Origin of the sequence: Oceanicola granulosus HTCC2516 (genome assembly GCF_000153305.1) — a bacterium.
Taxonomy (GTDB): Bacteria; Pseudomonadota; Alphaproteobacteria; order Rhodobacterales; family Rhodobacteraceae; genus Oceanicola; species Oceanicola granulosus.
Window position 1 is genome coordinate 828994 of record NZ_CH724107.1, and the last position, 55173, is coordinate 884166.

The 55173-nt window shown below is 69.7% G+C and carries 56 protein-coding genes and 1 tRNA gene (1 of these 57 only partly in view); 26 read left to right on the forward strand and 31 right to left on the reverse strand.

The features are described 5' to 3' along the window. Nucleotides 1-38 precede the first annotated feature (38 nt). Nucleotides 39-890, reverse strand: coding sequence for a LysR family transcriptional regulator (locus OG2516_RS19440; protein ID WP_007254313.1), 852 nt, complete (start codon nt 888-890; stop codon nt 39-41). A 95-nt stretch (nt 891-985) separates the two neighbouring features. On the opposite strand from OG2516_RS19440, the gene OG2516_RS03885 reads away from it, so the two are divergent. The 3 genes from OG2516_RS03885 to OG2516_RS03895 all read left to right on the forward strand — a co-directional run bounded on the left by OG2516_RS03885 (nt 986) and on the right by OG2516_RS03895 (nt 5291). Continuing rightward, entirely contained in the window at nt 986-1453 is a 468-nt protein-coding gene (locus OG2516_RS03885) for a c-type cytochrome (RefSeq protein WP_007254314.1), read from the forward strand. Between the two features lie 4 nt (nt 1454-1457). Beyond that, on the forward strand, nt 1458-2348 hold the full coding sequence (locus OG2516_RS03890; RefSeq protein WP_007254315.1) for a c-type cytochrome: 891 nt from the start codon (nt 1458-1460) through the stop codon (nt 2346-2348). A gap of 75 nt (nt 2349-2423) precedes the next feature. Beyond that, a complete protein-coding gene (locus OG2516_RS03895) occupies nt 2424-5291 on the forward strand; it encodes a hybrid sensor histidine kinase/response regulator (RefSeq protein WP_007254316.1) in 2868 nt (955 codons plus the stop codon). Nucleotides 5292-5294: 3 nt separating this feature from the next. On the opposite strand, the gene olsA is transcribed toward OG2516_RS03895, so the two are convergent. From olsA to OG2516_RS03910, 3 genes are all read right to left on the reverse strand, one after another. Beyond that, nucleotides 5295-6128: a lyso-ornithine lipid O-acyltransferase gene (gene olsA / locus OG2516_RS03900; RefSeq protein ID WP_007254317.1), complete on the reverse strand. Its 834-nt coding sequence runs from the start codon at nt 6126-6128 to the stop codon at nt 5295-5297. Continuing rightward, nucleotides 6125-6892: an L-ornithine N(alpha)-acyltransferase gene (gene olsB / locus OG2516_RS03905; RefSeq protein WP_040615451.1), complete on the reverse strand. Its 768-nt coding sequence runs from the start codon at nt 6890-6892 to the stop codon at nt 6125-6127. The genes olsA and olsB overlap by 4 nt, the downstream gene beginning before the upstream one ends. 171 nt (nt 6893-7063) lie before the next feature. Further along, on the reverse strand, nt 7064-7249 hold the full coding sequence (locus OG2516_RS03910) for a DUF3553 domain-containing protein (protein WP_007254319.1): 186 nt from the start codon (nt 7247-7249) through the stop codon (nt 7064-7066). A gap of 24 nt (nt 7250-7273) precedes the next feature. Here OG2516_RS03910 and OG2516_RS03915 point away from each other — a divergent pair, with 24 nt between their 5' ends. Then, nucleotides 7274-7870 (forward strand): histidine phosphotransferase family protein, encoded by a 597-nt coding sequence (locus OG2516_RS03915; protein ID WP_007254320.1) that lies wholly within the window; start codon nt 7274-7276, stop codon nt 7868-7870. On the opposite strand, the gene OG2516_RS03920 is transcribed toward OG2516_RS03915, so the two are convergent. The 9 genes from OG2516_RS03920 to OG2516_RS03960 form a co-directional block, all read right to left on the reverse strand. Further along, a complete protein-coding gene (locus OG2516_RS03920) occupies nt 7860-9125 on the reverse strand; it encodes a glutamate-5-semialdehyde dehydrogenase (RefSeq protein WP_007254321.1) in 1266 nt (421 codons plus the stop codon). The genes OG2516_RS03915 and OG2516_RS03920 overlap by 11 nt on opposite strands. Before the next feature lie 43 nt (nt 9126-9168). Further along, nucleotides 9169-10002 carry an aminoglycoside phosphotransferase family protein gene (locus OG2516_RS18870; RefSeq protein ID WP_007254322.1) on the reverse strand — a complete coding sequence of 278 codons (834 nt, stop codon included), beginning with the start codon at nt 10000-10002 and terminating at the stop codon, nt 9169-9171. Next, a complete protein-coding gene (gene proB, locus OG2516_RS03930; RefSeq protein ID WP_007254323.1) occupies nt 9999-11105 on the reverse strand; it encodes a glutamate 5-kinase in 1107 nt (368 codons plus the stop codon). Before proB ends, OG2516_RS18870 begins: the two co-directional genes overlap by 4 nt. Next, nucleotides 11093-12190 carry a GTPase ObgE gene (gene obgE, locus OG2516_RS03935; RefSeq protein WP_007254324.1) on the reverse strand — a complete coding sequence of 366 codons (1098 nt, stop codon included), beginning with the start codon at nt 12188-12190 and terminating at the stop codon, nt 11093-11095. The genes proB and obgE overlap by 13 nt, the downstream gene beginning before the upstream one ends. Before the next feature lie 132 nt (nt 12191-12322). Beyond that, entirely contained in the window at nt 12323-13570 is a 1248-nt protein-coding gene (locus tag OG2516_RS03940) for a cytochrome P450 (protein WP_083788432.1), read from the reverse strand. Nucleotides 13571-13645: 75 nt separating this feature from the next. Beyond that, nucleotides 13646-14143 (reverse strand): GNAT family N-acetyltransferase, encoded by a 498-nt coding sequence (locus OG2516_RS18875; protein ID WP_007254326.1) that lies wholly within the window; start codon nt 14141-14143, stop codon nt 13646-13648. Next, nucleotides 14140-14700 carry a GNAT family N-acetyltransferase gene (locus OG2516_RS03950; protein WP_007254327.1) on the reverse strand — a complete coding sequence of 187 codons (561 nt, stop codon included), beginning with the start codon at nt 14698-14700 and terminating at the stop codon, nt 14140-14142. The genes OG2516_RS18875 and OG2516_RS03950 overlap by 4 nt, the downstream gene beginning before the upstream one ends. 160 nt (nt 14701-14860) lie before the next feature. Continuing rightward, nucleotides 14861-15130, reverse strand: a complete 270-nt coding sequence (gene rpmA / locus OG2516_RS03955) for a 50S ribosomal protein L27 (RefSeq protein WP_007254328.1) — start codon at nt 15128-15130, stop codon at nt 14861-14863. A gap of 6 nt (nt 15131-15136) precedes the next feature. Further along, nucleotides 15137-15847: a 50S ribosomal protein L21 gene (locus OG2516_RS03960; protein WP_040614961.1), complete on the reverse strand. Its 711-nt coding sequence runs from the start codon at nt 15845-15847 to the stop codon at nt 15137-15139. Between the two features lie 243 nt (nt 15848-16090). Here OG2516_RS03960 and OG2516_RS03965 point away from each other — a divergent pair. After that, nucleotides 16091-16180: transfer RNA gene (locus OG2516_RS03965), tRNA-Ser, on the forward strand. Between the two features lie 467 nt (nt 16181-16647). Here OG2516_RS03965 and OG2516_RS03970 read toward each other — a convergent pair. Then, nucleotides 16648-17202: a DUF3291 domain-containing protein gene (locus tag OG2516_RS03970; RefSeq protein WP_007254330.1), complete on the reverse strand. Its 555-nt coding sequence runs from the start codon at nt 17200-17202 to the stop codon at nt 16648-16650. Nucleotides 17203-17745: 543 nt separating this feature from the next. Between OG2516_RS03970 and OG2516_RS03975 the strand changes: the two genes are divergently transcribed. Further along, entirely contained in the window at nt 17746-18585 is an 840-nt protein-coding gene (locus OG2516_RS03975) for a flagellin N-terminal helical domain-containing protein (protein WP_040614962.1), read from the forward strand. Between the two features lie 340 nt (nt 18586-18925). Next, on the forward strand, nt 18926-19363 hold the full coding sequence (locus OG2516_RS03980) for a ferritin-like domain-containing protein (protein WP_007254332.1): 438 nt from the start codon (nt 18926-18928) through the stop codon (nt 19361-19363). 327 nt (nt 19364-19690) lie between these two features. Here OG2516_RS03980 and OG2516_RS18880 read toward each other — a convergent pair whose 3' ends face one another. The 6 genes from OG2516_RS18880 to OG2516_RS04005 all read right to left on the reverse strand — a co-directional run bounded on the left by OG2516_RS18880 (nt 19691) and on the right by OG2516_RS04005 (nt 23791). Continuing rightward, a complete protein-coding gene (locus OG2516_RS18880; RefSeq protein WP_007254333.1) occupies nt 19691-20233 on the reverse strand; it encodes a hypothetical protein in 543 nt (180 codons plus the stop codon). A 153-nt stretch (nt 20234-20386) separates the two neighbouring features. Then, nucleotides 20387-20818: a helix-turn-helix domain-containing protein gene (locus OG2516_RS03990; RefSeq protein ID WP_007254334.1), complete on the reverse strand. Its 432-nt coding sequence runs from the start codon at nt 20816-20818 to the stop codon at nt 20387-20389. Nucleotides 20819-21079: 261 nt separating this feature from the next. After that, on the reverse strand, nt 21080-21367 hold the full coding sequence (locus OG2516_RS03995) for a hypothetical protein (protein ID WP_007254335.1): 288 nt from the start codon (nt 21365-21367) through the stop codon (nt 21080-21082). A 107-nt stretch (nt 21368-21474) separates the two neighbouring features. After that, complete coding sequence (locus OG2516_RS19445) at nt 21475-21651, reverse strand: helix-turn-helix transcriptional regulator (protein ID WP_007254336.1); 177 nt, start codon at nt 21649-21651, stop codon at nt 21475-21477. Nucleotides 21652-21904: 253 nt separating this feature from the next. Beyond that, entirely contained in the window at nt 21905-23122 is a 1218-nt protein-coding gene (locus tag OG2516_RS04000) for a tyrosine-type recombinase/integrase (RefSeq protein ID WP_040614963.1), read from the reverse strand. Between the two features lie 324 nt (nt 23123-23446). Next, the gene (locus OG2516_RS04005) at nt 23447-23791 is read right to left on the reverse strand and encodes a DUF3140 domain-containing protein (RefSeq protein ID WP_040614964.1); all 345 of its coding nucleotides are present in this window, start codon (nt 23789-23791) and stop codon (nt 23447-23449) included. A 245-nt stretch (nt 23792-24036) separates the two neighbouring features. On the opposite strand from OG2516_RS04005, the gene OG2516_RS04010 reads away from it, so the two are divergent. The 9 genes from OG2516_RS04010 to OG2516_RS04050 all read left to right on the forward strand — a co-directional run bounded on the left by OG2516_RS04010 (nt 24037) and on the right by OG2516_RS04050 (nt 34304). Further along, a complete protein-coding gene (locus OG2516_RS04010) occupies nt 24037-24723 on the forward strand; it encodes a GntR family transcriptional regulator (RefSeq protein ID WP_007254339.1) in 687 nt (228 codons plus the stop codon). 60 nt (nt 24724-24783) lie between these two features. Continuing rightward, nucleotides 24784-26430, forward strand: a complete 1647-nt coding sequence (locus OG2516_RS04015) for a DUF885 family protein (protein ID WP_007254340.1) — start codon at nt 24784-24786, stop codon at nt 26428-26430. Nucleotides 26431-26647: 217 nt separating this feature from the next. Continuing rightward, nucleotides 26648-28267: an ABC transporter substrate-binding protein gene (locus OG2516_RS04020; RefSeq protein ID WP_007254341.1), complete on the forward strand. Its 1620-nt coding sequence runs from the start codon at nt 26648-26650 to the stop codon at nt 28265-28267. An 88-nt stretch (nt 28268-28355) separates the two neighbouring features. Beyond that, nucleotides 28356-29276 (forward strand): ABC transporter permease, encoded by a 921-nt coding sequence (locus OG2516_RS04025; protein WP_007254342.1) that lies wholly within the window; start codon nt 28356-28358, stop codon nt 29274-29276. Next, nucleotides 29273-30127, forward strand: a complete 855-nt coding sequence (locus OG2516_RS04030; RefSeq protein ID WP_007254343.1) for an ABC transporter permease — start codon at nt 29273-29275, stop codon at nt 30125-30127. Before OG2516_RS04025 ends, OG2516_RS04030 begins: the two co-directional genes overlap by 4 nt. A gap of 33 nt (nt 30128-30160) precedes the next feature. Continuing rightward, nucleotides 30161-30988 (forward strand): SDR family NAD(P)-dependent oxidoreductase, encoded by an 828-nt coding sequence (locus OG2516_RS04035; protein WP_007254344.1) that lies wholly within the window; start codon nt 30161-30163, stop codon nt 30986-30988. Nucleotides 30989-30999: 11 nt separating this feature from the next. Beyond that, the gene (locus tag OG2516_RS04040; RefSeq protein WP_040614965.1) at nt 31000-32022 is read left to right on the forward strand and encodes an ABC transporter ATP-binding protein; all 1023 of its coding nucleotides are present in this window, start codon (nt 31000-31002) and stop codon (nt 32020-32022) included. Between the two features lies 1 nt (nt 32023). Beyond that, nucleotides 32024-33067, forward strand: a complete 1044-nt coding sequence (locus OG2516_RS04045; RefSeq protein ID WP_007254346.1) for an ABC transporter ATP-binding protein — start codon at nt 32024-32026, stop codon at nt 33065-33067. Nucleotides 33068-33077: 10 nt separating this feature from the next. Beyond that, a complete protein-coding gene (locus OG2516_RS04050; protein WP_007254347.1) occupies nt 33078-34304 on the forward strand; it encodes an aminotransferase class I/II-fold pyridoxal phosphate-dependent enzyme in 1227 nt (408 codons plus the stop codon). Nucleotides 34305-34371: 67 nt separating this feature from the next. Here the strand turns inward: OG2516_RS04050 and OG2516_RS04055 are convergent, their stop codons facing one another. Genes OG2516_RS04055 through OG2516_RS04065 form a run of 3 tightly spaced genes read right to left on the reverse strand, consistent with a single transcriptional unit; the run spans nt 34372 to nt 36865 of the window. Continuing rightward, a complete protein-coding gene (locus OG2516_RS04055; protein ID WP_007254348.1) occupies nt 34372-35385 on the reverse strand; it encodes an ABC transporter ATP-binding protein in 1014 nt (337 codons plus the stop codon). Nucleotides 35386-35391: 6 nt separating this feature from the next. Further along, a complete protein-coding gene (locus tag OG2516_RS04060) occupies nt 35392-36135 on the reverse strand; it encodes a sugar isomerase domain-containing protein (protein ID WP_007254349.1) in 744 nt (247 codons plus the stop codon). 4 nt (nt 36136-36139) lie between these two features. Next, the gene (locus tag OG2516_RS04065; RefSeq protein WP_007254350.1) at nt 36140-36865 is read right to left on the reverse strand and encodes a GntR family transcriptional regulator; all 726 of its coding nucleotides are present in this window, start codon (nt 36863-36865) and stop codon (nt 36140-36142) included. A 145-nt stretch (nt 36866-37010) separates the two neighbouring features. On the opposite strand from OG2516_RS04065, the gene OG2516_RS04070 reads away from it, so the two are divergent. The 7 genes from OG2516_RS04070 (at nt 37011) to OG2516_RS04100 (ending at nt 44095) form a co-directional block, all read left to right on the forward strand. Beyond that, nucleotides 37011-38267, forward strand: coding sequence for an ABC transporter substrate-binding protein (locus tag OG2516_RS04070; RefSeq protein WP_007254351.1), 1257 nt, complete (start codon nt 37011-37013; stop codon nt 38265-38267). Then, the gene (locus OG2516_RS04075) at nt 38268-39164 is read left to right on the forward strand and encodes a carbohydrate ABC transporter permease (RefSeq protein WP_007254352.1); all 897 of its coding nucleotides are present in this window, start codon (nt 38268-38270) and stop codon (nt 39162-39164) included. It begins immediately after the preceding gene. Continuing rightward, nucleotides 39148-39984: a carbohydrate ABC transporter permease gene (locus tag OG2516_RS04080; protein WP_007254353.1), complete on the forward strand. Its 837-nt coding sequence runs from the start codon at nt 39148-39150 to the stop codon at nt 39982-39984. Before OG2516_RS04075 ends, OG2516_RS04080 begins: the two co-directional genes overlap by 17 nt. Before the next feature lie 4 nt (nt 39985-39988). Continuing rightward, nucleotides 39989-41332, forward strand: coding sequence for a protein O-GlcNAcase (locus tag OG2516_RS18885; protein ID WP_007254354.1), 1344 nt, complete (start codon nt 39989-39991; stop codon nt 41330-41332). Beyond that, nucleotides 41322-41942, forward strand: a complete 621-nt coding sequence (locus tag OG2516_RS04090) for a GNAT family N-acetyltransferase (protein WP_007254355.1) — start codon at nt 41322-41324, stop codon at nt 41940-41942. The genes OG2516_RS18885 and OG2516_RS04090 overlap by 11 nt, the downstream gene beginning before the upstream one ends. After that, entirely contained in the window at nt 41935-42834 is a 900-nt protein-coding gene (locus OG2516_RS18890) for a glucosamine kinase nucleotide-binding domain-containing protein (RefSeq protein WP_007254356.1), read from the forward strand. Before OG2516_RS04090 ends, OG2516_RS18890 begins: the two co-directional genes overlap by 8 nt. Nucleotides 42835-43018: 184 nt before the next feature. Next, the gene (locus OG2516_RS04100; protein WP_007254357.1) at nt 43019-44095 is read left to right on the forward strand and encodes a molybdopterin-dependent oxidoreductase; all 1077 of its coding nucleotides are present in this window, start codon (nt 43019-43021) and stop codon (nt 44093-44095) included. A 42-nt stretch (nt 44096-44137) separates the two neighbouring features. Here OG2516_RS04100 and OG2516_RS04105 read toward each other — a convergent pair whose 3' ends face one another. The 6 genes from OG2516_RS04105 to OG2516_RS04130 form a co-directional block, all read right to left on the reverse strand. Beyond that, nucleotides 44138-44962, reverse strand: a complete 825-nt coding sequence (locus OG2516_RS04105; protein ID WP_007254358.1) for a carbohydrate ABC transporter permease — start codon at nt 44960-44962, stop codon at nt 44138-44140. Next, nucleotides 44959-45843, reverse strand: a complete 885-nt coding sequence (locus tag OG2516_RS04110; RefSeq protein ID WP_007254359.1) for a carbohydrate ABC transporter permease — start codon at nt 45841-45843, stop codon at nt 44959-44961. The genes OG2516_RS04105 and OG2516_RS04110 overlap by 4 nt, the downstream gene beginning before the upstream one ends. 77 nt (nt 45844-45920) lie before the next feature. Then, the gene (locus OG2516_RS04115; RefSeq protein ID WP_007254360.1) at nt 45921-47198 is read right to left on the reverse strand and encodes an extracellular solute-binding protein; all 1278 of its coding nucleotides are present in this window, start codon (nt 47196-47198) and stop codon (nt 45921-45923) included. Between the two features lie 29 nt (nt 47199-47227). Continuing rightward, nucleotides 47228-48313, reverse strand: a complete 1086-nt coding sequence (locus tag OG2516_RS04120) for an ABC transporter ATP-binding protein (protein ID WP_040614966.1) — start codon at nt 48311-48313, stop codon at nt 47228-47230. Between the two features lie 25 nt (nt 48314-48338). After that, a complete protein-coding gene (gene arfA, locus OG2516_RS04125) occupies nt 48339-49856 on the reverse strand; it encodes an arabinosylfuranosidase ArfA (RefSeq protein WP_007254362.1) in 1518 nt (505 codons plus the stop codon). Between the two features lie 95 nt (nt 49857-49951). After that, nucleotides 49952-50887, reverse strand: a complete 936-nt coding sequence (locus OG2516_RS04130; RefSeq protein WP_007254363.1) for a LysR family transcriptional regulator — start codon at nt 50885-50887, stop codon at nt 49952-49954. Between the two features lie 213 nt (nt 50888-51100). Here OG2516_RS04130 and OG2516_RS04135 point away from each other — a divergent pair, with 213 nt between their 5' ends. The 3 genes from OG2516_RS04135 to OG2516_RS04145 all read left to right on the forward strand — a co-directional run bounded on the left by OG2516_RS04135 (nt 51101) and on the right by OG2516_RS04145 (nt 54241). Then, on the forward strand, nt 51101-52678 hold the full coding sequence (locus OG2516_RS04135) for a flavin monoamine oxidase family protein (RefSeq protein ID WP_007254364.1): 1578 nt from the start codon (nt 51101-51103) through the stop codon (nt 52676-52678). Between the two features lie 5 nt (nt 52679-52683). Further along, the gene (locus OG2516_RS19450; protein WP_156799268.1) at nt 52684-53763 is read left to right on the forward strand and encodes a Rid family hydrolase; all 1080 of its coding nucleotides are present in this window, start codon (nt 52684-52686) and stop codon (nt 53761-53763) included. A gap of 265 nt (nt 53764-54028) precedes the next feature. Continuing rightward, complete coding sequence (locus OG2516_RS04145; RefSeq protein WP_007254367.1) at nt 54029-54241, forward strand: hypothetical protein; 213 nt, start codon at nt 54029-54031, stop codon at nt 54239-54241. Nucleotides 54242-54245: 4 nt separating this feature from the next. Here the strand turns inward: OG2516_RS04145 and OG2516_RS04150 are convergent, their stop codons facing one another. Then, entirely contained in the window at nt 54246-54695 is a 450-nt protein-coding gene (locus OG2516_RS04150; RefSeq protein WP_007254368.1) for a protein tyrosine phosphatase family protein, read from the reverse strand. A 110-nt stretch (nt 54696-54805) separates the two neighbouring features. Beyond that, a protein-coding gene (locus OG2516_RS04155) for a PLP-dependent cysteine synthase family protein (protein WP_007254369.1) crosses the window boundary here: on the reverse strand, nt 54806-55173 show its final stretch. 700 nt of this gene lie beyond the right edge of the window; only the last 368 of its 1068 coding nucleotides appear in the window; the start codon falls outside the window, past its right edge — the gene reads right to left on this strand; its stop codon occupies nt 54806-54808.

Sequence of the window (55173 nt, forward strand, 5' to 3'; positions counted from 1 at the left end):
CCCCCTCCGCCACCTGCGCGCCACCCCGAACGCCCGGCCTACGCTCCGTCCCGCAGGATCCCCGCCGCGTCGCGCAGGGCGTCGGCGAGGCGGTCGCGGGCGGTGCGGATGCGGGCGGCGTCGCCGAGGTCGGGATGGGTCGCGACCCAGAGCGGCACGGCGAAGGCGTCGCCGCCGGTGCCGACGCGCACGAGGCGCGGGTCGGGCGCGCCGAGGCAGCAGGGCAGCAGCGTCCTGCCGAGCCCCAGCGCCGCCAGTTCGCGCAGCGCCAGGAAGCTGTCGGCGCCGCCGCGCAGGTCGCTCTCGGCGCCGTTGTCGGCGAGCCAGGCGGCGGCGCGCGACCGGGCCAGCGCCCCCTGCGCGCCGAGCCAGCCCTCGACCTCCGGCCCGGCGGCGTAGAGCGCGAAGCCGAGCGCGCCCGCCTCCACTCCCGCGAGCTCCGCCGGCAGCCGCTCGGCGGGGCGCACGGCGATGTCGGCATGGAGCCGGCCGAGGTCGAGATGGCGGTTCGACGAGCGCAGCTCCACCGGCACCCCCGCGGCGGCGAGCGCGGCGCAGATCGGCGGCAGCACCGCGACGCACAGGCTGTCGGTCGAGGTGATCCGCACCGGCTGGCCGGGGCCGCTGACGCCGTTGGCCAGCCGCTCCACCCCCTCGACCGCCGCCGCCACGCCGCGGGCGGCCTCGATCAGACCGAACCGCTCGGGCGGCAGCCGGTAGCCGTGGGGCGTGCGCTCGAACACCGCCTGGCCGACGCGGCGCTCGAAGGCGGCGATGCGGCGCAGCACGGTGGCGTGGTTGACGGCGAGCTCGCGCGCGGCGGCGGCCACCGAGCCGGTCTCGGCCACCGCGAGCACGAAGCGCAGGTCGTCCCAGCTGTGCCTCTGCAACTTTGCCGGTCCCCTTGCAGAAATTCGGACTGTATCGGCCGTAGCATGACGTTACGCTAAGGTCATCAGCCCCCGCGATTTCCGAGGAGACGACCATGCCCGCAAGCTTCCGCACCCTCACCGCCGCGAGCCTCTGCGCCGCGCTGTCCGCCGGCGCCGCGCTCGCGCAGGACGCCGAGGCCGCGATCAAGGCGCGCCAGTCGCACATGACGCTCTACGCCCACAATCTCGGCATCATCGGCGCGATGGCGCAGGGCAACATGGCGTACGACGCCGAGATGGCCGCGCAGGCCGCGAGCGACCTCAACGCCCTCGCCGTCCTCTCCCAGCAGGCCTACTGGCCCGAGGGCAGCAGCAACGCCGACGGCGTCGAAACCAAGGCGCTGCCCGCGATCTGGGAGGACATGGACGACTTCCACTCGAAGATGGACGCGCTCCACGAGGCGACCATGGCGATGGAGGGCGCCGCGGGCGAGAGCCTCGAGGCGCTGCAGGGCCAGATGCAGGCGCTCGGCGGGGCCTGCGGCGGCTGCCACCGGGAGTACCGGCAGCGGGACGACTGAGCCCGTGCGCCTGCTCGGCGGCCTCGTGGCCCTCGCGCTCGTCGCGGGGGCGGCCGGCTGGTGGTTCACCGCGCCGCCGCCGGTGCCGGCGTCCTACGCCGCGCTGACGGGCAACCCCGAGGCCGGGCGGCTCGCCTTCGCCGCCGCCGGCTGCGCCTCGTGCCACACCGACCCCGAGGCCGAGCCCTCCGACAGCCCCGTCCTGTCGGGCGGTCAGCGCTTCGCGTCCGACTTCGGCACCTTCATCGCGCCCAACATCTCGCCCTCGCCCGAGGGCGTCGGCGCGTGGAGCGACGCCGAGCTGATCCACGCCGTCCGCGCCGGCGTCTCGCCGAGCGGCGCGCACCTCTACCCGGCCTTCCCCTACGCCGCCTACAACAAGGCCCTGCCGCAGGACGTGGCCGACCTCGTCGCCTACCTGCGCACCCTGCCCCCCTCCGAGGTCGAGAGCCTGCCCCACGAGGTCGGCTTCCCCTTCAACCTCCGCCGCGGGCTGGGCCTGTGGAAGGCGCTGTTCCTGTCCGACGATTACGTGCTCGCCGAGGCCGAGCTCGACAGCCCCGTCGATCGCGGCCGCTACCTCGTCGAGGCGCTCGGCCATTGCGGCGAGTGCCATACGCCGCGCAACCCGCTCGGCGCGCTTGACACCTCGCGCTGGCTCGGCGGCGCTCCGCACCCCTCGGGCGAGGGCACGATCCCCAACATCACGCCGGCCGGGCTGTCGTGGTCCGAAGCGGAGATCGCCGAGTACCTCAAGAGCGGCTTCACCCCCGACTTCGACACCGCCGGCGGCGAGATGGCCGAGGTGGTCGCAACCATCTCGCAGCTCTCCGACGACGATCGCCTCGCCATCGCGGCCTACCTCAAGGCGGTGCCGGAGGTGGCCCCGGACTGACAGCGGCGGGGCGGCGGCGAGATTCGCATGGGGTGAATATTGCCGTTCGCACCAGATCTGCTACTTCCGCACCACATGGCCTTCGATTTCGAGAAAATGTTCCAGGCGGCACCGTCGCCCTACGTCCTGCTCGACCGCGACCTCCGCATGGTCTGGGCGAACGAGGAATATCTCCGCGTCACCGGGCGCACCCGGGAGTCGGTGATCGGACGGATCATGACGGAGGAGTTTCCCTCCGATCCCGCGAGCACCAGCGGCCAGATGCTGCGCAACAGCTTCCGCCGCGTGTTCGAGACCGGTGCCCCCGACCACCTGCCGCTGATCCCCTACCCGATCGAGAACGCCGACGGCACGATGGAGGAGCGGGTCTGGAGCGCGACGCACACGCCCGTCGCCGGCGCGGACGGCTCGACCGAGTACGTGCTGCAGAACACCTTCGACGTCACCGACCTCTACCGCAATACCAGCCTCGACGAGACCGGCAGCCGCCGGCCCGACGAGGCCGAGATCGCGCGGCGCGCCGAGATCATCTCGCTGCGCAACCTCGAGCTCGACAGCGCCGTCGAGTTCCTCAGCTCCGTGTTCGACCAGGCGCCGTCCTTCATGGCGATCACCGTCGGCCCCACCCATGTCTTCCGCATCACCAACGCGGCCTACATGCGCATCGTCGGCGAGCGCCAGATGATCGGCAAGACGGTGCTGGAGGCGCTGCCCGAGGTCGTGGACCAGGGCTACCTGGAGCTGCTCGACGAGGTCTACCGAAGCGGCGCGCCCTACTCCGTCAACGGCGCGCCGGTGCAGGTGATGCACGACGGCAAGCTCGAGGATTACGTCGTCGACTTCGTCTACCAGCCGATCCTCGACGACGAGGGCAACACGACGGGCATCTTCATCCAGGGCAACGACGTCACCGCCCAGAGCAAGGCGGAGCGCCAGCTGCGCGAGGCCGAGCAGCGTTTCCGCACCATGGCCCAGACGATGCCCGCCCACGTCTGGACCGCCACCCCCGACGGCCATCTCGACTGGCTCAGCGAGCGCATCTATGCGGAGACCGGCTACGAGGAGGGGGCGCTCTTCGGCGAGGACTGGCTGAAGGTCGTCCACCCCGACGACCGCCCCGAGGTGCTGGAGGTCTGGAGCAAGGCGCTCACGACGGGACAGCGCTACGAGACCGAGTTCCGCATCCGGCGCGCCGACGGCGAGTACATCTGGCACCTGGTGCGCGCCACGCCGATCACCGACGACGACGGCCGCATCCTGCGCTGGGTCGGCACCAACGTCGACATCGACGAGCAGAAGACCGTCACCGCCGCCCTGGCCGATCTCAACGCCACCCTCGAGGAGCGCGTCGAGCGGCGCAACCGCGAGCTCGGACACATGCACGAGCGGCTGCGCCACAGCCAGAAGCTCGAGGCGATCGGCACCCTCTCGGGCGGGATCGCGCACGACTTCAACAACCTGCTCCAGGCGATCTCCGGCAGCCTGACGCTGGCGCAGCGCGAACTCGGCGAGGGCTCGCCCGCCGCCGCCCGCCTGGGCACGGCGATGCGCGCCGTCGAGCGCGGGGCGAACCTGTCGTCGCAACTTCTGGCCTTCAGCCGCCAGCAGCCGCTGCAGCCCCGCCCGTTCGATCTGAGCCAGCTCCTGGCCGACATGAACGACCTGCTGCTCTCCGCGCTCGGCGAGGGCATCGACGTGGCCGTCGAGGCGGCCGACCGGCTCTGGCCCGTCTTCGCCGACCCCGCCAACATGGAGAACGCCATCCTCAACCTCGCGCTCAACGCGCGCGACGCGATGGAGGGGCGCGGGCAGCTCAGGATCAGTCTGGTCAACCGGACCTTCGGCGTGCGCGACCTGTCGGGCGACACCGAGATGGAGCCCGGGGACTACGTCGAGCTGACCGTCACCGACGAGGGCGTCGGCATGTCGCAGGACGCGGTCGAGAAGGCGTTCGAGCCGTTCTACACCACCAAGCCCGTCGGCAAGGGCACCGGCCTCGGCCTGCCCACCGTCTACGGATACGCGCGCCAGTCGGGCGGGCGGATCACGCTCGACAGCCGCCCCGGCGAGGGCACCTCGGTGACGCTCGCCCTGCCCCGCGCGCACGAGCCGCCGGTGTCGCTGCCGCACAAGCGCGGCCACGCCATCGCCGGCGGCGGCGAGACGATCCTGCTCGTCGAGGACGACCCGGAGGTGCGCGGTGCGACGGCGGCGCTGCTCCAGGATCTCGGCTATTCCACCCTCACCGCGGCCAACCCCGACGAGGCGCTCGTCTCCTTCGGCGAGGGTGCGCGGTTCGACATGCTGCTGACCGACGTGGTGATGCCCGGCGAGGTGACGAGCCGCGAGATGGTCGAGCGGATCCAGGGCGAGCGGCCCGACCTGCCGGTGCTGTTCATCTCCGGCTTCTCGCGCCGCGAGATCGTCCATGACGGGCGCGTCGACAAGGGCGTGCAGTTCCTCTCCAAGCCGTTCACGCAGGAGACCCTCGCGCGGAAGGTGCGCGAGGTGCTCGACAGCGCGCCGCGCCCCGACGCGCCAGGGCCCGAGACGGCTGCCGAGGCGCCCGCGCCGCTCGCTCCGCGCGGGCCGCCGCGCGTGCTGCTGGTCGAGGACGACGCGCTGATCCGCATGGACCTGGCGATGATGCTGGAGGAGATGGGCATCGAGGTTGCCGAGGCCGCCTCCGTCGCCGAAGCGCTGGCGCAGCTCGAGACGGGCGGGTTCGACCTGATGCTGACCGACATCGGCCTGCCCGACGGCAACGGCGAAGAGCTCGCGCGCGAGGCCCGGGAGCGCCACCCCGAGCTGCGGCTGATCTTCGCCACCGGCCGCTCGCAGCTGGCGCAGGAACTGCCGGGCAGCCTGCTGCTGCCCAAGCCCTTCAGCCACCACGCCGTCGCCGAGGCGATCGAGACCGCCACCGGCTACGTCGCCGCCTGAGCCTCACGCCTCGGGGATGTGCCCCGCCAGCCCGCCGCGCACCGCCGCCTCGCAGGCGCGCGCCAGCGCCTTGCGGTCGGGGAAGTCGGCGACCTTGAGCGGCGGGTGGTAGATCACCTTGACCGACCCCTGCGGGTGCGCCGTCAGCGTCGCCAGCAGGTGCGGCCCGAACGGCATCTCGCCCCACCAGCCATAGAGCCGCGGATCGGCGCCCGGCGGGGCGCTGTAGCGCAGGCTGACGGGCTGGACCCACATCCGCGCGCGCAGCGCCTCGTCGAAGAACGCGCCGAACAGCGTCGGCTTGAACGGCAGCAGCCGCCGCCCGTCGGTCGAGGTGCCCTCCGGGAAGAACAGCAGCCGGTGCCCCGTCGCCAGCCGCTCGCGGAAGATCTGCACCTGGCGCGGCGCCTCGCGCCGGTCGCGGGCGATGAAGACGGTGCCGTTGGCGCGCGCGAGCCAGCCGATGCCGGGCCAGCCCGCGATCTCCGACTTCGACACGAAGTACACCCGGTCGCCGGCGTTGAGCACGAAGATGTCGAGCCACGACGAGTGGTTGGCGACCACCGCCCCCGCCCCGCGCATCGGCCGCCCCTCGGTGGCGTAGCCGATCCCGAGCAGCGCGATGGCGGCGCGGCAGAAGAGCTGGGTGATCGTCGGCGTGATCGGGCGGCGCAGCTCGAACAGCGGCCGCTCCACCAGCCGCACGAGCAGCAGCGCGGAGAACATCACCGCCAGCAGCGGCAGGATCAGCGCCGCCCGCAGCACCGCCAGCACCACGCCGATGGCGCTGACGCGGCGCTCGGGGGGCGGCTCGTCGGAGTGCCACGCCACGCTCACCGCGCCGCCCCGCGCGTGTAGATCCGGCTCTGGCGCGCGTTGAGCCGGGCGGTGTCCATCACCAGGCAGACATCGGTGGTGTTGAAGTCGCGGTCGATCCACGCCCCCTCGCCCACCGTGCCGCCGAGCCGCAGGTAGGCCTTGATGAGCGCCGGGATCGCCAGCAGCGCCTGCTGCCGGTCGAGCGCGTCCTCGGGGATGCGGTCCATCGCCACCGCGCCGGGCGGGCGGGCGGCGACGCGCTGGCCGGGCGGCGCGAGGTGGCGGTGGTGGAGCAGCGACAGCGGCGCGGCGAGCGCGTCGAGATCGGTGCCGTGGAACGAGGCGACGCCGAACAGCACCTCCGCCCCGGTCTGCGCGACGTGCTCGGCGAGCCCGTTCCACAGGTGGTACATCGCCGCGCCGCCCCGGTAGTCGCGGTGCAGGCAAGACCGGCCCAGCTCGAGCAGCCGCCGCCCGCTCGCCCGCAGCGGGGCGAGATCGAACTCGGCCTCGCTGTAGAAGCCCCCCGCCTGCGCCGCCCCGGCCTCGTCGAGCAGCCGGTACACCCCGGCGACCCGCCCGCCCGCGGCGGCGTCGACCACGAGCAGGTGCGCGGCGTGGGCGTCGAAGCGGTCGCGCTCGAGCCGCGCCGCGTGGTCGACCATCGGCCCGTCGCCGCCGAGCTCCTCGACGAACACCTCGTAGCGCAGGCGCTGCGCGGCGGCGACGTCCTCGCCGCCACGCGCGAGGCGCAGACGGAAGTCGGGTTCGGGCGCGGTCATCTGGCGGGGGCTGGTCCGGTGGTCGGGCATGGCGGCTTGGCTGGAGAGAGGCAGGGGCGCTCGGGCGAGGCGTGCGGCCCTTCTAGGGTTGGCGCCGCACGAGGGCAACCGGCGCGGCCCCGGACAGGCGTCCGGCCGCGCGGCTGGACTTTTGCCACCTTAGGTTGTATGTCAGGTCGAGGCGTCGACGAGCTCGAGCGTCACCCGCGACCCGTCGACGACGACCTTGCCGGCGTCGGGAAACATCACGGTGATGCGCTCGCCGATGTTGGACTGCACCTGCCCGACGCCCCAGTCGGGCCGCGCCGGGTGCCGCACGAGCATGCCGGGCTGGAGGATCGCGTTGATACCGCTCATGATTTCGCTCCGGATCGGGACAGGATGAAGATGGACAGCCACGGCGTCAGCGACCTCGTCGCCTCGCGCATCTGCCACGACGTGATCAGCCCGCTCGGCGCCATCGGCAACGGGCTCGAGCTGCTGACGCTGGCGAACCCCGACCTGCCCGAGGCCGAGCTCGCGCTGATCGGCGAGAGCGTCGCGGCGGCGCAGGCGCGGCTGCAATTCTTCCGCTTCGCCTTCGGCAGCGCCGCCGACACGCCCGTCGCCGGCCGCGAGGTGGTGCGGGTGCTCGACGCGATGGCCGCCAGCGGCTTCGCGCGGTGCCGCTGGGAGGTCGCCGAGGACCCGCCCCGCGGGCTGGTGCGCTGCGCGTTCCTGGCGCTGCTCTGCGTCGAGACGGCGCTCGGGCGCGGCGCGGCGCTGCGGGTGTCGGTGCGCGACGGCCGCTGGAGCGTCGTCGGCGAAGGCCCGGTGCGCCACCGCGACCCGGAGGTCTGGGCGGCGCTCGCCGGTGGAGACCCCGGCGCGCTCACCGCGGCGCAGGTGCAGTTCATGCTCCTGCCCCCGGCGCTCGCGGCGCTCGGGCGGCGGGCCGAGGTCACGGAGTCGGGCGGCGCGCCGGCGATCAGCTTCTGACCGCCCCGTCGCCGCTGACGAGGTACTTGAAGCTCGTCAGCTGCTCCGCCCCCACCGGCCCGCGCGCGTGCATCTTGCCCGTCGCGATGCCGATCTCCGCCCCCATCCCGAACTCGCCGCCGTCGGCGAACTGGGTCGAGGCGTTGTGCATCAGGATCGCGCTGTCGAGCCGCTGGAAGAAGCGGTCGGCGGTGGGCTGGTCGCGGGTGACGATGGCGTCGGTGTGCTGGCTGCCGTGGCGGCGGATGTGCGCCATCGCCTCGTCGACCCCGTCGACCAGCTTCACCGCGATGATCCTGTCGAGGAACTCCCGGCCCCAATCCTCGTCCGTCGCCCGCACCGTGCCCGGCACCTTCGCCAGCTCGTCGCCGGCGCGCACCTCGACGCCCTTCTCGAGCAGCGCCTCGATCAGCCGCGGCCCGTGCTCGGTGTAGTACCTCCAGTCGATCAGCAGGCACTCGGCGGCGCCGCAGATGCCGGTGCGCCGGGTCTTGGCGTTGACCACGATCCGCTCGGCCATCTCCGGATCGGCCCACCTGTCGACATAGACGTGGCAGATGCCCTCGAGATGCGCGAAGACCGGCACCCGCGCCTCGCGCTGCACCAGCCCCACGAGCCCCTTGCCGCCGCGCGGCACGATGACGTCGATGTTGGCGCTGTCCCTGAGCATCAGGCTCACCGCCTCGCGCGCGCGCGTCGGCACGAGCTGGATCGCCGTCTCCGGCAGCCCCGCCTCGCGCAGCCCCTGCACGAGGCAGGCGTGGATCGCGCCGGAGGAATGGAAGCTCTCCGACCCGCCCCGCAGGATCACCGCGTTGCCCGACTTCAGGCACAGCGCCCCGGCGTCGGCGGTGACGTTGGGCCGGCTCTCGTAAATCACGCCGACGACGCCCAGCGGCGTGCGCACCCGGCGGATGTTGAGCCCGCTCGGCCGGTCCCACTCGGTGATGACCTCGCCCACCGGATCCGTCTGCTCGGCCACCGCGCGCAGCCCGTCGACGATGGCGCGGACGCGGCCCTGGTCGAGCATCAGCCGGTCCATCATCGCCGGGCTCAGGCCCTTCTCCTCGCCAAAGGCCAAGTCCTCGCGATTTGCCTCGAGGATCTCCTCGCGCCGGGCCCAGACCGCCTCGGCCGCCCCGATCAGCGCGGCATACTTGCGCTCCGCCTCGGTCCAGGCAAGCGTGCCGGCGGCGGCGCGGGCGTTCTCGCCGATGCGGGCCATGACGGCGCCGACGTCTTCGATGTCCTTCATGGGGGCGCGTCCTCTGCAATGGTCGCGGCCTCTTTACGCCCATTCACGACGTCAGGGAACCTCCCGCTTGCCGCACCGCCGCGTGACACGCCAGCAGCCGAAGCAGCATCGCCTCCGCCACGTCCCATGCCTCCCCGTCCGCCGCGCTCCAGACCCCCGCCAGCGCACAATGCGCCGCCGCCCAGCCCGTCACGCGCGCCAGCGGCCAGCCGCACCCCGCCGCCAGCGCCTCCGCCAGCGCCGCCGGATCGCGCTCCAAGGCGACCGTACCCGGATTGAGGAACAGGTTCGCCGCCTCGTAGGCCGGATCGCCGAGCACCCCCTTCGGATCGATCGCCACCCACGCCGGCGCGTCGTCCGCGAGCATCACGTTGTCGTGGTGCAGATCGCCGTGGAGCGGCACCTCGCGCTCCGTCGTCGCCAGCAGCTCGCGCGCCAGCGCCGCCGCCGTGCCCCGCGGGCCTTCTCGGCAGGCGAGCAGCGGCGCCATCCGGCGCGCCAGCGGCGCGAGCACCGGCACCGGCGCGGCGCGCGGCGCCTGCAGCCGGCGGATCAGCCCGACCAGCCCGGCGACGCTGTCGCCGTCTCCCGCCGCCCGCACCCGCGCGCCGAGCGTCCCGCCGTCGCACCAGTCGAGCAGCATCGCGTCGTCCGCCGCCGCCCGCAGCCCGACCGCACCCGCACCGTCCCACCACCTCAGCAGAGCCGCCCCGACGATCTCCTCCGCCCCCGCCGCCGTCAGCAGCTTGAGCGCGACCGCCTCGCCATCCTGCGTGCCGCGGTAGACCCAGCTCCGCGGCGTCTGCGCCACCGGCACCAGCGCCTCCAGCCGCCAGAGCGCGGCGAGCTCCGCGAGGCGCGCCGCCGGGGCGCTCACGCCACCATGTCGTCGCGGTGGATCAGCACCGAGCGGCCCTTGTAGCCGAGCACCGCCTCGATCTCCGACGACCGCCGCCCCCGCAGCGCCCGCGTCTCGGCGGCGGTGTAGCGCGTCAGCCCGCAGGCCAGCCGCGCCCCGTCCGGGCCGAGCACCAGCACCGGGTCGCCCCGGTCGAACGTGCCCGTCGCCCCGGTGACGCCGGCGGGCAGCAGGCTCTTGCCCTGCGCCAGGGCCGCCGCCGCGCCGGCATCGACGCTGACCTCGCCCTTCGGCTTCATCGCCGCGATCCAGCGCTTGCGCGCGGCCTGCGGGGTCGTCTGCGCGGTGAACCACGTCGCCGCCGCGCCCGCCTCCAGCGCCGCCAGCGGGTGCAGCGGCGAGCCGAGCGTGATCGCCATGGCGCAGCCCGCCTCGGTGGCGAGGCGCGCGGCCATCAGCTTGGTCTTCATCCCGCCCTTCGACAGGCCCGAGCCGGCATCGCCCGCCTGCGCCTCGATCTCGGGGGTGATCCGCTCGATCACGTCGTAGCGGCGCGCGGCCGGGTCCTGGGCGGGATTGGCGCTGTAGAAGCCGTCCACGTCCGACAGCAGCACCAGCCGGTCGGCGCCCACGGTGACGGCGATCTGCGCCGCGAGCCGGTCGTTGTCGCCGTAGCGGATCTCGTCGGTGGCGACGGTGTCGTTCTCGTTGACGATCGGCGTCACCCCGAGCCCGAGCAGCGTCTCCAGCGTGGCGCGCGAGTTGAGGTAGCGGCGGCGGTCGGCGCTGTCCTCGAGCGTCACCAGCACCTGCGCGGTGACGATGCCGTGCGGCGCGAGCGCCTCCTCGTAGGCCCGCGCCAGCCGGATCTGGCCGACCGCGGCGGCGGCCTGGCTTTGCTCGAGCGGCAGGTCGGCGGCGCCGAGGCCGAGCACCCCGCGCCCGAGCGCGATGGAGCCCGACGAGACCAGCACCACGTCGCGCCCGGCCCGGCGCAGCCGCGCGACATCCTCGGCGAGCGAGACCAGCCAGTCGCCCCGCAGCGCGCCGCTCTCGCTGTCCACCAGCAGCGCCGAGCCGATCTTGACGACGACGCGGCGCGCGTCGCTCAGGGTTGCCACTTCGGCGCCTCCTGCCCCCCGTCCGCCGCGTCCGTCCCGGCCTCCTCCGCCGCCTCGGCGGCCTCGGCCTCGGCGTCGGCGATGCGGAAGCGCAGGCGGTTGTCGTCGATCTCCGCGCGCAGCGCCCGCAGCACCTCCGTCACGCCCTCGCCCGAGACGCCCGACATCGCCAGCACCTCGCCCGCGCCGGCCTCCTTCAGCTCGTCGAGCAGGAACGCCCGCTCCTCCTCGTCGAGCGTGTCGATCTTGTTGAGCACCGTCAGCCGCGGCTTGTCGGCGAGGCCCTCGCCGTAGGCCTCGATCTCCTCGACGATGGTGCGCCAGTCGCCGCCCGGATCGCCCGAGGTGCCGTCGACGAGGTGCAGCAGCACCGCCGAACGCTCCACGTGGCCGAGGAACACGTCGCCCAGCCCCTTGCCCTCGCTCGCCCCCGCGATCAGGCCCGGGATGTCGGCGACGACGAATTCCACCCCGTCGACGCCGACGACGCCGAGATTGGGCACCAGCGTGGTGAACGGATAGTCGGCGACCTTGGGCCGCGCGTTCGAGGTCGCGGCGAGGAAGGTCGACTTGCCCGCGTTCGGCAGCCCGAGCAGGCCCACGTCGGCGATCAGCTTCAGCCGCAGCCACAGGGTCCGCTCGACGCCGGGCTGGCCGGCATTGGCGCGGCGCGGCGCCTGGTTGGTGGCCGACTTGAAGTGCAGGTTGCCCCAGCCGCCGTTGCCGCCCTTCGCCAGCAGGACCCGCTGGCCCACCTCGGTGAGGTCGGCGATCAGCGTCTCCTCGTCCTCGTCGAGGATCTCGGTCCCCACCGGCACGCGCAGCACGATGTCGTCGCCGTCCTTGCCGGTCATCCCCCGGCCCATGCCCGCCTGGCCGTTGCGCGCGAAGAAGTGCTGCTGGTAGCGAAAGTCGATGAGCGTGTTCAGCCCCTCGACCGCCTCCGCCCAGACGTCGCCGCCGGTGCCGCCGTCGCCGCCGTTGGGGCCGCCGTACTCGACGAACTTCTCGCGCCGGAACGACACGCAGCCGTTCCCCCCCGAGCCGGAGCGGATGTGGACCCTTGCGAGATCGAGAAACTTCATGGCACCGCCCGTGTAATCAGGCGCGTTCCCTACGCCATACCGGCTCCGCGCTCAAGAGCGCCGCCCCGCCCGTCTCTGTTCTGGAAGTATCCCGGGGGGTGCGGGGGGCTGGCCCCCCGCCGGCCCGCGCGCCTAGCCGTCCGGCCGGACCATCAGCCGGGCGAAGCCGCGGTGCCCGGCCCGGCCCAGGTAGTCCCGCCCCCGGGGCGGCGGCACCCGGAGGCCGGGGAAGCGGGCGTGGAGGCGCAGCAGGGCCTGCTGCACCTCGACCCGGGCCAGCTGCATCCCGAGGCAGAAGTGGTTGCCCGCGGAGAAGGACAGGTGCGGGTTGGGGAAGCGGTCGAGCCGCAGCTCGTGCGGCGCGTCGAACACGGCCGGGTCGTGGTTGGCCGCGACGGGAAGCGCCATGACCATCTCCCCGCGGGCGAGCGCAACCCCGGCGACCTGCGTATCCTCGGCCACGAAACGCGGCTTGGTGCCCGCGACGGCCGAGACATGGCGGCAGAGCTCCTCCACCGCCCGCTCGATGCGGGCCTCGGGGTCGGCCAGCAGCCACTGCGTCTGCCCGGGGTTGTCCGCCAGCGCCGTCACGCTGCCGGAGATCAGGTTGGTGGTGGTCTCCATCCCCGCGAACAGCAGCAGGAACACCATCGCCACGAGTTCGTCCTCCGAGAGCTGGTCTCCCGCCTCCTCGACGGCGATCAGTTCGGAGATCAGGCCCGGCCGCTCCGTGCGCCGGACCTCGGCGACGATGGCGCGGAAGTCGCGCACGAAGCTGCCGATGCCGGCGACGGCGCGCATCATGCCCAACCGGCTCGTCGACGCCGTGAGCCGCCCCGCCCGCGCCATGAAGCGGTCGCGCGCCGCGTCCGGGACGCCCAGCATGTCGGCGATCACCTCGCTCGGCAGGCGCCGGGCGTAGGCCTCCACCAGATCGACCTCGCCCCGGACCGGCATCGCGTCGAGGAGCCGCTCGGCACGCGCCCCGATGTCGTCCGCCATCCCCTTCACGCCCTGCCGGGCGAAGGCCTTGTCCACCAGCCTGCGCAGGCGGCGGTGCTCCGGATCGTCGCGGGCGAGCATGTTGCTGGCCATCAGGCGCACGTTCCTCGGCATCCACCAGGAGAACCCGGCCGCGCCGCCGCGCCCGGTGGCGTTCCGCCGCTCCAGCACGAACCGCGCCTGGCCCTTCATCACCTCCTGCGTGGCGGCGTAGGTCGTGGTGACCCGGAACCGGCCGATCATCGGCATGCGGGTCTGCACCAGCGGCCCGGCGGCGCGCATCTCCGCCAGCCGCGCCGCGGTGTCGCCCTGCAGGCCGAGGTCGCTCAGCCGGAAGACCGGCCCCGTGTCACGCCGCCGCCTCGCAGTGCCGATCATGACATTCACCCCGACCCTCGTTTCGAACAGCAGTCGGCCACCACTTCGCCGCCGGATCAAGCCCGGCGGACGGCCTCAGCCGAAGTCGGCCGCGCGCAGCCGGAAGCTGATCGAGTCGGTCATCTCGCCGCGCGCCTTCGACATCTCGCGCGTACGGGCGGTCTCGGTGAAGCCGAGCCGGGCGAGCAGGCGGCGGGAGGCGACGTTGTCGGCCCAGACGGCGGCGCGCAGCTCGCGCACCCCGTCGGAGATGGCGCGCGAAACGGCGGCGCGCGCGGCCTCGGTGCCGTAGCCGCGCCCGTGGTGGCCGGGAGCGAACATGTAGCCGAGCTCGCCGGCGGTGACTGAGACCGTGCCGATCAGCGCGCCCTCCAGGCACACCGCCCAGACGAAGCCGTCGCCGCCATAGGGCACGGCGCGGCTGGCGGTGAAGCCGGGATCGGGCGGCCAGGGCCAGGAGCCGAGCTGGCGCGTGACCTCCCAGTGCGACACGAGCCGGTGCAGCGCCTCGGCGTCGGCGGGCCCGAGCCGGCGGTAGACGAGCCGCCCCCGTGGCGACGACGCGTCCGTCACCGCCGCAGGGCGGCGGGCTGGGCGGCGAGCTTGAGCATGTAGGTCCAGGTCGGCACCATCGCGCCGCGCGCGACGCTGAACGCCTCGGCGTCGCCCAGGTAGTCGAAGCCGCAATTGGTCAACACCCGCGCCGAGCCCGGGTTGTCCTGGAACACCTCGGCGAAGATCTCGCGGCTGCCCTGCGGGTTCGCCGCAATCAGCGCCGAGACCGCCTCCGAGGCGATGCCCGCGTTCCACATCGCCGGCGCGACCCAGTAGCGGATCTCTGACTGGTCGCGCTCGAGCCGCTTCAGGCTCACCACGCCGAGCACCTCCGCCAGCCCCGTCGCCGAGCCGTCGATCGCCCACTGGTCCTCCGCCCGGTCGTCCTCGCCGGCGGCCACGAGCGCGGCCTCGACGGCACCCGGCGGCAGCGGGTGCGGCAGGTTGCGGGTCATCCGCGCAACCCGCGGATCGGCGGCGTACATGGAGATCAGCCCGGCATCCGAACGCCGCACGGGCCGCAGGGTGAACCGGCCGGCCTCGATACTGGCCTGGCTTGAACCTTCGTCGAACATCACGCGGGATCCTCCTCGAACCCTCGATCGATCCCCCGCTCCTCGCACGGGACCTCGACCGTCTGATGACGCTCCCGCGGCACGATCGGGGTGCTCCGGAAACGCGAAAGGGACCGGCGTTGCCGCCGATCCCCCCGAAACTGATATGGTCAGGCCCGGATTATTCGGCAGCTTCCTGCACGGGAAGCACGGAGACGAAGGTTCGCCCCTTGAGCCCCTTGTGGAAGGTCACCTGGCCCTCGGCGGTCGCGAAGAGCGTGTGGTCCTTGCCCTGGCCGACATTGTCGCCGGGCCAGTACTTGTTGCCACGCTGGCGGGCGATGATGTTGCCCGGGATCACGGCCTCGCCGCCGAACTTCTTGACGCCGAGCCGGCGTCCGGCGCTGTCGCGCCCGTTGCGGGAGGAACCGCCTGCTTTCTTGTGTGCCATGCGTCGTTACTCCTTCTCGGCGGCGTACTTGGACGCCTGGTCGATCCAATTGTCACGGGCGATGCGTCCCTTGAAGGACAGCTTGTCGTCCATATAGTCAACTTCTTCCGGACCCCAAGCGGCGATCTGGTCGAAGTGGAAGACGCCGTTCTCGTGCAGCAGCTTCTCGAGCTTCGGGCCCACGCCGCCGATCTTCTTGAGATCGTCGGGCTTGCCGTCGCGGGCGGCGTCGAGCAGGTTGCCCGGCTTCTGCCCGGCCAGCGCGTCGTCGGCCTTGGCCTCGGCCTTCTTGGCCTTCGGCGCGGCGGCCTTCTTCTCCGGCTTGGCGGCGGCGGCGGGCGCCGCGGCGGCCATCGCGGCCGACGAGACCGAGCCCGCGCCCACGGCGGCCTTGACGCCGGACTTGTCGGCGCCGCTCTCGAGCAGCTCGGTCACCCGCACCAGCGTGAGCTGCTGGCGGTGGCCCTTGGTGCGCTTGGACGAGTGCTTGCGGCGGCGACGCACGAAGTTGATCGTCTTCTCGCCCTTGATCTGATCGATCACCTCGGCCTGCACGCCCGCACCCTCGACGAAGGGGGCGCCCACGGTCGAGCCGATCATCAGGACGTCGTTGAACTGCACGGTCTCGCCCGCGTCGGCGGCCAGCTTCTCGACCCGGAGCACGTCGCCCGAGGCCACCTTGTACTGCTTGCCGCCGGTTTTCATAACCGCAAACATATGGTCTTCCTTGTTGTCCCGCGTCGGGGGTCCGCCTCTCGGCGCGTTCCTGGCCCTCGGCCACCCTGTGACAGCGCGCCCGTCTCCGGGCGTGGTTGCAAATCCGGACCTTCGCCCGGGAGCGCGCCTTATCCATGCTTCGCCCCCACCTGTCAAGCCGCTCGCCACCCTCGCGTCAGCGACGCCGAAAGAGGGTTGCACGCCCCTCCGCCACTGGCTAAACGGCCCCCCACAGACCCCCGCGGAGAGGTGCCGGAGTGGTCGAACGGGGCGGTCTCGAAAACCGTTGAGGGTGCAAGCCCTCCCAGGGTTCGAATCCCTGTCTCTCCGCCATTTGCCTTGGCTATACGCATGATTTCGTTCGATTTTTAGAGCTGGCTGGTCAGGACGTCCCCCAATTTGACCGCCATCTGTTGCGCACATGAGCGAAGCTTGAAACTCTGCACGGGGATGAAGGCAGGCTAGCCTCTTCATCAGGAAAATGCTGGGCGACGGGGCGCTGGAACGCCGAGGTCCGGACGCTGCGAGCCGTGGTTCCACGGTCCGCGCCTGCCGTGACCGAGACCGGACGGACAGATTATCAGAGAGGGGCTCCGTCCGTCCGGCCGTCCCCTGGCGGGGACCAGGGAGGAGGTTTCCGGCAGGTAGGCCAAGTAGCCAGTCGGTCAAGTACAGGCCAAGGTTCGTCCCATGGCAGGCGGCCTGTAGGCTCGTTAGGCGCGCCGTTGCACGGGCAAGCATCAGCTCCTTAGTGGTCCTGCCCGAGCGGCCACCGCCAGCCCCTCTGTCGCTGCAGCCATTCAGGCGCTAGCTCGCTGGACCGACAATGCCGTCGCCGCCCTCAGCTGCCTTGCTCTCTCCTTGTCAATCTTCATGGGCTTCCCCTCGAAGTTGAAAGGTTCTTTAAACGTGAAGGCGAAAGGCGACGCACCGAAATCATGTAGATGCTCGTACCGCTTCACTCCCTCGGACCAAGTAGTTCCTCTCTCATCATTCGGGAGCCACCACATCACCAGCGGCGGCCAATTTCCCTCTCTGAACCACTCCCTCCGCCGACGGAGTGCCTGCGCGTGCAGCCCGGAGTAGGTGAAGGCGAAGGAAGCTTCGATGCTGTCCCAGAGCGATAACGTCGCCGGAACCCAGCCATCCCCTCGGTTGTCGTAGAACCTCGGAAAGACCTCCTCCCCCCAAGCCGAAGCGCTGGCTTCGTCCAGATCGAACCCAGACCGCGCAAGTAGACCACCAGTGTCGTCTGCCGCCCGAAATATTTCGGCCGCCAAGTCGCGGAACCCGTCATTCGCTTCGTCATCTGCCGGCTCGATGAACTGTCCGAAAGTATAGAGAGCAAGGGGCATGCCTGGTTCGCATTCCTGGCCTGAGGCATTGTTCGCTAGCACTGACTGCTCCCTCTGCCATTGGCCTCGGCAGCCGCCCCGCTGATATTCAGATGTTACCAAGACAGTGCGCAAGGGCAAAAGTGCTGTCGGAGGACGGCACCCCAGCTCAGCCATCAAAGCGGTGTCCGTCGATTGGCTGGAGGCGTACCGGAACGAGCACCCTCGCTAAGCCGGGGGCGCGCTCCGGTTTGCCAAGGCAGTGCCGCGAGTTTCTGACTAGAGCGCTGACAGCCTTCCGGACATCCTCCGTTTCGCGACTGCGGGCTCCACTGCTCAGGTCCGTCCGGCCGCACCAACGGTCTTGGCAGGCGCGATGCCCGCACGTTAGTCGGCGTGGTTGTCGGATGCATCAGCACCGTCCGTGGCTGAGGTGCGGAGGCTTTGCGACGGGGCGTACACCTACGTTTAACCATCCGCGCCCATCTCCTTGATACGGCACACGCCGCTTTTCGTCAGAAAGACGATGCAAACGTAATCAGAACGAATACGGAGCAGTGAAGCATGTCTTCCATTCTGACCAACAATTCCGCAATGAACGCCCTGTCGACGCTGCGGAGCATCAACAACAACCTCAACCAGACCCAGGACCGGATCTCGACCGGCCTCAAGGTGAACTCCGCCAAGGACAACGCCTCCTACTTCTCGATCTCGACGACGCTGAGCTCGGAAAGCGGGATGAACAAGGCCATCAACGAGGGCCTGACCCTGTCGAAGAACTCGGTCTCCACCGCGCGCCTCGGCGCCGAGACCTTCGTCGACCTCGCCAAGGAATTCATCGACCGTGTCGCGTTCGCCCAGGAGACCGGGGTCGACCACGCCAAGGTGCAGGACGAACTTGGCTCGATCGTCGCGCAGATGAAGACCACGATCCGTCAGTCGGACTTCAACGGCGAGAACCTGCTCTCCGCCGCAGGTGCGGGTGCCAAGACGATTGTCTCCGGCGTGACCGGTGTCGGCGGGGCGACGGTGTCGACCTCGACCATCACAGTCGCAGCCGTCGAGATGGAGTTTCCGATCTACGCTGCCTTCAATGGTATCGACATCACCCCCGGTGACGCCGCGACGCTGAAGGCGGCGATGGACACGGCCTCGTCCAACCTGGCGCTGGCAATCGAAAACGCCACTGCACTCGGCGTCGCCGAGAAGGCTATCGAGACCCAGCAAAATTTCCTCTCCGAGCTGACCAACCGGCTCGATTCCGGTGTCGGCTCCATGGTCGACGCGGACATGGAGGAAGAGGCCGCCCGTCTCCAGGCCCTGCAGGTGCAGCAGCAGCTGGCCACCCAGTCGCTGTCGATCGCCAACCAGGCGCCGCAGAACATCCTCAGCCTCTTCCGCTGAAGACGTCCAGCGGGGGGGGGAGGACCATCCGGCCACTCCGCATCAAACAGAGGCAGGTAGGCACCAGCGCCAGGATAGCAGGTCGCAGACTTAAGGTACGTCCTGCACGCTCGCACCAGCGCGTTCATCAACTTCCGAGCCCTTTCCGCATCAAGACTGCGCTCGCCATACTGCCAGTTTGGATGGGCCGAACCTGAAGGCTGACCGCCACGAGCACCGTGCCACCCCAGTTCAACCAACCAAACCGGCGGCCGCCAGGCATCAGTTCTGCAAGGCACCGAAAGGAACCCCCCTTCTATCGACCGCGTTCTGCGTCGAGTTGAGCAGCAAGGAGGTTACCATGACGTCGGACCTGAAGATCGTCGAGACGCTGACCGACACTACCATCGACAGCGTTGAAGGCTATGAAACAGCCGCCAGTCTGGCGAAGACACCGGAACTCGCTTCCATCCTGAAAGAACAGGCGGATAAGCGGCGGCAGCTTGTAAACGAGCTGAACGCGGAGGTTTCCCGCCTTGGCGGCACTGCACGGAAGAGCGGAAGCACGATGGGCGCTGCACACAGGGTCTGGACTGCGATTTCCGATGCGTTCTCGCGAGGAGACGAGAAGGCAACTGAACGCGTTGAGGAGGGCGAAGATTACCTCGAGAAGAAGTTTCGGGAGGCGCTGGAACATTCTGACCTAAGTCCGGAGACTCGCTCAGTGCTCACTCGAGTGCATGAAAAAATTGCTGAGGGGGAACGGCTGAGCGATCGCCTTGCGGAGCAGTACGACTAAAGGTGAGTAGCGGCAGCAGTTATTCAGCCGCTGCCGCTTTCTTTATGCCGAACGGAGGAAGTCGATCGGCATAAGGCCAGGCCACGCGGTCATTACGCTTCGACACCGCACGCTCGGATGAAGGCGTTAATGGATTTCCGCCTTTCCTCTGCCCTCTGGCTACGGTCGCCCTGTTTCCAGTTTGGGTGAGCCGGACCCGACGGCTGGCCCCCGCGAGCACCGTGCATGCGGCAGACCGTCCAGCCACGGACCGCGGGATTTCCGCAGGCACTGCCGGACCTCTTCGACTTCGCAGTGCACTTGGGCGCGCGGTGCATGGGGTAAGCGTCAGCTTTTGTCATGCACCCGTCCCCCCGCCTCGACGGAGCCGACGATCGCCTGACCGCCGTCATTCACGGTCACGCGCTCGACTCGCACCAACTGCTGCCCCTTAGACCGGTACCGCTTGAGCGCCTCCAACTGCGCTGTGAAGGTGCGGGCCAACTTGTTCATTGCCCGCTCGGCCGAGTCCTGTTGGGCCAGCGTCTTGGCCCCGTTCAGCCGCCGAGCCATCCACATCGTCGCCTGGTGGGTTGCCGCCATCTGCGTCATCAACAGCGCTTCAGCGGGGTCCCGTGGCGCCATCGCGTCGAGGAAGCCGATACCGAAGTTCGACACCTCGTCGCTTGTAAGTTCTCCTGGTGCCCCCAGGCTCACAAGCTGGGTCAGAAGCATCCTCGCCACGTCCGGGTTTCCCGCCGCAGCGTCTATCCGGCCGAAGTCGCCGGAGACCCTTGAGGTCGCTTCATTGTCGGCCGTCATCCGGGTTTCGACGCGCGGCCGCTCCCGGCCATCGGCTAGCGTCAGTCTGCCTGCTGGCTCATCAGTCATCAATTGCCCTCCGGCCTTGTCGCTGCATCCCGCTCCAGCCGTCTCGGGAGGCCCACCCCCCATGGCTAGATGTATATAATGGCACACCCACTGTGCCGGGCCGCCGACGCAGCATGTCACAATGACTGTGCCAGGGGCGGGCAATTTGAGGGGTCATTTGGCGCCGCCTGCACAATGGTTGTGCCGCAGATGCACAACATTTGTGACGGGCTTCTGTTTTTCCCAGGAGCGGAACGCGAGGTCCGGCCGCCCCCCGTTCTGCATCGCCAGCTCGCACAGCTGCCATGTTGTTGCGATGCCGTGGCCGTCCGCTCCGAGATGGCCATTGCTGGTCCTGCGAATGAGGCCACGGGTCTCCAGCTCCCTAAAGTAGGCTCTGATAGAATTGCGGTGCACGTTGATGAGGTCGGCCGCCTCGCGGTAGCTGAGCGGAATGCGGCCGTTGTTGCTACCGTTGAACCGCCGCTTCAGCTCGATGTAGAGCGCGCGCGGTGCGGGCCTCAGCGTCGTCCAAGCCTCTGTGGCCTGAAACCACTCCTGCAGCTGCACATGGCGACCGCCGGTGCGCCTGTAGGCTTTGCTCATCGGCGCACCTCACTCGCCTGAAGTGCCAGCCAGACCGCCAGAGCCACAGACCGGCTCCTGCACTGGCCCAGCGGCAGCACCGTGTGCGCTCCGCCCACCAGGGGGACGGAGGCCACAGACACGCACCAGAGGCCATCAGAGCGGCTCAGGATTGCGCCCTGCTTCATCTGCGCCCCTCCCCATAGGCCAGAACCGCCACAAGGCGCGCCTGGCTGTCTGTGAGGCCGTGACGGCGGCGAAGGCGGGCAACGAGCACAGCCCTCATGCCGCAGGCCCCGAAGCAAGGGCTTTCGCGCTAGGCGGATAGCGGAGCGACTTCAGGTCGGTCCCCGGCTTCAGCCGATAGTAGGCGAAGCGTTCAGCGCCGCGATAGTCGACCTCAATGGGCCAGCCATATCGCTTGCGGAGCCGTTCGCAGATGGCGGCGAGTCGCCAGCCGCGCACCTCGCGGATTTCGGTCTTGTGCGAGATGGTGCGGCCTTCCACGAGCGCCTTCGCCGCCCAGAAGGCCTGCGTTTCACTGGAGTAGAATTGGTTGTGACGAGACATGAACTATCGTCCTGTAGTTGCAGGACAAGGCGCACCGCGCTATCTCTCCCGGTGGAGACCCAAGGAAACGATATCGAAGCCCGCGCCTTGCCGGTGCGGGTTTCTGATTAGGTGCGGCGGCTTTCGAGCCAGTCAGCAATACTGCTCTCGGGCCATGCGACCACGCGGGCCGACAGCTTTACGGGGCGGGGAAATTCGCCCTTCGCCATCAGCGCGTAAATCAGGCTTCGGCTCAGTCCCGTCATTTCCTCGACGGCAGGTCTTCGGAAGTGTCGTTCCGGCATAATTATGCCTCCATTCAAGAATGCCCCGACGCGAATCCTTGCACTCCGCGCCCGGCTCTGCGTTGATGGAGGTCAGTCGATTGAGGGGGTCGAACTCTCAACTGACCTTGGCGGCTTGGGTTTGCAGACCCGAGCTGCCAGCCGGTCCTGCAGGTGGCCGACTTCCATAGGGTTAAGCTACCCAATGCCCGGGAGGGCTCAAGAGGGATTCCTGCAAGTGTTGCACAGTCTTCGGGGGCCGCGCTGCCTTGACTCAGCGATTCGCTGTCGCTTCGACCGCCCAGGCCTTCATCAGCTGACGCCGCTTATCGAACAGGTCCGAGCGCGCGTAGGCAGCTTCCGCCTTGTTGCGGATGGTGTGGGCCAGCGCCGCCTCGGTGACCTCGCGCGGGAAGTTGGTGCGCTCCTGCGCCCAGACCTTGAACGTCGTGCGGAAGCCGTGGACGTGGATGTCATACCCCATGCCCCTGACCAGCTTCGTCAGCGTCATGTCGGAGAGAGGTTTGCCTGACCGCGCGCCGGGAAAGACATGGCCGCTCGTGTCGCCCATGAGCGCGCCCAACGCCTTCGCCTCGTGCAGGATTTCAATGGCGCGCGGCGACAGCGGCACCCTGTGCTGACGGCCCGCCTTCATCCGCTCCGCCGGGATGGTCCATGCCGCCTTCTCCAGGTCCACTTCCTCCCATCGAGCGAGACGAACCTCGCCAGACCGGCTGGCCGTCAGGATGACCAATTCGAGCGCGAGCTTCGTCAGGTCCGACGCCTTGCTCCGCCGCAGAGCCGTCAGGAACGCAGGCAGTTCGTCGTAGGGCAGCGACTTGCGATGCTCCTGCCGCTTGTCCTGTCTGGGCAGAGCTGACGATATAGTCTGCGCCGGGTTGTCCTGCCGCCAGCCTTGCGCCACCGCCCATTTCATCACCGTGCCGATGCGCTGGCGCACCCGGCGGGCGGTCTCGGGCTTGTCCAGCCAGATTGGCGCAAGGACGCTCAGCACGTCGGCCGTGGACACGTCCGCGACAGACATGCGCCCGATGCGGGGGAATGCGTAGGTCTCCAATGTGGTGATGAATTGCGCGGCGTGTTTTGCGTTGCGCCATGTGGGGCGGTGCAGCTCGTGAACCTTGCGCGCGGCTTCCTCGAACGTCAGCACGGCGCGGCTCTCCTGCTTGTCGCGCAGCGGGTCTCCGCCCGCGCGCGCGTTGCGTCGATTAACTAGGGCCACCTCGCGCGCCTCAGCCAGCGACATGAGCGCGACAGCCCCCAGCCCCAGCTCGCGCCGCTTGCCCCGGATGGTAATGCGCTGAACCCAACGCTTCGCGCCGCTTGCCTCGACCTTGAGAAACAGGCCGTGACCGTCGAAGTATTTCCCGGGTGCGGCGACCGTCCGCACGAACGCGGCACTTAAAGCTTTCTCAGGGTGCTTGCCTGATTTCCGTCCGCCGCTCTCCGGGTCTTGCGAGCCGTCCGCCATTCCGTCCCCCATTTTCAACTGGAATATGGGGGACGGCGCTGGAACGCGCAAGACGGTAGCGCGGGCTAAGTCCCTGATTTCAAGATGGCTCTGGAGCTGTGAGGAACGCCGGCCGGCGGACTGTCTCTCCGCCACTTGAATCAGGAATAACCTGAGACAAGGTGGCTGACCGACCTACCAAAGATCAGAGTCAAACGCCCGCGCCACCGCCCCAGGTGGAGGCAGAGCCCGTTTCCGCGCTGACTAGGATGACGGGAACAACCAATACCTGAAAGCTGGAATGGCATCGCGCGCCACTTCCCTGGCCTTTCGCGACAGAAGACGTCAGCTGTCCTTCTTCAGTGGGTCATGGCCCCAGTTCATCAGGGAATAGCGCCAGTTGGAGTTCTCGACGCCATCGTCTGGCCCACCCTGCGCCAGATGCCGTTTGATGTAGCCGACGACGGTCGCCATGTGGTCCCATTGATCGTCGGTCAGCTCGCCCTTGTTCGTGCGCTTGATCTCGACGATCCGGCGGCCGGACTTGTGTCCGGTGCTTTCACCGCCTTCGCCGTCGCCGACGGATTTCGACTCTTCGCTCGACAGCCAATCTTCCAGTTCCGCAGGCGCCAGGTTGACCAAGTCTCGCCACTCGCTCCAGATTTCGTCCCTCGACTTCGACGAAGACATTTCCGCTCTCCAATTGATTGCCTAAGCAGCAACTGAGCAGTGCCCGCTTCGTTCCGCGTGAACGAGACGGTGCGCCACGGTCATCTCGACGCGCGCCGATCGATCGTGCGGCGCTGCTCGCACGCTGCTGCAGCGCGGTGACGATCGCTGAGAGAAGTTCGGAGCGCGGCACCACCCGGCGGAGGATCGACGTTTGCACTGCAATCCGTTTTGCGCCTATTAAGGTGGATCAGGAGAGGCAGCGCATGTCGGACCATCCCCGGACGGAAGCCGCGACCCGCAAGGCCGTCGCCGATGGCGTCGCCGACAGCCTGCGCGAGGACATCATCCTCAACCGGCTCCCCTCCGGCACCTTCCTGCGCGAGGCCGACCTCGCCCGCCACCACGACGTCAGCCGCGGCCCCGTCCGCGAGGCGCTGAAGCAGCTCGAGCGCGAAGGTCTCGTCGTCTCCCACCGCAACAAGGGCTTCGCCGTCGCCGCCCTGACGATGACCGACATCGAGGACATCTACGAGCTGCGCCTCTCGCTCGAGACCCTCGCCGCCCGCCTCGCCTGCCGCCGCCGCACCTTCGACGACCTCGCCAGCATGGCCCGCACCCTCGACGAGCTCGCCGATCTCGGGCCGAATGCCCGGCCCCTGCCCATGGCCGTGCTCGACGTGCGCTTCCACCGCGAGATCTACGCCGCCGCGCATCACACCCGGCTCATGGCCTGCTGGAAGACGATGGAGAGCCAGGTCTTCAAGGCGATGGTCTCGCGCAACGTGACGGAGCGGCTGTTCAGCGAGGTGTTTGTCGCCCAGCACCAGAACATCCGCGCCCTCATCGCGGCACGCAACGAAGACGCCGCCGTCGCGGCGATCGAGACCCACCTGCGCGAGGCCTACGACCGCCTGAAGGCGCAGGCCGACGAGGCCGACACCGACGGCTGACCCCCACCTCACGCAACCACGCCACGGAGCCATCCGGCTGCTGGCCGGAGGAGTACCATCGTGCAAGCCCCTGATCCCGCGACCTTCCTCGACGACCTCTTCGACACGCTGTTCCGCCTGCGCCCAGTCGATGCCAGCTTCATCGGCCACCACGCCTACGACACCCAGCTCCCCGATTTCAGCCCCGACGGCGTCGCGCGGCAGCGGGACGCGCTGCGCCGCCTCGACGCCGACGCGCGCGGCCTGGACGGCGCCGGCATGGCGACGCCCGACCGGCTCGATTGCGAGGTCGCCACGGGGTACCTCGCGTCGCAGATCGCCCTCTGGGAGTCCGGTCACGCACCGCACCGCGATCCCGCGACGATCCTGTCGCTCGCGATCCTCGGCGTCATCGGGCTGCTGCGGCGCGAGCACGCGCCGGCGACCGAGCGGGCGGCGCGCGCGATGGAGCGTGTCGCCGCCTACCCGACCTTCCTCGCGGCCGCCGAGACGGCGGCGAAGACCGCACCGCGCTTCTGGATCGAAACGGCCCGCCCGCTGATCCGCGCGGGCGAAACGCTGCTCCGCCACGGCCTGCCCGCCTTCTGCGCAGACCACGGCCTCGCCGCCCCGGCTCCCGACACGCTCGACGCCGGCCTGCGCGCCCTCACCCGAGTCGAGACGGCGCTCGCGGCCCCCGAGGCCGGGCGGCACGGCGCCATCGGGTGCGGGCCGGAGCTGCTCGAAACGCTGCTGACGGACACGCATCACTTCCCCGGCGGCGACTACATCGAGGCGCTCGGCGAGGCCGAAATTGCCGCCTCCCTCGCGGCGCTCGACGCGGCGGCGGCGCCCTTCGGCAAGGATTGGCAGACGGTCGTGGCCGAGGCGCAGGCCGAGATCGTGCCCGCCGGACGGGTGCAGCAGCGCCACGTCGAGATCTTCGAGGCGCACAAGGCGCTTGTGGAGGAGATCGGCCTTCTCACGTGGCCCGACTACCCGCTCGAGTACCGGCCCGTTCCGCGCTGGCTCTCGGGGATCATGGCCGACGCGATGGTCTACCCCTATCACGCCCCCGCGCCGCTCGATCCCGACGTGCCGGTCGACTTCCTGATCCCCGAGGCTCCCGACGGCACCGCCGAACTGACGATCCTGTCGAACCACGTGCTCCATCACGCCGGCGTCGGACATCACGTGCAGAACTGGCACGCCTACCACCGCGCCGAGACGCGCTTCGGCCGCCTGTCCGCCGTCGACAGCGCCGGGTTCATCTTCGTCCATGCCGGGATCGGACTGGCCGAAGGCTGGTCGGGCTACGTGCCCGGCATGGTCGCCGAATACGGCCTCTACGACGCTCGGCAGGCCCTCGGGCCGCTGCACGACCGCCTCCGCGCGGCCTGTCGCGGGCTGGTCGACGTGCGGCTGCACCGGGGGACGTGGAGCGTCGAGGAGGCGGTGCGGTTCCTGGTGGAGACGAGCGGGGCGAGCGAACCGGCGGCGCTCGCGGCGGTGCGGCGGATCAGCCTCTCGCCGAGCTCGGGCAGCATGTACCTCGCCGGCCCGGCGCTCGTGCGCGCCCTGCGCCATGCCGTCGCCGGCCCAGACGCCGCGCCCCGCGAGGTCGGCCGCTTCCACGACCGCCTGCTCGGCTACGGCGCGCTGCCGATGCCGATCATCGCGCGGGAGATGACGGGACTCCCGGTGGAGCGCCTGCTCCCCGTCGGCTGACCCGATTCGCCTTTGCACCGGATTGCCCTGCGCTTCGAACTGAGCGGCGCAGCTGCGCTTGATTCACGCGCATTTGCTGCGATTCACGGCATTTTGCGACGGTCACCACCCCTCTCTTTCGCGGGCGGTTGACTATTGCAGTGCAATCGGCAGGGTTAACGGCGCGGCAACAACAAAACCAGCACCGCCAGCGTTCGTCCAACAAGGGAACCTCATCATGAACAGACTCATCGCTCGCCCGGTGCACGCGCAGTGCACGCGCCGTGCAGCCCTGGCGCTCAGCGGCGCCCTCGTCGCCCTCTCCATGAGCGGCACCGGCGTCGCGGCGCAGGACGAGACCACGCTGCGCATCGCCCGCCCCGACGACGTCCGGGCCCTGAACCCCTTCCGACAGGCCAACAACAGCACCAGCGAGGTCACCTACCAGATCCACGAGGGCCTCGTGACGGTGACCCCCGAGCAGGAGATCGTGCCCGTGCTGGCCACCGAGTGGGAGCTGCTCGACGACGGCCTGACCTACCGCGTCAAGCTGCGCGAGGGCGTCACCTTCCACAGCGGCGCCCCGTTCAACGCCGAGGCCGTGGCGTGGAACATGGACAAGCAGCTCAACGGCACGCCCCCCGGCATCGCCGCCGGCCTGATCCCGCCGCTCTCGGCCATCGAGGTGGTCGACGAGTACACGATCGACTTCACCCTCGAAGAGCCCAGCGGCGTCTTCATGGCCATCCTCGCCGCGCCCCTGTTCATGATCGTCGATCCCACCGCCTACGCCGAACTCGGCGACGACAACTACGACAGCGGCCCCAGCGGCACCGGCCCCTTCATGTTCGAGAGCTGGTCGCCCGGCGAGAACGTCACGCTCGTCGACAACGAGGCCTACTGGGACGAGGCCAACGGCCCCGAGGTCGACAAGGTGGTCTTCGAGGTCATTCCCGAAGCTTCCGCCCGGTCCATCGCGCTCCAGAACGGCGAGATCGACGTCGCCTTCACCGTGGCGGCCGAGCAGATGGAGCTGTTCCGCGACGGGCCCTACAACGTCCACGAGGTGCCCTCCACGCGGGTCGTGTTCATCGGCCTGAACACCGCCGATCCGATCCTGTCCGACGTGAAGGTGCGCCAGGCGCTCGGCCACGCAATGGACCGCGAGATGATCGACGCGTTCATCGGGCCGAACGGCTCGCTCGCCTCGGGCATGGGCGTCGACGGCGCGCTCGGCTTCTTCCCGTCGGCGCGTGAGTTCGACCCCGATGCCGCGCGCAGCCTGCTCGACGAGGCCGGCTGGAGCGCGGGCTCGGACGGCGTGCGCACGAAGGACGGCGAGCCGCTCGAGATCGACGTCTGGACGCAGGCCTCCTATCCCGGCGAGATCGAGGCCCTGCAGGTCGTGCAGCAGCAATGGCGTGACGTCGGCGCGCAGATGAACCTCGTCCGGCTCGAGGGCGGCGCGCTCTATTCCGGGCTGAGCGAGCAGGCGACGGCGCACCACGAGGACAGCGCGATGGTGCCCGAGTACCAGGGCTTCGTGCTCGGCAGCGGCATCCGCACCGGCGAGGTCGGCTACATCACCGAGCGGCCGAAATGCGACCAGGGCCCGCGTGGCTATGGCCGCTACTGCAACCCCGAGTACGACGAGGCGTTCAACCTCTCGCAGTCCCCGGCCAGCGTCGAGGAGCGGCTGGTCGGCTATGAGCGGATGGCCGAGATCTTCCACGACGACGCGATCCGCCTGCCGCTCTTCGTGCTCCAGATCAACGTCGTGACGAGCGACAAGGTCGAGGGGCTGGTGCTGAACCCGAGCCAGTCGCTCAACCTGCGCGGCGTCTCGATCGCCGACTGAGGCCCCGGCCCCGCAGTGGCCTGCCCGGCGCGTCCGGGCAGGCCACCCCCTCCCCCTCACTCTCTCTCTGTCGCGAGGTCTCCCGGCGATGCTGCTCTTCGCGCTCCGGCGTCTTCTGCAACTGGTGCCGGTCCTGATCGGCGTGCTCGTCATCGCCTTCGCCGTGACGCGGCTGACCCCCGGCGATCCGGCCGAGATCATGGGCGGCTTCGAGGCGTCCGACGAGACCATCGCCGCGATCCGCGAAGACATGGGGCTCAACGAGCCGATCCACAGGCAGTTCGTCATCTACCTCGGCAACATCCTGACCGGCGACCTCGGCCGGTCCTACTACAACGGCCGCGAGGTGACGCGGATCATCTCGGAGACGCTGCCGCGCACCGCCGCGCTGGCTGGCGTGGCGCTGGCCTTCACGCTGATCGTCGGCATTCCCCTCGGTGTTGTCTCGGCACTCAGGAAGGACACCTGGATCGACCTCGGCGCGCGGACGCTGGCGCTGGCGGGGGTCTCGGCCCCGCCGTTCTTCGCGGGCCTGCTCGCGATCCTCGTCTTCGCCAGCTACCTTCGCATCCTGCCGTCCTACGGCGCGGGGAGCTGGCTGCACGTGGTGCTGCCCGGCGTGACGCTGGGGCTGTCGAGCGCCGGGCTCGTCATGCGCCTGACCCGCTCGGCGATGCTCGAGGTGCTGAACCAGAACTACATCCGCACCGCCCGCGCCAAGGGCCTGCCGCCGCGGATGGTCAACTACCGGCACGCCTTCCGCAACGCCTCGATCCCGATCGTGACGATCACCGGGCTGCAGCTCGGCTCGCTGCTGTCGGGCGCGGTGCTGACCGAAACGGTGTTCGCCTATCCCGGCATCGGCCGGCTGCTGGTGCGCAGCATCTTCGAGCGCGACTTCCCGGTCGTGCAGGGGCTGATCCTGCTGATCGCGGTGATCTACCTCGTCGCGAACCTGCTGGTCGATCTCTTCTACACGCTCGTCGACCCGAGGATCAGTCACGGATGATGACCGCCAACCCCTTCTTCAGCGAACTCCGCCGCAGCTGGATCACGCAGGCCGCGCTGGTGATCGCCGTGCTCTACACGCTCGTCGCGCTGTTCGGCCCCTGGATCGCGCCCTACGATCCGACCCGGATCCTGTCGATGCCCCGGCAGGACCCGTCGGCACAATTCTGGCTCGGCACCGACGAGATCGGCCGCGACGTGCTGAGCCGGCTGCTCTACGGCACCCGCATCGCCTACGTCGTCGCCATCGTCGCGACCGGCATCGGCCTCGTCTTCGGCGCGCTCCTCGGGCTGATCGCGGCGTTCTTCTCGGGCTATGCCGACTCGATCATCATGCGCCTGATGGACATCCTGCTGGCCTTCCCGGGCCTGCTGCTGGCGCTGGCGATCATCACCATCCTCGGGCCCGGGCTCGGCAACGCGATGATCGCGATCGGCGTCGGCTCGATTCCCGAATTCGCGCGGCTGATGCGCGGCGAGGTGCTGGGGCTGATGAACCGCGACCACGTCCTCGCGGCGCGCTCGATGGGCGCGGGCAACCTGCGGATCATGGGCAAGCACCTGGTGCCGTTCGCGCTGGCGACGATGCTCGTCTACTCGACCGCCCAGCTCGCGCGGGCGGTGCTGACCGAGGCCGGGCTGAGCTACCTCGGCCTCGGGGTGCAGCCGCCGACGCCCTCGTGGGGCGGGATGATCGCGACGGGGCAGCAGCACCTGACGACGACGCCGCTGCTCGCGCTGATCCCCGGCGCGGCGATCATGGGGCTGATCTTCGTTCTCAACATCCTCGGCGACAGCCTGCGCGACGCGCTCGATCCGCATCAGCGCGGCCTGTCGCGCAAGCCGAGCTGACCCAGCAGATACCGAACCGGAAGGACCGAAAGAATGGCTTCAATTACCTACGATTACGACGGCTCGGTGGTGGTCGTGACCGGCGCCGCGCGCGGTGTCGGGCGCGAGATCGTGCGCCAGTTCGTCGAGACCGGGGCCCGCGTCGTCGCCGCCGACCGCGACGAGGCGGGGCTGGCCGAGACGGCCGCGCCGCACGGCGACAAGGTTCACGTCGTCGCCGCCGACATCAGCACCGAGGCCGGGGCCGACAGCATCATCGAAGCCGCCACCACGCATTTCGGGCGGCTCGACATCTGCGTCAACAACGCCGCCGTCGCGCCCCACGCGTCGATCCTCGAGGAGAAGGTCGAGGTGTGGGACACGGTCTACGGGGTCAATTGCCGGGGCACCTTCCTGATGACGCGCGCTGCGGGCCGGGCGATGATCGCGCAAGGCGAAGGCGGGCGGATCATCAACTTTTCCTCGGGCGTGTCCAAGCGCGGCTCCGGCGGCGCCTGTGCCTATGCCTCGAGCCGCGCGGCGACGGAGGCGTTCGGGCGGGTCGCGGCGATCGAGTTCGCGCCGCACGACATCCTCGTCAACACCGTCAGCCCCGGCCTGATCGACACCCAGCCCAAGCCGCTGCCGCCGTCGATGGCCGAGGGGCTGAAGGCCCGCGTCCCGACCCTGCCCCTCGCCCGCCCGGGCGAGCCGGGCGAGGTCGCGCAACTGGTGCTGTGGCTGGCCTCCCCCGCCTCGTCCTACGTGGCGGGCGCGGTCTACGAGGTCGACGGCGGCGCGGGCGTCGGCGTGCGCTTCCACGACAAGGTGGTCGACGAGGACATCCGCTACGACTGGGTGACCGGTCGGTCGCGGGATTGATCGGAGCCGACATGCCCCTGCTCGACGTCGCCGACCTCTCCGCCACCTTCTCCACCCAGCAGGGCGACCTGCGGGCGGTGGAGGGCGTGTCGTTCCAGATGGATGAGGGCACGACCCTCGGCATCGTCGGCGAGTCCGGCAGCGGCAAGTCGGTGATGGCGCTGTCGATCATGGGGCTGATCCCCTCGGCGCGGCTCGGGGGCCGGATCGGCTTCGAGGGGGACGATCTGCTGTCGCTGCCCGACGCCCGGATGCGTCGCATCCGGGGCTCGCGGATCGCGATGGTGTTCCAGGACCCGATGAGCTCGCTCAACCCGGTGCTGACCGTGGGACTGCAGCTGACCGAGGTGATCCGGCTCCACACCGGGGCTTCACGCCCCGAGGCGCGGGCGCGGGCCGAGGAGCTGCTGCGCACTGTCGGCATCCCCGAGCCGCGCCGCCGGCTGAAGGACTACCCGCACCAGTTCTCGGGCGGCATGCGCCAGCGGGTGATGATCGCCCTCGCGCTGGCCTGCGACCCGGTGCTGATCCTCGCCGACGAGATCACCACGGCGCTCGACGTCACCATCCAGGCGCAGGTGCTGGCGCTGCTCAAGACGCTGACCGTCGAGCGGCAGACGGCGCTGGTGATGATCACCCACGACCTCGGCGTCGTGGCCGGCCACACCGACCGGGTGCTCGTGATGTATGGCGGGCAGGTGGTCGAGCAGGCGACGACGGCGGAGCTCTTCGAGCATCCGCGGATGCCCTACACCTGGGGCCTGCTCGACTCGATGCCCCGGATGGACCGCGACCGCAGCAAGCCGCTGGTGCCCATCGAGGGCGTCCCGCCCGACCTGCTGGACCCGCCGAAAGGCTGCCGGTTCCGCGACCGCTGCCGCTTCGCCCGCGACATCTGCGCCAGCCGCGCCCCCGATCTCGCCCCTGCCGCCGACCGGCCCGGGGCCCACCTCGTGCGCTGCTGGGGCACGCAGGACCGGGCGGGCAGCGGCTGGCTGATCGGGACCGACCACACCGCGCCGACGGAGGCCTGACATGACCGGATCGCACACCGACGACGCCTCCCGCCCGCTGCTGGAGGTCGAGGACCTCTCGGTCGAGTTCCCCTTGCCCCGCACGTCGCTGCGCAACCGGGGGCCGCGGGCGCTGCGGGCGGTGTCGGACGTCTCGTTCACCATGCGGCAGGGCGAGACGCTGAGCATCGTCGGCGAGAGCGGCTCGGGCAAGTCGACCACCGGCCGCGCCATCCTGCGCCTGCCGCCGCCGACGTCGGGCTCGGTGCGCTTCGACGGCATCGAGATGTCGTCGCTGGCGCCCCGCCAGGTCCGCGACCTGCGCCGCCGGATGCAGATGATCTTCCAGGACCCGCTGGCTTCGGTGAACGGGCGCATGAGCGTCGGCGACATCATCGAGGAGCCGCTCATCATCCACGGCCTCGGCCGGGCCGCCGAGCGGCGGGCGCGGATCGTCGAGCTGATGGAGCTGGTCGGCCTCAAGCCCGGCTGGCAGGGCCGCTACCCGCACGAATTCTCCGGCGGCCAGCTACAGCGGGTCGGCATCGCGCGCGCGCTGGCCGTCGGGCCCGACTTCATCGTCGCCGACGAGCCGGTGTCGGCGCTCGACGTCTCGGTGCAGGCCCAGGTCATCAACCTGCTCGCCCGGCTCAAGCAGGAGCTCAAGCTGACGCTGCTGTTCATCGCCCACGACCTGTCGGTGGTGCGCCAGCTGTCGGACCGCGTGGCGGTGGTCTATCTCGGCCGGATCATCGAGATCGCCGAATGCGACACGCTCTACGCCAGCCCCCGCCACCCCTACACCAAGGCGCTGCTGAGCGCCGTTCCGCTCCCCGATCCGAAGGCCGAGGCCGCGCGCACGCCGATCCTGCTCGAGGGCGAGATGCCGAGCCCGCTGTCGCCGCCGTCGGGCTGTCCGTTCCGCACCCGCTGCTGGAAGGCGCAGCCGCTCTGCGCCGCCGAGCGACCGCCGCTCGCGCCGGTCTCGCCGCAGACCGAGGTGGCCTGTCATTTCCCCGAACCCGCGGCGGATACCGTCCCGGCGGGCCAGCTCCAGCCCCAGTGAGGTCGCGACCATGAACCGAAATCACTCCTTCGCCCCTGCCGAGCGGGTCCGCGCCCTCGAACTGCCCGAGCGCGCCGACATCGCGCCGCCCAGCGTCCGGCAGGCCGACCTCGACATCCTCGGCCAGCTGCCGCCCGACTTCCTCGACACGACGCATTTCGATACCGTCGCCTTCCCTCCGCCCGACTACGCGCGGCAGATGTTCGACGCGGCGGCGGCGGACGGCAGCCTCGCCTACACCGGCTACCGGGGTCATCCCGGCGTGCTCGCCGAGGTGGCGCGCAACGTGTCGGCGTTCCTCGGGGTCGAGGTCGATCCGCGCCGCAACATCGCGCTGCTGCCGGGCACGCAGGCGGCGCTCTTCGCGACGCTCTCGGCGCGCGTCAACCGGGGCGACAGGATCGTCCTCATGGACCCCGACTACCTGTTCACCGCCCGCATCCTGCGCTTTCTCGAGGCGGAAATCGCCTACGTCCCGCTGGTGTTGACCGACGGCCGCTACGAGCCCGACATCGACGAGATGGCCCGGCACTTCGCCGACCCGGCCACCAAGCTCGCCGTCTTCTCGCACCCCAACAACCCCACCGGCGCCGTCTACCGCCCCGAGATCATCGCCCGGATCGCGGAGCTGGCCGCCGAGCACGACGTCGGCCTCGTCGCCGACGAACTCTACGCCCGCCTCGTCTACGACGGCACGCCCTTCCCCCACATTGCCGCCGAGCCGGGCGCGTGGGAGCGCACCTGCACCCTGCTCGGCCCCAGCAAGACGGAGTCGCTCAGCGGCTATCGCCTCGGCGTCGTCGTCGGGCCGGCGCCGATCATGGAGGCGATCGAGAACACCCTGTCGATCACCTCCCTGCGCGCGCCGGCCTACGCGCAGCACGTCCTGCGCGGCTGGCTCGGCCCCGACCGGGATTGGCTCGAGCGGCGGCTCGCGGCCTTCGCCGAGCTGCGCCGGACGACCCTGTCGATCCTGCGCGAGGTGCCGTGGCTGAAAGTCCACCCGCAGCACGGGACCGCCTACCTCTGGGCCGATCTGCGCAGCACCGGCTTGAGCGACATCGAGATCGGCCGGACCCTCGCCCGCGACGCCGCGACGCTGATCAGCCCCGGCTACCAATTCGGCCCCAACTCGTCGGGCCACATCCGGATCTGCTACGCCCGCGATCCGGCGACGTGGCCCGACGACCTGCGCCGCATGATCGATGTTCTCGAGCGGGCCAGGACGAGGCGTTAGCCTGAGCGCCCGGTAACGCCCGAGGCGCCGTTCAGCGGCTCGCGATCGTCGCGTCCGGCCCCATGGATTAGCGCACAGCGTGGCCGTCGGCCGCAAAGCGGTGCAGCTTGCCGGGCTCGGCGGCGAGGTGGAGCCGGTCGCCCCGCGACACGTCGGAGCTGCCGGCGAGCTTCACGATGACGACGTCGCCGGCCGGCGTTTCCAGATGGGCGACCGTGACCTCTCCCAGCCTCTCGACCAGCATGACGACACCGTCAAGCAGCGCCGCGTCCGGCTGCGCCGGAACGAGGTGCTCGGGCCGGACGCCGATCTCGGCCGCGCCTTGCGCCGCGGTCGGATGACGGGGACCGGGCAGGAGGTTCATCGCCGGGGTCCCGATGAAGTTGGCGACGAAGCGGGTGGCCGGCCGGTGGTAGAGCTCCAGCGGCGAGCCGACCTGCGCGATCCGGCCGCCGTCCATGACCACGATCCGGTCCGCCATCGTCATCGCCTCGACCTGGTCGTGGGTGACGTAGATCATCGTCGTCCCCGGCAGCGCCTCTTTCAGGCGGACGATCTCCACCCGGGTCGCGGCGCGCAGGCCGGCATCGAGGTTGGACAGCGGCTCGTCGAACAGGAACACCCGCGGCTCGCGCACGATGGCCCGGCCGATGGCGACACGCTGCCGCTGCCCGCCAGACAGCTGGCCGGGACGGCGATCGAGCAGGGGCCCAAGCTGCAGCATCGCGGCTGCCGCCTCGACCTTGGCGGCGACGTCGGCCTTCGGCATTCCCGAGATCCGCAGCCCGTATTCCATGTTCCGCCGCACCGTCATGTGCGGGTAGAGGGCGTAGTTCTGGAACACCATGGAGATGCCGCGCCGCGACGCGTGCACCTCGTTGATGCGCGCGCCGTCGATCGCGATCTCGCCGCTGGTGACGCTTTCCAGTCCGGCGATCATCCGCAGGAGGGTGGACTTGCCGCAGCCCGACGGGCCGACGAAGGCCACGAACTCGCCCGACCCGATGGACAGGTCGATTGCGTCGAGCACGGATGTCTCGCCGTACCGCTTGCCAACGCCGGAGAAGGTGAGCGAAGCCATCCTTCGTCAGAGTCCCACGATCCGGTCGCGCCAGCGCTCGATGATGAGATGCGCCGCGTCGTCGGTCGCTTCCGCATTGGCGCTCAGGTAGATGTCGATGGCGGCGCCCGCCGCCGTCGCCTGGGCGGCCGCTTCCGCGATGAGCGCGTTGAGCAGCCAGATCCCCACGACGGACGAGGTCGGTCCCATCCGCTCGGCCACGCCCGGCACCTCCAGCGCGCCGTCGCCGTAGGCGCCGCCGTTGTCGAGGACGATGTCGGCGACCTCGAACAGACGCTTGCCGGAGGGATGGCGCGATTCGACAAGGCGCGCATGGGCGAGCGACGTCACGGCGATCACCGTCGCGCCGCTGGCCTTGGCGATCTGCGCCAGCTCCACGGGATACGCGTTGCGCCCGGAATTGGAGGCGACGACCATCACGTCGCCCGGCGCGATGCGGTACCTGGCCAGCACCCGCGCAGCTTGGCCGGTCTCCCGCTCCAGCCGGGTCGAGCGTTCCGCGCCCCGGTGCAGCATCAGGTCGTCGTCGAGGATCGCCTGCGCCGCGGCGATGCCACCGGCGCGGTAGAAGACCTCCTCGGCCAGCATGTGCGAGTGGCCGCTGCCCGCCACATGGATGATGCCGCCGCGGGTGAGCGCCAGGGCGATGGCGTCGCGCGCGGCATCCATCGCGGCCTCTTCCTGCGCGAGAAGGCCGTCGATGATGGCGACGATCCTGTCGCGATAGGTCTGCCGAAGCGGTGCCGTCATTGCATCAGCCTTCCAACTCGCCGACATAGGTGTAGCGGTCGCCGCGGTACCAGCTGAGGGCATCCTCGACCGCGAGGCCGTCGGCGCCGTAGCCGATCTGCGCGATGCGCAGCGCCGGCGCGCCCGGCGCGACTTCGAGGAAGGCCGCGATGTCTGCCGGAACCGCGACGGCCTGCAGTGTCTGCAGCATCCGCCGCGGACGCGTGCCGCAGGCATCCATGCGCTCATAGAGCGATCCTTCGCCGGACCAGTCTTCGCCCACCGCGTGGATCGGGACGGTCACCGTCTCGTAAGACAACGCCTCGCCGTCCGCGCGACGCAGGCGGGCCAATGTCATGATGGGCGTGCCCAGCGGCATGCCGGTGCGCACCGCGACATCGGTCCCGGCGACGCCGCGGTCGCAGGACAGGATGTCGGAACTCGGGACGAGGCCGCGGGCCCGGATGTCCTCGGTGAACCCGGACAGCCGTGTCAGGGCCTTGGGAATGGGACCGGTGACGACCGTTCCGGCACCGTGCCTGGTCTGGACGAGGCCGATCTGGCTGAGCTCGCGCAAGGAGGCGCGCAGCGTGGTGCGCGACACGCCGAGCTCCTGGGCGAGCTCCCGTTCGGGCGGCAGCACCGTGTTGGCCGGCAGGCTTCCGTCCCGGATCGCCGAAGCGAGCGCCTGCCGCAGGCGCCGCGACAGCGGGCCGGTCTGATTGCGAACGCGTTCTGCAAGGTCGCCCATCAAGGCATTCAAACTCCGGCACTCGACCATTTTTCATACCACTGGTATTTTTTAGACTTGATTTTGGCAAGCCCGAACCGTTTGATGGCCGCAAGAGACCGCGAACTGCAAACCAATTTCAGTCCACTTCGACGGAGTGCCTCACATGACGACGACTTTCCGACTGCTCGGCGCCACGGCGCTCACGCTGATCGCGGCCGCTGCCAGCGCACAGACCGAGATCCGGTTCACCCATTCGATGACCTCCGGCGGCAACGCCGCGGCGATGGACGCCATCGTCGCCGCCTTCGAGGAGGCGAACCCGGACATCACCGTGCGCCAGATCACGTTCGACGACGATGTCTACTCCGACACCGGCCTGATCACGCAGCTGCAGAGCAACGAGGTGCCCGACATCTACTTCCAGTGGGCCGGCTTCCCGCTGGCGCGCGACGTCGAGGCCGGCTACGCCATGAACCTCAGCGAGGCGATGGCGGACGGCTGGGCCGACACCTTCATCGACAGCGCCTTTTCCTCCGGCGCGGGGACGACCGTGGACGGCGACATCTACATGGTGCCCCTGTCCCTCGATGTGACCAACACCATCTGGTACAACACCGCCATCCTCGAGGAATACGACCTCGAAGCGCCCGAGACCTGGGACGAGTTCCTGACCGTGATCGGCACCCTCGCCGAGGCCGGCGAGACGCCGATCGTCACCGGCAACAACGAGCTCTGGCCGCTGGGCAACTGGGCCAGCCACGTGGCGGCGCGGGTCGTCCCGATGGCCGATTTCGACGCGGCCTTCCGGCAGGAGAAGACCTTCGCGGATGCCGGTTTCCGGCGGCCGCTCGAGCTGATGCAGGAGCTGCACGAGGCCGGCGCGTTCAACCGCGACATGCAGGGGCTCGGCGCGGACCCGGCCATGGCGGCCTTCTTCCAGGAGGCGGCCGTGATGCACCCGATCGGAAGCTGGCTCGTCGGGTCGGCGGGCGAGATGGCCGAGGAGGGCTTTGCCTACAGCCAGTTCGACACGCCCGTCATCGACGATGCCGCCGAGGCGCCCAGAAGTGCCATCGGCACGCTGACCGGGCTCGTGGTCCATGCCCAGAGCGCCAACCCGGACGCGGCGATCACCTTCCTAGAGTTCCTGTCCTCCCCGGAGATGCAGACGATCTGGGCCGAGGGCGGCGCGCTCTCCCCGGTGGCCGGTGTCGAGGCGGAGATCGATCCGCAGCTCCAGGCCATGTCCGATCTGCTGGCCAACGCCGACGCGATGGTGCCTCCGCCCGACACCACCTATCCGGTGCCGGTGGCCGAAGCCTACTACCAGGCCGCCGCCTACGCCGCGAGCGGCGAGAAGACGGCGGAAGGGGCGCTGACCTGGCTGGACGAGACCGTCGCCGCGATGGGCCAGCAATAGGTGTCAGAGGTCGAGGGCAAGCGCCTCGCGACAGGGCGGATCAACCTCCTGTTCGCGCTCCCCGCGCTGACGCTCTTCGGCCTCTTCGTCCTGCTGCCCATTGGCAGCTCCGTGTGGTTCGCGTTCACCAAGTGGAATGGCTTCACGACGCCGGAAGCCGTCGGGTTCGACAACTTCCGGCGTGCGTTCCGCGATACGGTCCATCTGTGGTCCTACGTCAACGTCACCCTCTACATCCTCGGCACGCTGGTCCTGGAGGTCATGTTCGGTCTCGTCATCGCGGTGCTGCTGAACTCGGACCGCTTCGGGTTCGGCCTGATGCGAGGCATGTTCTTCTCGCCGATGATCCTGTCCATGACCGCCGCCGGGGTGCTCTGGACGTTCGTGCTCGACTATCGGCTGGGCCTGCTCAACGCGGTGCTCGAGAGCGTCGGGCGAGAGGAATGGACGCGGCCGTGGCTGTCTGAGTCCGCGACCGCGCTGATCGCGATCATGGTCGTCTCCGGCTGGCGCTTCGCGGGGTTCTACATGATCATCTTCTTCGCCGCCCTGCGGCGCATCCCGCGCAACATCTACGAGGCCGCGACGCTGGACGGCGCGGGGCCCGTGCGGCAGTTCTTCACCATCACGCTGCCGCTGCTGCGGGCCTCGATGATGACCTGTATCCTGCTCGCCGTCACCGGAGGGTTCGCCGGGTTCGACCTGTTCTTCACGCTGACCAACGGCGGGCCGTTCAACGCCACCGAGGTTCCGGCGACCTGGATCATCCGGCAGGGCTTCGACAACAACCAGCTGGGCTACGCGACCGCGCTGACGGTAATCCTCGCCGTCGTGGTGCTGGCGGTGGCGCTGCTCTTCCTGCGCATCTCGGAGCGGGTGAATGTGGTCCGCTACTGAGCGTCGCAGGCCCGTCGAGTGGCTGCAATTCGGTCTCGGCGCGCTCATCGTCGCGGCGATGTTCTATCCGACGGTCTGGATGGTCCTGTCGGCGTTCAAGTCGAACCGCGAGATCTTCCGCGACCCGTTCGGGCTGCCGGACGAATGGCGATGGTCGAACTTCTCCGAGGCCTGGGCGCAGGGCGGGCTCGGCGGGCTCTACGTCAACTCGATGATCGTCACCCTCGTGGCCGTCACGCTGGCGGTGGGCTGCGCGACGGCGGCGGCGTTCGCGTTCTCGCGGCTCGAGTTCCCGGGCCGGCGCTGGCTCTATCGGCTGCTGCTGATCGGTCTGCTGCTGCCGCCGCCGGTCGTTGCGATCCCGCTGTTCGGCATCCTGCGGGACCTCGGTCTGCTCAACACGCTCTGGGCGCTGATCCTGCCCGGCGCCGCCTGGTCGCTGTCGCTGACGGTGTTCGTGATGTACGGCTACTTCAATTCCGTCCGGCCCGACATGGAAGAGGCGGCCCTGCTCGAGGGCGCGTCGACCTGGCAGATCTTTCGCGACATTTCCGTGCCGATGGTCTGGCCATCGATGCTGACCATGGCCATCGTCAACACGATCAACATCTGGAACGAGCTGATGTTTGCCCTGCTGTTCATCACCGACGACGACAAGCGGACCCTGCCGGTCGGCCTGATCCGGTTCTTCGGCCGCTACAGCACCGACTACGCGATGGTCTTCGCCGCGCTCACGATCACGACGGTGCCGATCCTGGCGCTGTATTTCCTGCTGCAGCGGCACGTGATCGCCGGGCTGTCCTCGACGGCGATGGACTGACGCGATGCTGACCGGGGTGATCGAGGGCTTCTACGGCCGCGACTGGCGGCGCGACGAGCGGGCGACCGTGATGGATTGGATCGCCGCCGCCGGGATGAACACCTACATCTACGGCCCCAAGGACGACGTGCATGTCCGCGCGCGCTGGCGGGTGCCCTACGACGCGGCCGGCCTGGCGCGGCTGACCGAGCTGCGCGACGCGGCGGCCGCGCGCGGGATGGTCTTCTACGTCTCGCTCGCCCCCTGCCTCGACGTGACCTACTCCGACCCGCAGGACCGGGCGGCGCTGCTGGCGCGGGTGGACCAGCTGGCGCGGGCCGGGCTGCGCAACCTCGTCCTGCTGTTCGACGACATCCCCTCCGTCCTGCCCGAGGCCGACCGGCACCGCTTCGACAGTTTCGCCGAGGCCCAGGCGGACCTCTCGAACATGGTCCTGCGGCATCTGCGCGGCGCCGGGCACGTGGTGTTCTGCCCGACCGAGTATTGCGGGCGCATGGCGGGCGGCGACCCGCGCGGCTCGGCCTACCTGCAGCGGCTCGGGTCGACGCTCGATCCGGCCATCGACATCTTCTGGACCGGCCCCGAGATCGTGTCGGAAGAGATCGTCGCCGCCCACCTCGCGGCGGTGGGAGAGGTCCTGCGGCGGCGTCCGGTGATCTGGGACAACTTCCACGCCAACGACTACGACATCCGACGGGTCTTCGCCGGGCCGCTCGGCGGACGGAGCCGGGACATCCTGCCCCTCGTCGCGGGCTGGATCACCAACCCCAACAACGAGGCCGAGGCGAACTTCCCCGCGATCCACACCACCGGCGCCTATCTGGCGGACCCGGACTACGCGCCCGAGCGGGCGATCGCCGCGGCGGTCGCCGCGTGGCAGCCGAGGTTCCGGCTCGCCTTCGGCGACGGCGCGGTGCCGTCCGACCTCGTCGCCCTGCTTTGCGATCTGTTCTGGCAGCCCTTCGCCCTCGGCCCGGAGACGACGCGCATCCTCTCGGCCCTGCGCGCCGCCCTGACCGTCCCGCGCCCGGACCCCTCGGACCCCGCCTGGCGCGCGGCCCTGGAGGACCTGCGCGACCTCAAGCGCCGGATCAACAAGCTCTTCACGCTGATGACGGAGATCGAGAACCGCGACCTGTTCCACACCTTCCACAATTACCTGTGGGAAGCGCAGGAAGAGGTCGGCCACCTCGTCGCCTATTGCGACTGGCTGGACGAGGCGCCCCCGCCGGGCGCGGTGTTCCCGGCAACGGATCGTATCCACAACTTCTATCGCCGGGGCTTCGGCGTGGCGGTGCAGGACATCCTGCAGCGCGACCGGCAGGGCCGGTATCACCATGGCGTCTGAGGTCGTCATCCGGCGGGCGACGGCGGCGGATCACGGCGACCTCTGCCGGGTCTGCCTGCTGACCGGGGACAGCGGCCGCGACGCGTCGTCGAGGGAGGACGATCCGACGCTGCTGGGGATGATCTACGCCGTACCCTACCAGGTGGGCGCGCCCGATTTCGCCTTTGTCCTGGAGGACGCGGAGGGGGTTTGCGGCTATCTGCTCGGCGCGCCCGACACGCTGTCCTTCCAGCATTTCCTGGAGAAGGAGTGGCTGCCCCCGCTGCGCGCCGGGCTGACCGATCCCGGGCCCGATCCGGCCGCGTGGCAGGGCAGCGACTGGGCCCGGGACGCGATCCACCGGCCGCCGGCGCTCCCCCCGATCGACCTCGCGGCCTATCCCGCCCACGGCCATATCGACCTGCTGCCCCGGGCGCAGGGGCGGGGCGTCGGCTCGCGCGCGATGGACCACCTCGAGGCGGCGCTGGCGGCGGCGGGTGCGCCGGGGATGCACCTGCAGGTCAGCCCCGAAAACCCTCGCGCGCTCGGCTTCTACGAGCACCGGGGTTTCCGGGAGCTGTGCCGGAGCGAGGACGAGGTGGTTGTCGGCCGGAGGCTTCTCGATGAGTGAGGCGACCTGGGCGTTCTGCCTCGACATCGGCGGCAGCAAGACCACGGGGGCCCTGTTCGCTCCCGACGGACGCGAAGTCGCGCGCGCCGCGACCGGGCCCGGCGCGCTGTCGCTGGGCGCGCCCGTGGCCGAAGCCGCGATCCGCGACATCTGGCGGCAGGTCGGTGACGGCCGGCCGGCGGATCGGGTCCTGCTGTGCGCGGGCATCGCGGGCAGCGGCTTTCGCGACCGGGTCGCCGCCCTGTCCGCCGCGCTGTTGGACTTTGCCGGGACGAGGTTCGTCGACGACGGATACGGGCTGGCACTCGCCGCGACGGCGGGACGGCCCGGCGCGCTCATTGCCGTCGGCACCGGCGTCGCGGCGCTGCAATTGTTGCCGGGCGGCACGTTCCGCAGCTTGTCGGGGTGGGGCTTCCCCGGAGGCGATCTGGGCGGGGGCGCCTGGATCGGGTTGCAGGCGGTGGGAGCCCTGACCCGCAACCTCGACGGCCTGGCGGTCGCGTCGCCAATGGGACAGGCCCTCGCCGATGCCCTCCAGGACCACCTCGGCGGCACAGCCTCCGCGATCATGGAGCGGATCACGGGCGGCAAGGCATCCGACTATGCGCGCCTTGCCCCCATCGTGCTGGCTGCGGCAGAGGCTGGCGACCAGGCCGCCCAAGACATCGTCCGCCGAGCGGGAGCGGAGATCGGGGCTCTGGGCGAGGCACTGACGGGCGGTTCGGGGGTGTTGTATCTGACCGGAGGCCTCGCGGCCGAGCTTGCCCCGGCCGCTCGCGCCGCCGCGCCCGGCCTCGACTGGCGGCCGGTGCGCGTGGACCCGTTGCGCGGCCTGCTCCTTCTGGTGGAGAATAAGATTGCGGCAGGTCCCATGCTGCCCCGGCGCGGTTGACAGCCGCCGAGTGACGCCGCTGGCCCGACCGGCCCAAGCCGCTCCGCCGTCCATCCAGGCGCGCTGGATCGGGTTTTCGGCACCATCGCCTCGTCATCCCGCCGGAACCGGGGTCGGGGCGGCAAGTTGAGGCTCGAGGCGCCGGAGCCTCGCGACTGGCAAGGAGAGAGGCTTCTCGACGTCCATGAATCGATCAGACGACAGCTTCATCGTCCACCGGACCCGGCCGCTGAATGCGGAGCCCACGCCCACGGCCCTGATGTCCGGGTTCTTCACGCCGCAGCACCTCTTCTACATCCGAAGCCACGGCGACACTCCGGAACTTCCTGCCGACCACGAGGTCAGGCTGTCGGGGCTGGTCACATCTCCCCTTCGGTTCTCCCTGGAACGGCTACGCCGCGAGTTCCCGAAGCGGAAGGTCATCGCGACCTTGCAGTGCGCCGGCAATCGTCGCGCGGAGATGCAGGACGTCCGGCAGACGTCGGGAGACCCCTGGCGGATCGGTGCAGTCGGGACTGCCGAGTGGACGGGCGTCGCGCTCGCGGATGTGCTGGCGAAGGCGGGCATCGACGAGACGCGGGCGCGCCACGTCGCCTTCAGATGCGCCGACGTGGTCGACATCGACGGCGAGATCGCGCCCTACGAGGTGTCGATCAGCGTCGAGCGCGCGATGGCCGGTGACGTGCTCGTCGCATGGGCGCTGAACGGCGAGGATCTCGATCCCGCGCACGGCGCGCCGATGCGGATCATCGTTCCCGGCTACGCGGGCGCCCGGAGCGCCAAGTGGCTTCTGGAGATCGACGTGCGGGATGCGCCGTCCGACAGCCCCGTCCAAGCGCGGGACTACAAGCTCTTCCCGCCCTCGGTCGCGAGGCAGGATGCGAACTGGGACGAGGGAGTGACGATCGAGCAGATGCCCGTGACGTCGGCCATCTGCCTGCCCCGGCCGGACGAGCCGATCCCGCCCGGCAGGACGACCGTCAAAGGCTACGCCATGGCCTACGGGCGGAAGGTGGCGCGCGTGGATGTCTCGACCGACGGCGGGCGCTCCTGGCGGCAGGCCGGGCTCATGTCCGAGCGAACGACGGCGGCCTGGACGCTATGGGCGCTCGACGTGGACCTGCCGGCCGGGCGGCACGAACTCGTGGTGAAGGCGGTCGACGAGGCGGGCCAGTCGCAGCCCGAGTGCCTCGAGGGCATCTGGAACTTCGCCGGCTACCTCGCCACGGCATGGCACCGTGTCATCGTGGACGTCGGCTGAGTCCGGCCCTGCCCGGGCGGACGCGCGCCCGGGCGACCGCCCTCACCCCTTCACGCCGGCCGAGATCATCACCGCCTCGGTGACGCGCTTCTGGAAGATCAGGTAGCCCACGATCACCGGCGCGGCGGCCAGCAGGGCGAGCGCCATCATCCGGGCGTAGGCGACGCCGAAGGAGTCGGTGACCTGGGTGATGCCGACGGGGATCGTCATCATGCCCTCGCTGGTCACGATCAGGAACGGCCAGAAGAAGTTGTTCCAGGCGCCGATGAAGGTGATGATCGAGAGCGCGGCGGTGATGCCCCAGTTGAGCGGCAGGTAGAGCTTGAAGAGCAGGGTGAACTCGCCGCCGCCGTCGAGCAGCACCGCCTCGCGCATCTCGTGAGGGATGGCGTCGAAGAACTGCTTGTAGACGATGATGACCACCGGCGCGATCAACTGGGGCAGGATGATGCCCCACCAGGTGTTGACCATGTCGAGGTCGTTCATCAGCACGAACTGCGCCACGTAGAGCGCCGGCGCGGGGACCATGAAGCTCGCCACGACCAGCAGGTAGAGCGCGCGCCGGCCCGGGAAGCGCAGCTGGGAGAGCGCGTAGGCGCACATCATCCCGGTCAGCAGGATCAGGAAGGTGATGATCAGCGAGGTGCCGACGGAATTGAGGTACCAGAGCGGCAGCTTGGAGGTCGACAGCACGTCGATGTAGGCCGAGAAATTCAGCTCGTCCATCAGGATGCCGGCGTCGGAGACGATCCGGTTCTCGCTGCGCAGCGAGGTGGTGAGCGCCCAGTAGAGCGGGAAGATCCAGATCGCCGCGGCGATCAGCACGAGCGCGGTGAAGGCGATGTTGCGGGCGCGTTTCGCGGTCATTTTCGGCCTCCGATGCGCAGGAGCTGGTATTGCAGGATCGACACCACCACGATGAGCACGAAGAGCACCATGGCGACGGCGGAGGCGTAGCCGCCGTTGTTGAGCTGGAAGGCCTCGCGGTACATCTGCATCAGCACGACGTAGGACTGGTTGAAGGGGCCGCCGCCCGACAGCAGGTAGACCTGGTCGAAGATCTTGAGCTGCAGGATCAGTTGCAGCGTCAGCACCAGCGCCGTCACCGGCCACAGCAGCGGCCACGTCACCCGCCAGAAACGCTGCCACGGGGTCGCGCCGTCGAGGGCGGCGGCCTCGTAGAGGTCGGCGGGAATGTTGCGCAGTCCGGCGATGAGCAGCAGCACGTTGAAGCCGTTGGTCCACCAGATCGTCACGACGGCGATCATCGGCATGACCCAGTAGGGGTTCTTGAAGACCGGGACGGGCTTGCCCGTCACCGCCTCGATGAGCGGCTGCAGGATGCCGAACTGGAAGTCGAGCATCCAGGACCAGATCATCGTCACCACCGAGACCGGCAGCACGTAGGGCAGGAAGAACATGGTCAGCACCAGCGCCTGCGTCCGCCCCTTGAGCCGGCTGACGGCGAGGGCGATGAGCAGGGCGATCACCGTCGTCGGGATCACGGTGAGCAGGACGAAGTAGAAGTTGTTCCACAGCGACGTGTAGAACAGCCGGTCGTTGAACAGCTCGACGTAGTTGGCGAGGCCGACCCAGTTGCCCTCGCCGATCAGCGGCGAGTCGGTGAAGCTGAGCGCGATCACCTTGTAGGTCGGGTAGAGGAAGAAGACCGAAAACAGGATCAGGAAGGGCGCCGTCAGCAAGGCCGCGGTGCGCAGCTCGCGGCGGCGGCGGTTCGATTTCGACATGGACGGTCTCCGGTTCCGCTCGGTCGTGACAGGAAGGCCGGGGACGCGGCGAAGGCGCCCCCGGCCGGGTGGCAGGCTCAGTCGAGCAGGGACTGAAGCTCGTCCTTCATCTGCTGCGCGGCCTCTTCGGGGCTGAGGAAGCCGTGCACCGCCGGTGCGATCAGGTTGTCGACCGCGTCGTAGACCGGCGAGGCGACGCCCGCGATCTTCGAGCGCGGATCGAAGGCCGCGTTGTCGGCGAGCGAGGCGTAGGTCGCGTTGGGCTGAAGCTCGGCGTACTCCGCGCTCTCCACCGTGGGCTTGTAGGCGGGGATGTGGCCCGCGCCGGCCCAGTCGAGCGAGTGCTCCTGCATCCAGCCGATCACCGTGAGCACCGCCGCGCGGGTCTCCTCGCTCATGTCCGGGTCGTTCGGAATGGCGAAGGCGTGGGAGTCGGCCCAGGTGGCGGGCTGGTCCATCATCTGCGGGATCTCGTTGGCGAACCACTCGAAGCCCAGCGTGCCGGCGTCGGTCTGGTCCTTGAAGGTCGGCACTTCCCACACACCGTTGATGTGCAGCACCGAGCGCCCGCCCGAGAACAGCGCGACGGAGGCCTCATAGGCGGCCTGCTCGGGGATCAGCCCCTCGGAGCGCCAGTCGGCGAGGGTCTGGATGGCGTTGACGGCCTTGTCCATGTTGTCGCCGGCGAGCACTTCGCCGTCGGTCAGCAGCTGGCCGTCCTGCTGGCGGAACAGCGTGTAGAACATCCGCCAGGTGCCGCCACCGCCCTCGGTCTGGAAGCTGAGCGGATCGGAGAAGCCCTCCTCCTTCGCCCAGCGCAGCAGCTCCGTCAGGTCCTCGAGCGACTCGATGCCGGTGAGGTTGCCGTCGGCGTCGAGCCACTGGGTGCCCTCGAGCGCGGTGCGGTTGTAGTGGGCCACGACCGCGTGGATGTCGAAGGGCACCGCCATCAAGGTGCCGTCGGGCGCGGAGGCGGCGGCGATGGAGGCTTCGAAGAAGTCATCCGCCGAGAGCCCGGCCGTCTCGAGGTCGGCCTCGGTGATCGGCGACAGCACCCCCTCCTCGAGCGCCAGCGGCAGGCGCGAGAGGTGGTAGGTCATGATGTCGGGCCCCTGCCCCACGGCGACCGAGGTGCGCACCTTGGTGTAGTAGGGCTGGCCCCATTCGAGCGTGGTGCCCTCGATCTGGATGTCGTCGTGCTCGGCGTTGAACTCGTCGATCAGCGCCTTCATGCGGACGCCGTCGCCGCCGCCGAGGAAATCCCACCATTCGACCTCGACCTGCGCCATCGCCGGGGTCGAGAGCCCGGCGGCGAGCGCCGTCGCGGCGGCCAGTCTTGCGTAAGCAGTCTTCATCTTGTCCTCCTCCTTGGGTTGTCGTGTCGTCAGCGGATGCGGGTGCCGGACCTGTCGAACGCGAAGGCGCGGCCCGGCTCGGGAACGACGGTCTGCACGGTGCCGTGCATCTCGTGGCGGGCGCCGATCTGCTGGAAGATCACCGCGTCGCCGCCCTCGAGCGTGCCGTGCTGGTACGAGACGCCGCCCAGCTCCTCGGCCACGTCGACCGTCACGCGCAGGCCCTCGCCGTCCGTCACCGCGAGGTGCTCGGGGCGGATCCCGAGCACGATCTCGGTGCCGGGCGCGGGCGGGTCGGCGAGCACGATGTCGAGCGGCAGGTCGGGCTGGCCGGTGAGCCGGACGGTGACGCCCTGCCCCGTCTGCGCCTCGACCACCGCGTCGAAGAAGTTCATCGACGGCGAGCCGATGAAGCCCGCGACGAAACGGTTGGACGGATCGTCGTAGAGATCGAGCGGCGCGCCCGACTGCTGCACGTGGCCGCCCTGGAGCACGAAGATCCGGTCGGCCAGCGTCATCGCCTCGACCTGGTCGTGGGTGACGTAGATCATCGTCGCGCCGAGCTTCTGGTGCAGCCGCGCGAGCTCGAGCCGCATCTGCACCCGCAGCTCGGCGTCGAGGTTGGAGAGCGGCTCGTCGAACAGGAACACGTCCGGCGCGCGCACGATGGCGCGGCCGATGGCGACGCGCTGGCGCTGGCCGCCGGAGAGCTGGCCGGGCTTCTTGTCGAGGTGCTCGATGAGCTGCAGGATCCCCGCCGCCTCGCGCACCTTCTCGTCGATCTCGGCGCGGGGGCGCTTGGCGAGGCGCAGGCTGAAGGCCATGTTCTCGTAGACCGACAGGTGCGGGTAGAGCGCGTAGCTCTGGAACACCATCGCCACGCCGCGATCGACCGGGTCCTCGTCGGTCACGTCGCGATCGCCGATGACGATCTTGCCGTCCGTCGTCTCCTCCAGCCCCGCGATCATGCGCAGCAAGGTCGACTTGCCGCAGCCCGACGGGCCGACGAAGACCGCGAACTCGCCACGCCTGACGTCCATGTCGACGCCGCGGATCACCTCCGCCGCGCCGAAGGACTTGCGCACCTCTCTCAGATGAACGCCCGTATCTTGCATGGCTCCTCCTCCCCGGCCCTCGGCCTTACTTCACCGCCAGCCGGATCACGCTGTAGGAGAAGGCCGGCAGCTCGCCCTTGAGCGCGCCCGCCTCCACGGAGAGCTTGTCGCCCTTCCTCGGCACGATGCGCTCGGGCTCCTCGCAGGTGTTGGCGACGCGCGCGTCGGCGCTGTTGCCGCCCATGACCTGGTGATCGACCAGCCGCAGCTCGCCGAACCCGTGCAGCGCGACGTCGAGTGTCATGGCCTCGTCGGGGCTGCGGTTGATGGCGAAGACGGTGATCGACTGGCCGTCGTCGGCGAGCACGGCCGCGACGTCGAGGTAGTTCACGTCCTGCGCCACCTCCGCGTCGTAGCGCGGCCCGTCGACGGCGACGTTGAGCGCGGTACCGCGGCCGTAGAGGCTGGCGAACTGGTAGGGGTAGTAGATCGTCGTCGCCCAGGCCGGGCCGCCCGCTTTGGTGCGGATCGGCGCGATGACGTTGACCAGCTGCGCGATGCAGGCGATCTTGACCCGGTCGGAGCGGCGGATGAACTCGTTGAGCAGGCCGCCGACGAAGATCGCGTCCTCGAGGTTGTAGTCTTCCTCGAGCAGCTCGGGCGCCTCGGGCCAGTCCCACGACTTCCAGTTCTTCGAGTCCTGCTCGCGGTTGTGATACCAGACGTTCCACTCGTCGAAGCAGATGTAGATGTCGTTCTGCGCCCGCTTCTTGGCCTTCACGTAGTCGATCACGCCGGCGATGGACTGGATGTAGCGGCCCGTCTCCTCGATCTTGGCGAAGTAGTTGAGGCTGTTGCGGCTGGAATTGCCGAAGTACTTGTGCAGCGAGATGTAGTCGACGTTCTCGTAGCACTCCTCGAGCACCTGCCGCTCCCAGTCGGGGTAGGTCGGCATCTGGTCGTTGGAGGAGCCGCAGACGACGGTCTCGATGCCGCCGCCGAAGGCCTTGACCGCCTTGGAGGTCTCGTCGGCGAGGCGGCCGTATTCCTTGGCCTCCATGTGGCCGATCTGCCAGGGACCGTCCATCTCGTTGCCGAGGCACCACATCTTCACGTCGTAGGGCTTCTCGACGCCGTGGCTGCGGCGCAGGTCGCTCCAGTGGGTGCCCGAGGGGTGGTTGCAGTACTCGACGAAGTTGCGCGCCTCCTCGATGCCGCGGGTGCCGAGGTTGACGGCGAGCATCATCTCGATGCCCGCGTCGTCGGCCCAGCGGGCGAACTCGTTGATCCCGACCTGGTTGGTCTCTTTCGAGCGCCAGGCGAGATCGAGCCGCACCGGGCGCTCGTCCTGCGGGCCGATCCCGTCTTCCCACTTGTAGGCGGAGACGAAGTTGCCGCCCGGGTAGCGGATCGCCGGGATGTTCAGCTCGCGCACGAGGTCGAGCACGTCGTTGCGGAACCCGTGGGCGTTGGCGGTCGGGTGATCCGGCTCGTAGATGCCGGTGTAGATCGCCCGGCCCATATGTTCGATGAACGCGGAATAGAGACGGTTGTCGATCTGCGCGACGGAATAGTCGCGGTGAATGGTGGCGCGGGCCTTCATGTCCCCTCCGAGCTTCGATGCCTGTTGGAGCGGACGTTACGGGGGCGGCCGTTGCCGAACAATTTACCATTCTGCCAATCAAGTTAGCAGAAGTGCTAACGCCCCTCCCCCGGCATGCGCGCCTTCACCAGCGTCAGCAGCCGCTCGGCCGCGGGCGACATCAGCCGGTCGCGCGGCAGCAGGATGTGGTAGGGCTCGATCGGGATGGGCCGCTTCGTCTCCAGCAGGACGAGATCGGCCTCGTAGGGCGGATTGAGCAGCAGCTCCGCCACCTCCTCGGTGACGATGGCGATGATGTCGGACTCGCGTAGCAGCGCCATGATCGCCACCACCGACGCCGTCTCGAGCACGTTCTCGGGCATGTCCGCGCCCTCGTTGTGGAAGGCGATCTCCATCGCGTGCCTGAGCGGCGCGCCCCGGCTCTGCATGGTCCAGAACGCGTCGCGCAGCTCGCCCAGCGCCACCGGGCCGGACCGCGCGAGCGGATGCCCGCGCCGCACCATCAGCAGCACGCTCTCGCCGCGCGCCGGCTGGATCTCGAACTCGCGCGAGTAGTCGCCCTGCCCGACGCGGCTGAGGGTGAAGTCGTACTCGCCCCGCTCCAGCCCCCACATCAGCTGCGACGACGACGACACGTCGAGCGACACGTCCACCTGCGGCGCCTCCTCCTTCAGCGCGAGGATCGCCGGGATCACCGCCGAGAGCGCCCCGCCGGTGACCGCCCCGACGCGCACCGAGCCGCCCGTCCCGCCGAGATGCGCGCCGAAATCCTGCGCCATGCGGTCGATGTCGTGGACGAGCTTGCGGGCGTGGGTGACGAGCACCTCGCCCGCCGGCGTCGGCGACATGCCCTTGGGCGTGCGTTCGAACAGGTGCGTGGCGAGCTGCGTTTCCATGTCGGCGAGCATGCGCGAGGCGGCAGGCGTCGTCATCCCGCACACGTCCGCCGCCAGCCGCAGCTTGCCATGGCGGGCGATCTCGGTGAGCAGGCGCAGTTGCACCGGCCTGAGGGAGCGGAGGTAGAGGTCCAAGGGCAGCGCCTTCTCGTGGTCGATGCCTCCCCTTACCGTGCCGCCCCGAAGGGGGCCACTCCCGGCGCGGACCATTTCGCGGCAGGGTGAAAAGTTCCATCCGCTTTCCCAATATCCTACATTGCCGCTCCCTGCGCCGATCTGGCTAGGCTCCTCCTCATCAACAGGCGGTTCGGCTGCAACGGGCCGCGGTACAGACAGGGGAGGTTCTTCATGGTCGAGATGTCACGGCGCAGCCTGCTGGGGATGATCGGCACGATCGCCGGCAGTACGGCGATGTATCACGCGATGACCACGATGGGGCTGGCCCAGGCGTCGAGCTACCACGGGCCGATCCAGCTCGACGGCGCGCCCCAGGGGACGAAGATCCTCGTGCTGGGCGCCGGCCTCGCCGGCCTGACGGCGGCGCTGGAGCTGCGCGCGGCCGGCTACGAGGTCGAGGTGCTGGAATATCGCGAGAAGGCCGGCGGGCGCTGCTGGACCCTGCGCAGCGGCGACAGCTACACCGAGCTCGGCGGCGCGACGCAGAACGTCGACTTCGCCGAGGGCAACTACATCAACCCCGGCCCCTGGCGCCTGCCGCACAACCACTACGCCGTCATCGACTATTGCCGCCGCCTCGGCGTGCAGCTCGAGCCGTTCGTCCAGACCAACTACAACGCCTACGTCCACCGCTCCGACGCCTTCGGCGGCGAGCCGCAGCGGATGAAGCACATCCTGACCGACTATCGCGGCCATGTCAGCGAGCTGCTGGCCAAGGCGGTCGACCAGGGCAAGCTCGACGACATGGTCACCGAGGAGGATCGCGAGGTCCTGATCGAGAGCCTGCGCCGCTTCGGGGTGCTCGACGACGCCAACGAGTACGTCAAGAGCCTGCGGACCAGCGGCTACCGGGGCTACGAGAAGCAGGCCGGCGGCGGCGTCGACGCGGCGCCGATCCCGTCCGACCCGCTGGACCCGTCGGAGGTGCTGCAGTCGCGGCTCTGGACGATGCTGTCGACCCACGAGACGATGAACCACCACGCGCCCATGTTCCAGCCGGTCGGCGGGATGGACGCGATCGCCAGGGGCTTCGAGCGCGAGGTGGGCGATCTGATCACCTACAACGCCAAAGTCGTCTCGCTGCAGCAGGACGACAACGGCGTCACCGTCACCTGGCAGGACGGCGCCAACGGCGGCGCGACCCAGACCTCGACGGCCGACTACTGCGTCTGCACCATCCCCTTCTCGGTACTCGGCCAGATCGACCACAACCTGTCGTCGCCGCTCTCGGGCATCATCGCCGACATGCCCTACAACGGCTCCACCAAGGTCGGGCTCGAATTCAAGCGCCGCTTCTGGGAGCAGGACGAGGACATCTACGGCGGCATCACCTACACCGACCAGGCGATCACCCAGATCAGCTACCCCTCCACGGGCTACCTGTCGGGCGGGCCGGCGGTGCTGCTGGGCTGCTACACGTGGCGCGGCGCGGACACGTTCAAGTTCAACGCGATGCAGCCCGAGGAGCGCATCGAGTGGGCGCTGCGCATGGGCGAGAAGATCCACCCGCAATACCGCGAGGAGTTCAAGACCGGCGTCGCGGTGTCGTGGCACAAGGTGCCTTGGGTGCTCGGCTGCGCGGGCATCTGGGAGAACCGCGAGCGCGACTACGACGACGCGGTGGCGATCGACAACCGCGTGGTCTGCGCGGGTGAGCACCTGTCCTACCTGGCGGCCTGGCAGGAAGGCGCGATCCTCTCCTCCCTCGACGCGATCGGGCGTCTCCACGACAAGATCATCAACGGGTGAGCATCATGACAGCACGATTCCTTTCCGTTCTCGCGCTCACGGGCCTCGCCGCCGGACCGGCCTTCGCCCAGGAAGGCGACCCGGCGCAGTTCATCTCGACGGTGCCCGACGCGCAGGCCTTCGACGGCGACGGCTACACGTCGACCGACGGCGAAGTGCTCTACGACACCTTCTGCGCCGGCTGCCACATGCCCGACGGCGAGGGGGCCGTGGGCGCCGGCGCCTACCCGGCGCTGGCAAACAACCCCAACCTCGAGTTCGCCGCCTACCCGATCACCCTCATCGTCAACGGCCAGGGCGGGATGCCCGCGCTCGGCCACCTGCTGAGCGACGAGCAGGTGCTCGCGATCACCGACTTCATCCAGCAGGGCCTCGGCAACGGCTACGAGCCCGACGGCACCCTGCAGCTCGTCGCCGACTCGCGGCCCTACGAGGAGCCCGAGGTGCTGGCCGAGCACGAGATCGCCGAGGAGGACGACGAAGAGGGCGATCCCGAACCCGACCGCGAGGAGGCGGCCGAGGGCAACGCCGGCAACGAGGTCGACTCGCCCAACGAGATGGACGCCACCGCCGACGACGGCGAGGCGGACATGGACGACGCCTCCGGCGACGGCATGGACGGCGACGACGCCTCCGGCACGGAGACCGAGGACGAGGCCGGCCTGATCCGCCACCGCACCCCGGGCTCCGACTTCCCGATCCTGATGGCGGCCGAGATCCCCGCCGACGCCACGCTCGTCTACCTCAGCGGCACCGTCCCGCAGGTCGTCGACGAGGCCGCCGAGCAAGGCTCGCCCGAGCGCTTCGGCGACACCCGCGCCCAGACCGAGACCACGCTCGCCGCCATCGAGCAGAAGCTCGGCGCGCTGGGTCTCGACATGGGGGACGTGGTGAAGATGCAGGTCTACCTCGTTGCCCCCGAGGGCGCCGACGGCATGGATTTCCGCGGCTTCATGGAAGGCTACGTCCAGCATTTCGGCACCGACGCGCAGCCGGAGCTGCCCACCCGCTCCGTCTTCGAGGTCGCCGGCCTCGCCAACCCGTCGTGGCTGGTCGAGATCGAGGTCGTCGCGGTCCGTCCCTGACGCGCCGCCGGCCGGGCGCCCTACCCGGCCGGCCGCCGCCGCGCGCCCTCAGATCCGCCCGACGACGAGGTCCGGCACGATCCCCGGGCGCGTGATTGGCCTGCTCCACGTCCAGCTTCGCCTCGCCCGCCGCCGCGCCGGCAGCGCCGTCCGCCGGGCGCGGCCGCTGAAGATGATGCTCACGCGCCCGTGCCTTTCGCGCGATCCGCCCTAGCTGTTGTTCAGGGCGGCGCGGACGCCGCCCGCTGCCCGACAGGAGCCCGACTTGGCCAAGAGTACCTACACGCCCAACCGTTTCGAAGTTGCCTTCAGCCGTACCCACGAAGCCGCCACCGCCATCATCCGCGAAGACAGCGAGGCCCGCGACCGCAAGATCGCCCGCCTGCGCGAGGCCCGGCTCGAGAAGGAAGCCGCGGAGCGCGCCGCCGCCGCCCCTCCGGCCAAGCCGAAGCGGCGCGCGACGGCGAAGGCGCGCTGAGCGCTCAGGCCAGCTTGTCGTCGAGGTAGCGCGACACGAAGCCGCCGATCTGCTCGTTGGCAAGGTCCAGCCCGGCCTGCCGGCCGTGCGCGAGCGCCTCGTCGCCGCTCCAGCCGTTCTCGGCCCCCAGGGCCATCAGGGTCAGCGCGCCCGCGCGCTTGCCCGAGGCGCAATGGACCAGCACCGGGTCGGGCAGGCTGGCGAGGTGGCGGCGGAACTCGTCCACATGCGCGGCGTCGAGCCCGTCGGCGGCGGTCGGGTGGTGCAGGTAGGCGAGCCCGGCCTCGCGGGCGATGCGCTCCTCCTCGTCGGGGGCGATCTCCGGCTTCTCGGACGCCGTGCGCAGGTTGACGACGGCGCGGAAGCCGTCCTTCTGCGCCTGTGCCAGCGCGGCCTGGTCGGGGGCGAAGGTGGCGACGGTGAAGCGCGGGTCGAGCGTGACGACGTTATCCATGACGATCCTCATTGGGTACTGGCGGAGCGAACGCGGCTCCTGTCCCTTCCGAAACAGGCGCGGGGGCGGGATGTTCCCCGGCGGGCCGGGCTGAAGCCCGGCCCGCGGGGTCAGGCGAGCTGGTAGCCCGGTGTCGAGCGGGAAAGCGCCTGCTCCTCGCCGGTCATCTCCTCGGGGATCGCCTCGAACAGCGGCGTCGTCAGGTAGCGCTCGCCGGTGTCGGGCAGCATCACCAGCATCACCGACCCCTCCGGCGCCTCCCCGGCCGCCGCCACCGCCGCGGCGAGCGTGGCGCCCGCCGAGATGCCGACGAAGATGCCCTCCTCGCGCGCCAGCCGCTGCGCCCACGTCATGCCGTCGGCACCGGTGACGGGGATCAGCGCGTCGTGATCGCCCCGGTCCAGCGCCTCCTGCAGCACGGCGGGGATGAAGTCGGGCGTCCAGCCCTGGATCGGGTGCGGCTCCCAGGCCGGGTGGC

Bases quoted from the DNA above. Each gene is read 5' to 3' on its own strand.
- OG2516_RS03885 (WP_007254314.1), top strand. From the start codon at position 986: ATGCCCGCAAGCTTCCGCACCCTCACCGCCGCGAGCCTCTGCGCCGCG.
- OG2516_RS03895 (WP_007254316.1), top strand. From the start codon at position 2,424: ATGGCCTTCGATTTCGAGAAAATGTTCCAGGCGGCACCGTCGCCCTAC.
- olsB (WP_040615451.1), bottom strand. From the start codon at position 6,892: ATGACCGCGCCCGAACCCGACTTCCGTCTGCGCCTCGCGCGTGGCGGC.
- OG2516_RS03910 (WP_007254319.1), bottom strand. From the start codon at position 7,249: ATGAGCGGTATCAACGCGATCCTCCAGCCCGGCATGCTCGTGCGGCAC.
- OG2516_RS03915 (WP_007254320.1), top strand. From the start codon at position 7,274: ATGAAGATGGACAGCCACGGCGTCAGCGACCTCGTCGCCTCGCGCATC.
- OG2516_RS03920 (WP_007254321.1), bottom strand. From the start codon at position 9,125: ATGAAGGACATCGAAGACGTCGGCGCCGTCATGGCCCGCATCGGCGAG.
- obgE (WP_007254324.1), bottom strand. From the start codon at position 12,190: ATGAAGTTTCTCGATCTCGCAAGGGTCCACATCCGCTCCGGCTCGGGG.
- OG2516_RS03940 (WP_083788432.1), bottom strand. From the start codon at position 13,570: ATGATCGGCACTGCGAGGCGGCGGCGTGACACGGGGCCGGTCTTCCGG.
- OG2516_RS03950 (WP_007254327.1), bottom strand. From the start codon at position 14,700: ATGTTCGACGAAGGTTCAAGCCAGGCCAGTATCGAGGCCGGCCGGTTC.
- rpmA (WP_007254328.1), bottom strand. From the start codon at position 15,130: ATGGCACACAAGAAAGCAGGCGGTTCCTCCCGCAACGGGCGCGACAGC.
- OG2516_RS03960 (WP_040614961.1), bottom strand. From the start codon at position 15,847: ATGTTTGCGGTTATGAAAACCGGCGGCAAGCAGTACAAGGTGGCCTCG.
- OG2516_RS03970 (WP_007254330.1), bottom strand. From the start codon at position 17,202: ATGCCCCTTGCTCTCTATACTTTCGGACAGTTCATCGAGCCGGCAGAT.
- OG2516_RS03975 (WP_040614962.1), top strand. From the start codon at position 17,746: ATGTCTTCCATTCTGACCAACAATTCCGCAATGAACGCCCTGTCGACG.
- OG2516_RS03980 (WP_007254332.1), top strand. From the start codon at position 18,926: ATGACGTCGGACCTGAAGATCGTCGAGACGCTGACCGACACTACCATC.
- OG2516_RS18880 (WP_007254333.1), bottom strand. From the start codon at position 20,233: ATGACTGATGAGCCAGCAGGCAGACTGACGCTAGCCGATGGCCGGGAG.
- OG2516_RS03990 (WP_007254334.1), bottom strand. From the start codon at position 20,818: ATGAGCAAAGCCTACAGGCGCACCGGCGGTCGCCATGTGCAGCTGCAG.
- OG2516_RS03995 (WP_007254335.1), bottom strand. From the start codon at position 21,367: ATGTCTCGTCACAACCAATTCTACTCCAGTGAAACGCAGGCCTTCTGG.
- OG2516_RS19445 (WP_007254336.1), bottom strand. From the start codon at position 21,651: ATGCCGGAACGACACTTCCGAAGACCTGCCGTCGAGGAAATGACGGGA.
- OG2516_RS04000 (WP_040614963.1), bottom strand. From the start codon at position 23,122: ATGGCGGACGGCTCGCAAGACCCGGAGAGCGGCGGACGGAAATCAGGC.
- OG2516_RS04005 (WP_040614964.1), bottom strand. From the start codon at position 23,791: ATGTCTTCGTCGAAGTCGAGGGACGAAATCTGGAGCGAGTGGCGAGAC.
- OG2516_RS04010 (WP_007254339.1), top strand. From the start codon at position 24,037: ATGTCGGACCATCCCCGGACGGAAGCCGCGACCCGCAAGGCCGTCGCC.
- OG2516_RS04020 (WP_007254341.1), top strand. From the start codon at position 26,648: ATGAACAGACTCATCGCTCGCCCGGTGCACGCGCAGTGCACGCGCCGT.
- OG2516_RS04025 (WP_007254342.1), top strand. From the start codon at position 28,356: ATGCTGCTCTTCGCGCTCCGGCGTCTTCTGCAACTGGTGCCGGTCCTG.
- OG2516_RS04030 (WP_007254343.1), top strand. From the start codon at position 29,273: ATGATGACCGCCAACCCCTTCTTCAGCGAACTCCGCCGCAGCTGGATC.
- OG2516_RS04035 (WP_007254344.1), top strand. From the start codon at position 30,161: ATGGCTTCAATTACCTACGATTACGACGGCTCGGTGGTGGTCGTGACC.
- OG2516_RS04040 (WP_040614965.1), top strand. From the start codon at position 31,000: ATGCCCCTGCTCGACGTCGCCGACCTCTCCGCCACCTTCTCCACCCAG.
- OG2516_RS04045 (WP_007254346.1), top strand. From the start codon at position 32,024: ATGACCGGATCGCACACCGACGACGCCTCCCGCCCGCTGCTGGAGGTC.
- OG2516_RS04050 (WP_007254347.1), top strand. From the start codon at position 33,078: ATGAACCGAAATCACTCCTTCGCCCCTGCCGAGCGGGTCCGCGCCCTC.
- OG2516_RS04055 (WP_007254348.1), bottom strand. From the start codon at position 35,385: ATGGCTTCGCTCACCTTCTCCGGCGTTGGCAAGCGGTACGGCGAGACA.
- OG2516_RS04060 (WP_007254349.1), bottom strand. From the start codon at position 36,135: ATGACGGCACCGCTTCGGCAGACCTATCGCGACAGGATCGTCGCCATC.
- OG2516_RS04065 (WP_007254350.1), bottom strand. From the start codon at position 36,865: ATGGGCGACCTTGCAGAACGCGTTCGCAATCAGACCGGCCCGCTGTCG.
- OG2516_RS04070 (WP_007254351.1), top strand. From the start codon at position 37,011: ATGACGACGACTTTCCGACTGCTCGGCGCCACGGCGCTCACGCTGATC.
- OG2516_RS04080 (WP_007254353.1), top strand. From the start codon at position 39,148: ATGTGGTCCGCTACTGAGCGTCGCAGGCCCGTCGAGTGGCTGCAATTC.
- OG2516_RS18885 (WP_007254354.1), top strand. From the start codon at position 39,989: ATGCTGACCGGGGTGATCGAGGGCTTCTACGGCCGCGACTGGCGGCGC.
- OG2516_RS04090 (WP_007254355.1), top strand. From the start codon at position 41,322: ATGGCGTCTGAGGTCGTCATCCGGCGGGCGACGGCGGCGGATCACGGC.
- OG2516_RS18890 (WP_007254356.1), top strand. From the start codon at position 41,935: ATGAGTGAGGCGACCTGGGCGTTCTGCCTCGACATCGGCGGCAGCAAG.
- OG2516_RS04100 (WP_007254357.1), top strand. From the start codon at position 43,019: ATGAATCGATCAGACGACAGCTTCATCGTCCACCGGACCCGGCCGCTG.
- OG2516_RS04105 (WP_007254358.1), bottom strand. From the start codon at position 44,962: ATGACCGCGAAACGCGCCCGCAACATCGCCTTCACCGCGCTCGTGCTG.
- OG2516_RS04110 (WP_007254359.1), bottom strand. From the start codon at position 45,843: ATGTCGAAATCGAACCGCCGCCGCCGCGAGCTGCGCACCGCGGCCTTG.
- OG2516_RS04115 (WP_007254360.1), bottom strand. From the start codon at position 47,198: ATGAAGACTGCTTACGCAAGACTGGCCGCCGCGACGGCGCTCGCCGCC.
- OG2516_RS04120 (WP_040614966.1), bottom strand. From the start codon at position 48,313: ATGCAAGATACGGGCGTTCATCTGAGAGAGGTGCGCAAGTCCTTCGGC.
- arfA (WP_007254362.1), bottom strand. From the start codon at position 49,856: ATGAAGGCCCGCGCCACCATTCACCGCGACTATTCCGTCGCGCAGATC.
- OG2516_RS04135 (WP_007254364.1), top strand. From the start codon at position 51,101: ATGGTCGAGATGTCACGGCGCAGCCTGCTGGGGATGATCGGCACGATC.
- OG2516_RS19450 (WP_156799268.1), top strand. From the start codon at position 52,684: ATGACAGCACGATTCCTTTCCGTTCTCGCGCTCACGGGCCTCGCCGCC.
- OG2516_RS04150 (WP_007254368.1), bottom strand. From the start codon at position 54,695: ATGGATAACGTCGTCACGCTCGACCCGCGCTTCACCGTCGCCACCTTC.